Here is a 56,986-nt window from a genome sequence, read left to right on the forward strand (position 1 = left end):
GCTGTTCACGCCGGCCGGCGGCGGCGTGATGCCGCGCTGGCTGGGCGAATCGAACCGCCAGGGTGTGCCGGCGCACGCGCTGTGGCTGACCAACGGCATGGTGCAGCTGTTCCTGCTGCTGACGCTGTGGTCCAAGGCGTCGTACCTCGCGCTGATTTCGCTCTCGACCGCAATGATCCTGATCCCTTACCTGTTCAGCGCGGTCTACGGGCTCAAGCTGGCCTGGCAGGGCGACGGCGCCACCTTGCCCGAGGTTGCAGCCCACCACCCGCAGCGCGACATCCCCATCGCCGCGCTGGCCGCTGTCTACGGCGTCTGGCTGCTTTACGCGGCGGGCCTGAAGTACCTGCTGCTGAGCGCCCTGCTCTATGCCCCCGGCGCCGCCATCTACCTGCTGGCCAAGCGCCAGCGTGGTGAACGCGCCTTCACCGGGCGCGAACAGCTGATCCTGGCCGGCCTGTTGCTGCTGGCTGCCGTCTCGGCCTGGCTGCTGTGGGCCGGCCGCCTCAGCCTCTGATCCGCCCACCCAAACCCCCACCGAGGCCCCCATGAAACCAGCCCTGCATTCCGAAGTCGGCCGCCTGCGCCAGGTGATCGTGTGCCGCCCGGGTCTGGCGCAGCGGCGACTGACGCCGGCCAACTGCCGAGAGCTGCTGTTCGACGACGTGATGTGGGTCTCGCAGGCCGGCAACGACCACGACGCCTTCACCGCGGCGATGAAGGAGCGCGAGATCCAGGTGCTGGAGATGCACGACCTGCTGGCCGACACGGTGGCCATGCCCGCCGCCTGCCAGTGGCTGCTGGACCGCAAGCTCGGCCCCAACCTCATTGACGCGGAAACCGCCGCGACGGTGCGGCCCTGGCTCGAAGCCCTGACGCCCGGCAAGCTGGCCGAGCACCTGATCGGCGGCGTGGCGCGCGCCGAGCTGCCCTTCGATCTGGAGGGCCTGCTGGGCCGCGTGTCGAGCCCGGCCGAATGGGTGCTGCCGCCGCTGCCCAACACGCTGTTCCCCCGCGACAACAGCTGCTGGATCGGCGACGGCGTGGTGCTCAGCCCGATGTACTGGCCCGCGCGCCGGCAGGAGACGCTGCTGATGACCGCCATCTACCGCTTCCACCCGCTGTTCGCCCTCGACGGCACCCTGCCCAGGGTCTGGTGGGGCGACCCGGACCAGGACCACGGACTGGCCACGCTGGAGGGCGGCGACGTGATGCCGCTGGGCCAGGGCGTGGTGCTGGTGGGCATGGGCGAACGCAGCTCGCCGCAGGGCGTGGCGCAACTGGCGCGGGCGCTCTTTGCCAGCGGTGGTGCCCGCCATGTGCTGGCGGCACAGATCCCGAAGTCGCGCGGAGCCATGCACCTGGACACCATCTTCAGCTTCTGCGACCGCGACCTAGCGACCATCTTTCCCGAGATGGTCGACGCGCTGCGGGTGCACAGCCTGCGACCCGGAAAGCGCGAGGGCCAGCTGGACGTGCGCACCGAGACCCGGCCCTTCGCCGAGGTGGTCGCGCAGGCCATGAACCTGCCGAAGATCCGCACCGTGGCCACCGGCGGCGACGCCTGGGAGGCGGAGCGCGAGCAGTGGGACGACGGCAACAACCTGCTGTGCGTCGCTCCCGGCGTGGTGATGGCCTACGACCGCAACGTCTACACCAACACCCTGCTGCGCAAGGCCGGTGTCGAGGTCATCACCATGCCCAGCAGCGAACTCGGCCGCGGCCGCGGCGGCAGCCACTGCATGACCTGCCCGGTCACCCGGGACCCGTTGTGACGCACGCCGGGGGCGGCCCGCACCGCATCCAGTGGACGCTGGCCGGCGTGCTGCTGCTGGTGCTCGCGCTCTGGCTGGCCACGGCGCCATTCGCCGGCCTCGCGCCGACCGTGTTCGCGCTGCGCGCACCTTCCCTGCAGGGCACCGGCACGCTGGCGATCGGCGTGATGAGCGTGGCGATGGTGCTGGCGACCCGGCCGGTGTTCTTCGAGCCCTGGCTCGGCGGCCTGGACCGGATGTACCGGCTGCACAAGTGGTTGGGCATCTCGGCATTGGTGTTTTCCATCGCCCACTGGCTGTGGGTCGAGGCGCCGAAATGGATGACCGAGCTGGGCTGGCTGGTGCGCCCGGCGCGGGCCGCCCGCGTGCCATCGACCGAACCGGAACCGGCGCTGCAGGCGCTGCTGCACGGGCTGCGCGACCCGGCCGAAGGGTTGGGCGAGTGGGCCTTCTACGCGCTGGTGCTGCTCATCGTGCTGGCGCTCTGGAAGCGTTTCCCTTACCGGCGCTTCTTCCAGACGCACCGGCTGCTGCCGCTGGTCTACCTGGTGCTGGTGTTCCACGCCGTGGTGCTCACCAGCGACGGCAGCTGGGCACAACCGGTCGGCATCGCGATGGGCTTGCTGATGGCGGCCGGCAGCGTCGCGGCGCTGGTGGTGCTGTTCGGCGGCGTGGGCCGAAGCCGCCAGGCGATCGCCGTGATCGACGCCATCGGCCTGCCGGCGGGCGCGGGCGTGCTCGAAGTGGTGGTGCATCTCAAGAGCCGCTGGGCGGGCCACGACGCCGGCCAGTTCGCCTTCGTGCGCTTTGACGCCAGCGAAGGCGCACACCCCTTCACCATCATCTCGCCCTGGACCGGCGACGGTCGCCTGGTGTTCCTGATCAAGGGGCTGGGCGACTACACGCGTCAGCTGCCGACCCTGCTGCGCACCGGCGACCTGCTGCGGGTGGAAGGGCCTTACGGCCGGTTCAACTTCGCCAGCGACAAGCCCCGGCAGATCTGGGTGGGCGGCGGCATCGGCATCGCGCCCTTCATCGCCCGCCTGCAGGAACTGGCCCTGCGGCCCGACGGCAAGACCATCGACCTGTTCTACACCACGACCGAGCCGCGCAACGGCACGGTGGCGCGCCTCACCGCCGCCGCGCAGGCGGCGGGCGCCAAGCTGCATGTGCTGGTGGAAACGGTCGAGGGCCGGCTCGACGCCGATCGCCTGTGCGCCACCGTGCCCGAGTGGCACAGCGCCGACGTCTGGTTCTGCGGCCCGGCCGGCTTCGGCAAGGCGCTGCGCCACGACCTGCTGGCCAAGGGACTGGCCGGTCGCGACTTCCACCAGGAACTCTTCGAGCTGCGCTGAACACGCGCCCGCACCGCACCCACCCGAGACCCTCCATGAGCTACAACCTCCACAACCGCAGCCTGCTGGACCTGATCGACTTCGCGCCGCGCGACATCCGCTACCTGATCGATCTCGCGGCCGAACTCAAGCGCGCCAAGGCCGCCGGCAACGAGCACCAGCGCCTGAAGGGCAAGAACATCGCGCTGATCTTCGAGAAGGCCTCGACGCGCACGCGTTGCGCCTTCGAGGTCGCGGTGCACGACCAGGGCGGTCATGTGACCTACCTCGACTCCGCCGGCTCGCAGCTGGGCCACAAGGAGTCGCTCAAGGACACGGCGCGCGTGCTCGGACGCATGTTCGATGGCATCGAATACCGTGGCTTTCACCAGACCGTGGTGCAGGACATCGCCCGCTTCTCGCACGTGCCGGTGTGGAACGGCCTGACCGACGAGGCGCACCCGACCCAGGTGCTGGCGGACCTGCTGACGATGGAGGAATTCGGCGAGCGGCCGCTGCACGAACTGAGCTTCTGCTACCTGGGCGACGCGCGCTTCAACATGGGCTGCTCGCTGCTGGTGGGCGGCACGCAGATGGGCATGGACGTGCGCATCTGCTCGCCCGCCGAGCTGGCTCCACCGGCCGAACTGGTGACCTGGATGCGCGAGCTGGCGAAGACCACCGGCGCCCGCATCACGCTGGAGACCGATTCGCTCAAGGCGGTCGCAGGCGCCGACTTTCTCTACACCGATGTGTGGGTGTCGATGGGCGAAGGCGACGCGGTCTGGAAGGAGCGCATCGCGCAACTGATGCCCTACCAGGTGAACCACGCGCTGATGCAGGCGACCGGCAAGCCACGCACGCGCTTCATGCATTGCCTGCCGGCGTTCCACAACCTGGACACCGAGGTCGGCCGCGAGGTGCACGAGAAGTACGGCCTGACCGAGATCGAGGTCACCGACGAGGTGTTCGAATCCGACGCCTCGGTGGTCTTCACCCAGGCCGAGAACCGGCTGCACACCATCAAGGCGGTGCTGGTCGCCACCCTGTCGTGAGGCCGGCATCATGAAGCTCGTCGTGGCGCTCGGTGGCAATGCGTTGCTGCGGCGCTCGCAGCTGCCCAGCGCGGGCAACCAGCTCGCCAACGTGCGCATCGCGGCGGATCAGCTGGCGCGCGTGGCCGCCGCGCACGACATGGTGCTGACCCACGGCAACGGTCCGCAGGTCGGCCTGCTGGCGCTGCAATCGGCGGCCTACACCGCCGTCGACAGTTACCCGCTGGACGTGCTGGACGCCGAGTCGGAGGGCATGCTGGGCTACCTGCTGGAACAGGAACTGGCCAACCGGCTGCCGGCCTCGCGCGCGGTGGCCTCGCTGCTGACCCGGGTCGAGGTCGACCCCGACGATCCCGCTTTCCGCACCCCGACCAAGCCCATCGGCCCGGTCTACACCCGGCGGCAGGCCGACGACGTGCAGGCCAGCCGCCAATGGACCATGGTGGCCGAAGGCAGCGGCTGGCGCCGGGTGGTCGCGTCGCCCAAGCCGCTGCGGGTGCCAGGCCTGGACGCGATCCGCTGGCTGCTGGAGCACGGCGCGCTTGTGATCGCGGCCGGGGGCGGTGGCATACCGGTGGTGCGCCGGACCGACGGCAGCGGCCTGCAGGGCGCGGAGGCCGTGATCGACAAGGACCTGTGCAGCGCCCTCATCGCCACCGAGCTGCGGGCCGACGTGCTGGTGATTGCCACCGACGTGGACGCGGTGTACCTCGACTGGGGGCTGCCGACGCAGCGCGCGTTGCGGCACGCGACGCCCGAGGCGCTGGAGATGCACCGCTTCGCCGCCGGGTCCATGCTGCCCAAGGTGCAGGCCGCCTGCGGCTTCGTGCGCGCCACCGGGCACCGGGCAGCGATCGGCGCGCTGGAAGACATCGAAGCCCTGCTGGCCGGCACCGCTGGCACGCAGATCACGAGGTCTCTGCCCTGATGTGGGGCAGACCACAGACAAGCCGCAACGCCCGCAGGACCATGCCCCCGATGACACCCAACCCTTGGCACCGAGTGGTCCGCGCAGGCACGGCACCGGCCACATTGCTGCTGTTGACCTTTTTTCTTGGCACGCTCCCCATGAACAGCCACGCGATCGAAGAGCCCGACTACCGCGTCGAGCGCCAGCTCCCCGACCTCGAGGTGCGCGAGTACGGCGCCTACACGGTGGCCGAGGTGGTGGTGCCCGGCCCGGCGAACGACGCTGGCCAGCAGGCGTTCCCGATCCTGGCGGGCTACATCTTCGGCAAGAACAGGGGCGACCGGAAGCTGCCGATGACGGCACCGGTGACGCTGGAGGCGGCGGCGGTGACGCTCGAGATGGCGGCACCGGTGACCCGCAGCGCCACCGACGGCGGCTACCTCGTGCGCTTCGTGCTGCCCAAGGGTGTGACCGCGGCCACGGCGCCCGAACCCCTGGACACCCGCGTGCGCCTGCGCGACGTGCCGCCCACCAGGGTGGGCGTGATCCGCTACTCGGGCTTCTGGTCAGTCTCGAACGATTCGGAGCATCTGGCACGGCTGCAGCAGGCGCTGCGCGCGGCCGACCTGGGATGGAGCGGCGAGCCGGTGTACTCGCGCTACAACGCGCCGTTCACGCCCTGGTTCCTGCGGCGCAACGAGATCTGGCTTTACCTGGCCCCGACCCCGCCTCCTTTCGCGAAGCAGCCATGAACAAGCCCCTGAGCATCAGCTTTCTCCCGCCCCCCACCCCAGGGGCGAACCGGACAGGCCCGGTGGGCCGGACCGAACGCCACCGCAGCGACCGCATCGGCTGGCTGCGGGCGGCGGTGCTCGGTGCCAACGATGGCATCGTCTCGACCGCCAGTCTGGTGCTGGGAGTGGCGGCGGCGGGCGCCGATCACCGGACCATCCTGCTGACCGGCGTGTCGGGCCTGATCGCGGGCGCCATGTCGATGGCGGCGGGTGAGTTCGTCTCGGTGCACTCGCAGGCGGACACGGAAGCCGCAGACCTGGCGCGGGAGCGCATCGAACTGAAGCAGGACCCGGCGGGCGAGCAGCGCGAGCTGGCGGCCATCTATGTCGCCCGCGGACTGGAGAGCGGGCTGGCCGACCAGGTGGCGGCGCAGCTGATGGCCCGCGACGCGCTGGGCGCGCATGCGCGCGACGAGCTCGGCATGTCGGACACCACAGCAGCGAACCCGCTGCAGGCAGCGGTCGCCTCGGCCGCCAGCTTCGCGATCGGGGCCGCGCTGCCGATCGTGGTGGTGCTGATGGCACCACACGCACAGCTGTTCCTCTGGACTTCCCTGTCGTCGCTGGTGTTTCTGGCGGGTCTGGGCGCGCTGTCGGCCGGACTGGGCGGCGCGCGTCTCTGGACCGGGATCTGGCGCGTCACGCTCTGGGGCGCGGTCGCGATGGCCGTGACCGCGGGAGCCGGTGCGCTGTTCGGGGTGGTGCAGGGATAGGCACTGGTGCTCACCGCGCCGGGGTCATCCGCGCGCAGAACGCCGCCACCGCCAGGGCCAGTTGCCGCGCTGCCGTCTGCGCGGCCTGCGCCCCCGACACGGGATCGTCCCCGGCCGCGTCGACGCCCGTCTCGAACTCCCGCCACGCCAGGACCTCGCGCGTCGCGCTGTCCAGCAGCACGGCGCGCAGGCCCAGGCGCACCTGGCTGGGCTTCCGGGTGAAGTCCTGCTGCAGCTGCAGCGACGACGTCTCCAGCCGCCAAGTCCCCACCGCCGCCGACGGCGCCAGCAGTACGGCAGCAAACGCGCCGCTGTCCTGCAGTGCGCGCACCAGCAGCGGGGCCAGCATGCGCGCCGGCGGCTCCACCCATTCGTGGAATCCGAAGGCCTCCAGTTCCGGCGGACGCCGTACGAACACCATGCGCCGGCTGTCGTGGCCCGGCGCGGCGCGCGGCAGGTCCACGGTCAGTGTGGGCGCACCAGCAGGCGGAGTTGGCGCGGCGGTCTCAGGCATCGCGCTGTCCAGCGTGAAACGGGCGGGCGGCTGCGCGGCCTTTGGCAGCAGGGTGCCGGTGCAGCCCGGCAGCAGCGGCACACCCGCCGCGAGCAGCCAGGCCAGGGCGGCGCGGCGGCGCACCGCATCGGTGTCGGATGCGGACAGGACAGATGTCGAGAGCAGGTTCATGGTGTGGTTTCTCCGGGACCCGCTTGCGGCGGCGGTTGGCCCACCAGCAGGCTGCTGGGGCTGGCAGTGGTCTGCTCGCTGAGCTGGCGCAGCGATGCCGAGAGCTGGTTGAGCTCGGCCATCAGCCGCGCCAGCTCGGGCAGGGTTTCGCTGCCCAGCTGCTGCACGCTGCGCGTGGCCGCGTCGGCGGTGTCGCCGGCGCGGGCGCTGGCAGACCGGGCCACGTCGGCCATGCGCTCGACGGCCTGGGCGCTGGTCGCGATGCGGTCCAGCGTCGGGCCGAACTGCTCACCCGCGCGGGCAGTGAGCCGGGCGGCTCGCGCGGCATCGGTCAGTCCGGCCTGGATCACCGCCTGCTGCGCGGCCAGGGTGTGGGCCAGCGCCGCGACGTCGGCCAGCGCCGATTTCAGCGCTGCGCGGTTGTCGGCGTCGAACAACGCGTTCAGGTTGTCGGAGACACGGTCGAGGTTGGTCAGCACCGAGGTCAGCACATTCTCCAGCCGTGCGCTCAGCGAGGGCTTGAAGGGAATCTGTGGCACCGCGCCGTCGGCACCCGCCAGCAATGGCGGCGACGCCAGGCTGCCGCCACTGATCTCGACGAACGCGATGCCGGTAAGGCCCTGCGTCTTGAGCACGGCCACACTGTCCCGCTTGATCGGTGTGCCCTGCGCGACCAGGAAATGCAGCCGCACCTGCAGCGGGTTCTGCGGATCGATCTCGATGCGGTGCACCTTGCCCACGTCCACCCCGAGGTACTTCACCGGCGCGTCGACGCTCAGCCCCGCCACCGACTCCTGGATCACGGCCTGGTAGGCCACCATGGTCTGGTGTCCGCCCAGCCCGGCCGCCAGCCACAGCACCCCCGCGACCAGCAGGGCGCCGAGCGCCAGCACGAAGGCGCCGACCACCGCGACGTTGGCCTGGTCGTTCATGGCCGGTGGGTGAAGTAGGCGGCCACGACGGGCTGCGGATCGCGCGAAAGCGCGTCCATCGAGTCCAGCGCCAGCACATGGCCGTCGCCCAGCACGGCCACGCGGTCGCACACCGTCCACATCAGGTCGAGGTCGTGCGTGACGATCACGATGGTGGGGCCGAACAGGGTGTGCGTGCGCAGGATCAGTTCGTTGACGCCCGCGGCGTTGGCCGGATCCAGGCCCGAGGTCGGCTCGTCGAGAAAGAGCAGCTCCGGGTCGAGCGCGATGGCACGCGCCAGTGCCGCCCGCTTGAGCATGCCGCCGCTGAGCTCGCTGGGCATCTTCAAGCCAGTCTCTTCGGGCAGGCCGGTCAGCCCCAGCTTCCATTCGGCGATGCGGTCGATCAGCGCACTGTCGAGCGCGCTGTGTTCGCGCAGCGGCAGGCCCACGTTCTGGCGCACGGTGAGCGCACCGAACAGGCCGCCGCGCTGGAACATCACACCCCAGCGCCGCCGCAGGGCCAGCGCCTGCGCAGCGTCCAGCCCCGCGAGGTCGTCGCCGAACACCTGCACCGTGCCCGAGGTCGGACGCTGCAGGCCGATCATCTCGCGCAGCAGCACCGACTTGCCCGAGCCGCTGCCACCGGCCAGGCCCAGGATCTCGCCGCGCTGCACGGCAAGGTTCAGGCCTTCGTGCACCGTGTGGCTGCCAAAGCGCGTGGCGATCTGGCGCATCTCGATCACCGGGGCCTGTGTCGCCATCTCAGAGCCCCAGCATGTTGAAGGCGACCGAGAACAGGGCGTCGGCCACGATGACGATGAAGATCGACTGCACCACGGCGAGCGTGGTCTGCCGGCCCACGCTGTCGGCGCTGCCCCGCGTGCGCAGGCCCTGGAAGCAGCCGACGGCGGCGATGATGACCGCGAACACCAGCGACTTGCCAACGCCGATCAGCAGCGCCGAGCCCTCCATCACGCGGCCGAAACGGTCGATGAATTCGGCGAAGCCGATGTCCAGCCGAGAGCGCGCCATCACCATGCCGCCGAACACGCCGGTGATGTCGGCGAACACCGTCAGCAGTGGCAGCACGACCGCCAGCGCCAGGATCTTGGGCAGCACCAGGCGCTGCAGCGGGTCGATGCCGATGGTGCGCAGCGCGTCGATTTCTTCGGAGACGACCATGGTGCCGATCTGCGCGGCGTAGGCCGAGCCGGAGCGACCGGCGATGATGATCGCGCCGATCAGGGGCGCGAACTCGCGCAGCATGGCGTAACCCACCAGCTCGACCACGAAGACGTTGGCGCCGTAGTGGCGCAGCTGATCGGCGCCCTGGTAGGCCACCACCACGCCGAGAAGGAACGAGGTCAGGCCGATGATGGGCAGCGCGTCGACGCCGCCGATCTGGATCTCGTGCCAGATCGCGCGCGGCCGCCACAGGCTCCGGTGGCGCAGCAGGCCGAACGCGGCCATGGCGGTCTCGCCGACGAAGGCCAGGAAGGCCTGCGTCTGCTGTGCCGCGGCCAGCGCCGCCTCGCCGGTGCGCTGCAGCAGGTTGCGATGCGGGGCGGGCGATACCTCCTCGTCGGCACCGGCGCGCACCTCGTTCATCAGGGCTTCGGCGTGCGCCGGCCAGGCCCGCAGCGCGGGCGCGATGCCGCCCGGCGGCAGCTGGCCCTGCAGCCACCACGCGCCGGCCGAATCGATGTCCTGCAGCGCCGATCCGTCCAGCGTGACCGGCGCCGGCGCGTCTGCCGGTTGCCCCCCGGATTGAAGCAGCGGTCCCAGATCGGGCAAGGTCCAGCGGCCGCGCAGGGCCCACACGCCGTCCGGCCCGCGCGCGAGCGCTGCCTCGGAGGAATCGAGCGGGATGGAGGGGTCCGGAAGCGCAGACATGGCACCGAGGCTGCGCGCACGGCACGGGGTGGTCTGTGCGCCAGCGAACACTTCGCCGGCCCTGCCTGTGTGCGGTGGCAGACCGACGCCGCCCACGCGCGGCATCCCAATGCAGGGGTCATGCCCTCTCGCATGATGAGCAAGTCGTCGGACCTGCTCCACGCGATCGATTCCAACGACAGGAAATCCCATGAACCACACTTCCACCAAAGGCCTGCTGCTGGCACTGGCCGTGGCCTGCACCGCAGGCACGGCGCTGGCGCAGACCACCGCTGCAGCCCCGGCCGCGGCCGCACCGATGACCCGCGAACAGGTCCGCATGGACACCGCGGAATTCCTCAAGACCCACCGCTGGATCGATGCCACCGACACCTGGGTGCTGAAGTCGGGCTACGAACCGCCGACCGGCGTGCTCTCGCGCGCCACGGTCAAGGCACAGCGCGATGAGTTCCTGCGCAACAACCGCTGGGACGACCGCAACTCTGTCTGGTCGCCGCGCAAGCCGGTTCCGCCGACCCTCAGCGGCCTGACGCGCGCGCAGGTGCGCGCCGACACCGCGGCGTTCACCAAGACGCACCATTGGGACGAGGAAAAGAGCGAATGGCTGACGAACCCGCCGGTGAAGATGAAGTAACACCGGCAAACGGCAAAAAGGCCGCTGCAGCGCCTGGCGTTGCAGCGGCCTTCTGACGTCCTGTGGCGCTCAGTAGCTCAGCGTCATCTGGTCCACCACATTGCGCACGCCGGGGGTGCGCCAGGCCGAGTTGGTGGCGTCCTCGCGCTCGGTCCAGTTGTGCACCGTGCCCGACAGCGTCACATCCTGCCCTTCGACCGTGACCGAGATCCTGCTGCCTTCGGCCACTGCGGTGCGCCACAGCGCGGCCTCGATGTCGGCCTGGATCGCGGAGGCCGATAGGGCGGGCTGGAGGTGGATCTGGTTGCGCACACCGCGCACACCCCACATGTGGCGCACGCAGTCTGCGGCGGCGAGCTTCTGGTACTGCCAGTCGACATTGCCCGAGAGCGTGACCCAGCCGTCCTCGACCATCACCTGCACCGCCTTGTCGGGCAGCGCGGACGTCCACGCCAGCACGCTCTGGACCGAGCCGGCGATGTCGGCGTCGGTGCGCTGGTTCGGACCCGACAGCTTGACCGTCAGATCGACGGCCAGGGCCTGCACGCCCGGGACGCGCTGCGCCGCGCGTTCGGCGTTCCATTTCTCCGCATAGGAGTCGACCTCGCCGGCCAGGGTCACGACCCCGTCCTTGACTTCGACACCGACGTGGGCGGCGTGCACCGCCGGTTCCCAGAGAAGTTCGGCGTTGACGTCCTGCTGCAATTGCTGATCTGTTTTCATGATGGGTATTCCAAAGGTGTAAGGGGGTTGCGGGGACAGACGGGGTTGAAGTCAGAGGACAAGGTTCATGCGATCGACCACCTTGTGGACGCCGGCACTGCCCCACGCGGAACGCGTCGCCAGCTCGCGCTCGGACCAGCTGTGCACCGGGCCGGTGAGGGTCACGTCACCGCCCTGCACGTCCACGGCGATGTTCATCCCGTCGGTGGTGGCGCGGCGGCGCAGGGCGACCTCGATGTCCGACTTGATCGCGCTGGCCGACACGGTGGGCTGGATGGCGATCTGGTTGCTCACGCCGGTGACACCCGGCAGGCTGTGCACGGCGTCGGCAGCACTCTGGCGCTGGTATTGCCAGGGCAGCACCCCGGAGAGCGTGATCCAGCCGTTCTCGACCAGCACCTTCACGGCGCCCGGGGGCAGCAGGCTGTTCCAGTTCAGGATGTGCTGCGCCGACTGGGCGATGTCGGCGTCGGTGCGATGGCCGAGCGCGGAGAGCTTGACCTTCATCTCGACGGCCAGCGCACGAACGCCCTGCACGCGTTGCGCGGCGCGCTCGGCGTTCCATTTCTCGTAGTAGCTGCTGACCTCACCGGACAGCGTCACCACGCCGTCGGCGACCTCGACGCCGATCTGCGCCGCGTGCACCGAGGGCTCCCACTGGAGTTCGGCGGTCACGTCCTGTTTGAGTTGCGAGTCTGATTTCATGGTCCTGGATCCGATGGGTGAAGGAGCGCGAAGATTGCGCGGTGCGGCGGGGGTGGTCTGTGCGACAGCCAACGCACGCCGGCGCACTTGGTGCGCTACCGCACAGCGCCGTTGAAACGGTCTGCCTACGCTGGTGGCTCCCGCTCCCGGCCACTGGCCTCCCCTCTCCAAAGCGAACCCCATGACCAACGCCGCACCGCCATCCTGGTGGCGCGCGCACCGCTGGCAGATGCTGCTGGCGCTGTGCCTGCTGACCGCGGCCGCCGTGCTGGCGACGCGCTGGTGGCGCGGCACGCCCGTCGCAACGGAGGCCGTGCTGCGGCGCGACTTCGTGCAGACCGTGGTCGCCAGCGGCCACGTCGAAGCGCCGCACCGGATCTCTGTGGGTGTGCAGGTCACCGGCACGGTGCTGCGCATTCCCGTCGCCGAGGGCCAGCTGGTGCAGGCCGGCGCGGTGCTGCTGGAACTCGACGCCGCCGAGCTCCGGGCCACGGGTCTGCAGGCCGGGCTGGCGGTCGTGCAGGCCCAAGCCAGGCTGCGCCAGCTGGAGGAAGTACAAGGCCCGGTCGCGGTGCAGACACTGCGGCAGGCTCTGGCCCAGCGCGACAACGTGCGCGCCACGCTGGTCCGCAACGAGCGCCTGCTGGCGCAAGGCTTCATCGGCCAGGCGGCGCTGGACGACACGCGCAAGGCGGTGGCGCTGGCCGAGGCCCAGGTGCAGGCGGCGAGCGCGCAGCTGGTCACCACGCAGGGCCGCGGCAGCGACCGGGCGCTGGCGCAGGCCACGGTGGCAGGCGCACGCGCCGGTGCCCAGGCGGCGCGCGCCCGCGTGGGCTACGCCACCGTGACCGCACCGGCCGCCGGCACGCTGATCGCGCGCAGCGTCGAGGTCGGCGACGTGGTGCAACCGGGCAAGGTGCTGATGACGCTCTCACCCGCAGGCAGCACCCAGCTGGTGGTGGCGATCGACGAGAAGAACCTGGCGCTGCTGGCGCTGGGCCAGCCGGCGCTGGCCTCGGCCGACGCCTACCCGGCGCAGCGCTTCGGGGCCACGCTGGCCTTCGTCAATCCCGGCGTGAACGCGGGAACCGGCGCGGTCGAGGTCAAGCTCGATGTCGCGCAGCCGCCGGCCGTGCTGACGCAGGACATGACGGTGTCGGTGGACATCGAGGTCGCCCGCCGCGCCCAGGCGCTGGTGGTCCCGCTGTCCGCCGTGCACGATGCGGACGGCGCGCCCTGGGTCCTGCGTCTCGAAGGCCGGCACGCGGTGCGCCGGCCGGTGCAGCTGGGCCTGCGCGGTGGCGGCCTGGCCGAGGTGACCGGCGGGCTGGCCGAAGGCGAGGTGGTGCTGAGCGGCAGCGCAACGGTCGTGTCCGGCGCACGGGTGCGGCCCGCACCCGCGGCGGCCACGCCACCTTGAGACCGCTGGGACCCACGATGTTCAAGACCTGGTGGCCCTTTGAATGGATCGTTGCCCTGCGCTTTCTGCGCGAGGGCCGGTTGCAGACCATGTTCATCGTGGCGGGCGTGGCGCTGGGGGTGGGTGTGATCGTGTTCATGTCGGCGCTGATGACCGGCCTGCAGATGAACTTCATCGCCCGCGTGCTGTCAGCGCAGGGGCACATCCAGCTGCTGCCGCCCAGGGAGCTCGCCCGTCCGCTGCGCGGCGGTACCGACGCGCCCGCGGGATCGCTCGAAGGCGCCATCGTGCAGGCGCCGCTGCAGCGCCTCAAATCGATCGACCAGTGGCAGGCGGTCGCCGCGCAGATCCGCCGCATGCCCGAGGTCCTGATGGTGTCGCCGCTGGCCGGCGGTTCGGCGCTGGTGGTGCGCGGCAGCGCCAGCCGCGCTGTCACGGTCTCGGGCATCGACCCGGCGCTGTACTACCCGGTCGTGGACCTGCCGGGAAAGATCGCACGCGGCACGTCCGCGCTCGGCGGCAGCGACATCCTGATCGGCACCGAGCTGGCGACCGACCTGGGCGTGAACGTGGGTGACAAGCTGCGCCTGAGCACCGTCGCCGCCGGCACCGGTGACGCCGACAGCACGCTCACGGTCGCCGGGATCTTCGACCTGGGCAACAAGGGTGCCAACGCGCGCAGCACCTTCGTCGCGCTGCGCACGGCCCAGAGCCTGCTGGCACTGCCCGGCGGCGTGACCAGCCTGGACGTGACGGTGCGCGATGTCTACGCGGCCGAGGTGGTGGCACAGCGCATCACCGCAGCCACCGGGGTGCAGGCCGACAGCTGGATCAAGAACAACGCCGAACTGTTCACCGCCATTGCAGCCCAGAGCACCTCGAACAACGCGATTCGCTTCTTCGTCGGCCTGTCGGTGGCGTTCGGCATCGCCAGCGTGCTGGCCGTGGTGGTGGTGCAGAAGTCGCGCGAGATCGGCATCCTGCGCGCGATGGGCATCTCGCAGGGCCAGGTCATGCGCGTGTTCCTGCTGCAGGGCGGGCTGCTCGCACTGGCCGGATCGATGGCCGGCAGCGCGCTCGGCGCGGGCGTGCTGACCCTGTGGCAGCGCTCGGCTCACACCGCCGACGGCACGCCGCTGTTCGCGCTGGTGCTGGCACCCTCGCTGTTCGCCGAGGCGCTGGCGCTGGCGACGGTCACCGGGCTGCTGGCCGCGCTGGCGCCGGCGCGGCGCGCGGCCCGTCTCGATCCGGTGGTGGCGATCCGTGGCTGATGCCGTCGCCGTGCCGGTCGTCGTGCAGTTGCAGGGCGTGCACAAGGCCTACAACGTCGGCACCGACATCGAGACCGAGGTGCTGCACGGCATCGACCTGACGGTGCACCGTGGCGAGTTCTGCGCCGTGGTCGGTCCCTCGGGCTCGGGCAAGAGCACGCTGCTGAACATCATCGGGCTGCTGGACCGGCCGACCTCGGGCACGGTCGAGGTCAGCGGCGAGCAGACCACCGGCCTGGGCGACCGCGCGCTGACCCGGCTGCGCGGGCACAACATCGGCTTCGTCTTCCAGTCCCACCACCTCATCACCGCCTTCACCGCGCTGGAGAACGTGATGATGCCGATGCTCGGGGCCGAAGGGTTTCCCAGCGCCGCGATGCGCACCCGGGCCGAGTCGCTGATCGACAGCGTCGGTCTCACCACCTGGAAGGACCGCAACGCCGGCCGTCTCAGCGGCGGCCAGCAGCAGCGGGTCGCGATCGCGCGGGCGCTGGCAATGGGCCCTGCCCTGCTGCTGGCCGACGAGCCCACCGGCAACCTCGACACCCAGAGCGCCGACGAGGTGTTCGCGCTGCTGCGGCGCTTCAACACCGAGCACGGCACCACCGTGCTCTTCGTGACCCACAACGTGGCGATGTCCGAGCGCTGCGACCGGACCATCGAAGTGGTCGACGGCCGGTTGACGGCCTGAAGCCGCCGAAGGACGATCAGCCATGCACCACCCGCTCACCCAGGGCTTCAGCCGTTTCCTGCACCGCCGCCGCGCGAAGCGCCACTTCGAGCGCCGGCCGCTGCTGAACAACCTGGTCGACGCGCACGCGGCCACAGCCCGGGCCGGCGGAGCCCCTGCGCCCGCGCTCGGCCAGGCCCTGCTCGCGGCCGCGCACGATGAGCCCGCCGCGGCGCTGGCGCGACTGCGGTCGCAGGCCGACGGGCTGGAGGCCGACGAAGCAGCGCGCCGCCTGGCGCAGGACGGCCCCAACGAGATCCAGCACGAGGCCCCGCTGCCGGGCTGGCTGCGGCTGTGGCGCTGCTACCTGAACCCGTTCAACCTGCTGCTGACGGCGCTGGCACTGCTGTCGTTCTTCAGCGGCGATGCCAAGGCCACGGTGGTGATCGCCACCATGGTGGCGCTGAGCACCGGCATCCGCTTCGTGCAGGAAGGCCGCTCGCACCGGGCCGCCGAGGGTCTGCGCGCCCTGGTCAGCAACACGGCCAGCGTGCTGCGGCGCGCCAGCGGCAGTGGTCCGGCCGCGCCGCAGGAAATCGCGGTCCGCGAACTGGTCGCGGGCGATGTGGTCGCGCTCTCGGCCGGCGACATGATCCCGGCAGACTGCCGGCTGCTCACGGCGCGCGACCTGTTCGTGGCTCAGGCGGCGATGACGGGCGAATCGCTGCCGGTCGAGAAGTTCGTGCCGGCGGTCACCGGCAGCAGCGCACTCGAATTGCCCAACCTGCTGTTCATGGGCACCAACGTGGTGTCTGGCACGGCCACGGCGCTGGTGGTGTCCACCGGTGCACGCAGCTACTTCGGTACGCTGGCGGCGCACGCGACTGCGACCGAGACCGCACCCAATGCCTTCCAGGCCGGCGTCAACAGCGTGAGCTGGCTGCTGATCCGCTTCGCCGCGGTGATGGTGCCGATCGTGTTCCTGGTCAACGGCCTCACCAAGGGCGACTGGCTCGAAGCCTTCCTGTTCGCGCTGTCGGTTGCGGTCGGCCTCACGCCCGAGATGCTGCCGATGATCGTGACCAGCACGCTGGCCAAGGGCGCGGTGCTGCTCTCGCGCAAGAAGGTGGTGGTCAAGCGGCTGGACGCGATCCAGAACTTCGGCGCCATGGACATCCTGTGCACCGACAAGACCGGCACGCTCACGCAGGATCGGATCGCCCTGGCCCGCCACGCCGATGCCTGGGGCGCGGACACGGACGAGGTGCTGAACTTCGCCTACCTCAACAGCCACTACCAGACCGGCCTGAAGAACCTGCTGGACCACGCTGTGCTCGATCACGTCGAGCTGGCCGCGGAGCTCAAGCTCAAGGACGCCTACCGCAAGGTCGACGAGATCCCGTTCGACTTCGAGCGGCGCCGCATGTCGGTGGTGGTCGCGGTGCTGGAAAACGGGCAGGACCGGCACCACGAGCTGATCTGCAAGGGCGCGGTCGAAGAAGTGCTGGCGGCATGCACGGCGGTGCGCACCCAGGAACCCGTCGACGCCAGCCTCGACGGCGCACGCGCCATGCCCACGCAGCCGCTGGACGCTGCCCTGCGCGCGCAGACGCAGGCGGTCACCGCCGCACTCAATGCGGAGGGTCTGCGCGTGGTGGCGGTGGCGGTGAAGACCCTGCCGCCGGACCAGACCACCTATTCGGTGGCCGACGAGGCCGGCCTCACGCTGATCGGCTACATCGGCTTTCTCGATCCGCCCAAGGAGTCGGCCGCGCCGGCGCTGCGGCAGCTGGCCGCGCACGGCATCCGCATGAAGGTGCTGACCGGCGACAACCCCGCCGTGACCCTGCACGTGTGCCGGCAGGTGGGTCTGCCGGCCGATCAGGTGCTGCTGGGCAGCGAGGTCGAGGCAATGGACGACGCCGCGCTGCAGGCCGCCGCCGAATCGCACACCCTGTTCGCCAAGCTCGCACCGCTGCACAAGGAGCGCATCGTGCGCGCGCTGCGCGCCGGCGGTCACGTGGTCGGCTACATGGGCGACGGCATCAACGACGCGCCCGCCCTGCGCGCGGCCGACATCGGCATCTCGGTGGACAGCGCGGTCGACATCGCCAAGGAAGCGGCCGACATCATCCTGCTGGAAAAGAGCCTGCTGGTGCTGGACGATGGCGTGGTCGAAGGCCGCACCACCTTCTGCAACATGCTCAAGTACATCCGCATGACAGCCAGCAGCAACTTCGGCAACGTGCTGAGCGTGCTGGTGGCCAGCGCCTTCCTGCCGTTCCTGCCCATGCTGCCCCTGCAGCTGCTGGTGCAGAACCTGCTCTACGACGTGGCCCAGACCGGCATTCCCTTCGACCACGTCGACGCCGAACTGGTGGCCCGGCCGCTGCAGTGGCACCCGTCGGACATCGGCCGCTTCATGCTGTTCTTCGGGCCGATCAGCTCGCTGTTCGACATCGCGACGTTCGCCACCATGTGGTGGGTGTTCGACGCCAGCAGCATGGCGCGCCAGGGCCTGTTCCAGTCGGGCTGGTTCGTGGTCGGTCTGCTGACGCAGACGCTGGTGGTGCACATGCTGCGCACGCCGAAGCTGCCTTTTGTGCAGAGCCGCGCGGCGATGCCGCTGACGGTGATGACGCTGGCGATCGTGGCGCTGGGGATATGGCTTCCGATGGGACCGCTGGCGGACTACTTCCGGCTGCAGGCGCTGCCGCCGGCCTACTTCGGCTGGCTGCTGGCGATCCTGCTGGGCTATGCGGCGCTGACCACGGTGATGAAGCGGGTCTACATCCGCCGGTACGGTTGGCAGTGACGACGCGCGGCCAGGATCACCACTCGGCGAAGCTGCCGTCGGCGTGGCGCCAGACCGGGTTGCGCCAGCGGTGGCCTTCGGCCGCGCGCTCGCGCACATAGGCCTCGTTGACCTCGATGCCCAGACCGGGACCGGTCGGAATCTTCACCATGCCGTCTTCGTAGGCGAACACCCCGGGGTTGCTCACGTAGTCCAGCAGGTCGTTGGCCGCGTTGTAGTGGATGCCCAGGCTCTGCTCCTGGATGAAGGCGTTGTAGCAACCGGCGTCGATCTGCAGGTTGGCCGCCAGAGCAATGGGACCCAGCGGGCAGTGCAGTGCCAGCGCCACGTCGTAGGCCTCGGCCATCGCCGCGATCTTGCGCGTTTCGGTGATGCCGCCGGCGTGCGAAGGGTCGGGCTGGATGATGTCCACATAGCCCTCGGACAGGATGCGCTTGAAGTCCCAGCGCGAGTACAGCCGTTCGCCGAGCGCGATCGGCATGGTCGCCACGTGGGCCAGTTCCTTCAGCGCCTCGTGGTGTTCGCTGAGCACCGGCTCCTCGACGAACATCAGCTTGTAGGGCTCCAGTTCGCGCAGCAGCACCTTGGCCATGGGTTTGTGCACCCGGCCATGGAAGTCGACGCCGATGCCGACGTTGGGCCCGACCGCCTCGCGCACCGCCGCCACGTTGGCCAGGCAGCGCTCGACCTTGTCGTGGCTGTCGATGAACTGCAGCTCTTCGGTCCCGTTCATCTTGACCGCGGTGAAGCCACGCGCCACCGCCGCCTGCGCGGCGGCCGCCGTGTCGGCCGGCCGGTCGCCACCGATCCAGCTGTAGACGCGGATGCAGTCGCGCACCTGTCCGCCCAGCAGTTCGGACACCGGCACACCCAGCGCCTTGCCCTTGATGTCCCACAGCGCCTGGTCGATGCCGGCAATGGCGCTCATGTGGATGCCGCCGCCCCGGTAGAAGCCGCCGCGGTACATCACCGTCCAGTGGTCCTCGATCTGGCGCGGGTCCTTGCCGACGAGGTAGTCCGACAGTTCCTCCACCATGGCCGCCACCGTGTGGGCGCGGCCTTCGAGCACCGGCTCACCCCAGCCGCAGATGCCCTCATCGGTCTCGATCTTGAGGAAGCACCAGCGGGGCGGAACGATGAAGGTGGAGAGGCGTGTGATCTTCATGGGGAGCAATGCGGTGGGCGATGGTTCAGTGGTCGCTGCGCGAGGCCTGCCAGGCCAGGACAAACGCGGCGGCGCGGCGGGACACCACGTCGGCGCTGTCGCCCGCGCGGTACAGCGCGGAGCCCAGCCCGAAGCCCGAGGCGCCGGCCGCGAGGTAGGAAGCCAGACTGTCGGGTGTGATGCCGCCGACCGGCACGATGGCCACCGGCGGCGTCAGCACCGCGCGCCAGGCCTTCAGCCCCATCGGGCCCAGCGTCTCGGCAGGGAACATCTTGAGCACATCGGCGCCCGCCGCCAGCGCCGCGAAGGCTTCGGTCGGCGTGGCCACGCCGGGCGCGCAGGCCAGGCCGGTCGCCTTGGCGGCGCCGATGACCTCCGGGTCGCCATGCGGCATCACGACCAGCTGGCCGCCGGCGCGGGCGATCTCGACGCAGGACTCGGGCCGCAGCACGGTGCCGGCACCGACCAGCGTGTCGTCCGGCAGGGCATCGCGCAACGCGCGGATGCTGCGCAGCGGGTCGGGCGAATTCAGCGGTACCTCGATCAGGCGGATGCCGGCCGCGTGCAGCGCGAGGCCGATCCCGGCCGCTTCTTCGGGACGAACCCCGCGCAGGATGGCGATCAGCCCGCGCTCGGACAGGGTCTGGCGAAACAGGTGGGGAAGGTTCATCGGCGGAGGGGTTCGTTCGGGATGTTCGTTGAGAGGGTCGGTCAGTGGGTCCGGACCAGGCCAGCCGCCTGCCCGATGCGCCAGAGGCCCAGCGGGGTGACGCCGGCGCGGATGTCCGGCGGCGGCAGGCCCCGGGCTTCCAGCGCCGTCGCATAACGCAGGCACAGCACCGCCTCGCCACACAACACCACTGGCAGCCCGGCACCGACTACCGGTGCCAGCGCCGCCACTTCGTGACCGATCAGCAGGCCCGAGAGGTAGTCGGGCTGAGCCTCGCCGGCCAGCTGCCGGGTGAGGCCCAGGGTGCGCACGCTGAAGACCGTCGACAGCACGCCCATCGCCCCCAGCTCGGATTGCGCCACCCGCAGGCCACGCCCGAACGCGGATTCGTCGTGCGGCGAACCGAGCACCATGGTGCGGCCCAGGATGGTGTGCTGCGACAGCGCGGCATAGACCTCGCCGGTCATGAAGGTCTCGAAGCGCACGACGGCGCCGTCCTCCACCCAGGCCCACTTGGTGTGCGTGCCCGGCAGCCCGACCAGCAGCCGCTCCGGCAACCGGCCTTCGTCGGCCAGGCTCTGCAGCACGCCGGCGATCTGGGTCTCTTCGCCGCGCATCACATTGGGCAGTTCGCCGGCCTGCAGCAGACCCGGCACCACGTGCAGCGGCTGGCCGCCCGGGCGCTCGATCACGGTCAGCGCCGTGGCCAGTTCACTGGCGCGGGCCGGCAACGGCTGGTAACGCGCCTCGCGCCAGCCCTGCGCGCTGCCGACCATGCCGCAAGCGATCATCGGCGTGTGCGGATGGGCCGCCAGCCAGTCACCACACAGCCCTTGCAGCACGGCCTCGAAAGCCGCCGACGGTGTGTCGATACCGGGGCCCGTGGGCAGATTCATCACGCCGTGCTCGCTGCGCCGCGTGTCCAGCACCACGCCGCCCTCGCCCAGGGCGTAGGCGCGCAACGAGCTGGTGCCCCAGTCCAACGCCAGCAGCGCAGGGTCTTCGCGCATTCAGGTTCTCCAGCGCAAGACCAGAGGGTCCAGGCGGCGCGCGATATCGATCAGGCCGCGCCGCAATTCGGGGTGCATGGGCGGGAACGGGTGGCGCCCGGCCTCGCAGGCGATCACTCCGCCTTCCTTCATCAGCGCCTTGGCGGTCAGGATGCCGCCCTGGCGGTTCTCGTGGTTGATGAGTGGCAGCCAGCGCTGGTAGAGCTCGAAGGCGCGGTTGACGTGGCCGCTGCGGTGCGCTTCAAGGATGGGGCGGATGCCGTCGGGGAAGCCGCCGCCGGTCATCGCGCCGGTCGCGCCCGCATCGAGATCGGCCAGCAGGGTGATCGCCTCTTCGCCGTCCCACGGCCCCTCGATCGCATCGCCGCCCAGCCGGATCAGCTCGCGCAGTTTGGACGCCGCGCCCGGCACCTCGATCTTGAAATACGCGAGGTGTTCGATTTCCTGCGCCATGCGGGCCAGGAAGGGTGCGGACAGCACCGTGCCGCTCGCTGGCGCGTCCTGCACCATGATCGGAATGCCGATGGCGTCGGACAAGCGCGCGTAGAACTCGAAGATCTGCGCCTCGGGCACGCGGAAGGTGGCGCCGTGGTAGGGCGGCATCACCATCACCATCGCGGCGCCCATGTCCTGCGCGCGGCGGCTGCGTTCGGCGCAGACGCGGGTGCCGTAGTGCGTGGTGGTCACGATCACGGGCACGCGGCCGGCCACGTGTTCAAGGCAGGTGCGGGTGAGGATTTCGCGCTCGTCGTCCGACAGCGAGAACTGCTCGGAGAAGTTGGCCAGGATGCACAGGCCGTCGACGCCGGCGTCGATCATGAAATCGAGGCAGCGCTTCTGGCTTTCCAGGTCGAGCTCGCCGGATTCGGTGAAGGTGGTGGGCACCACCGGGAAGATGCCGCGGTAACGCGGCGGACGTGCGGAAGCGGTCATGGTGATCTCAATGCGAATGGCGGGGCACGGCCGAGCCGCGGCAGCCGACGAGGAATTCGAAGTCGCAGCCCTGGTCGGCCTGCAGCACGTGGTTGACGTACAGGTGCTGGTAGCCGCCGCGCATCGCGTGCGCGGGCGGCTTCACGACGGCCAGGCGCGCGGCCAGCTCCTCGTCGCTGATGTCCAGGTGCAGGCGGCCGGTCGTGCAGTCGAGTTCGATGAAGTCACCGTCGCGCACGGCGGCCAGCGGGCCACCGGCCGCCGCCTCGGGCGCCACGTGCAGCACCACGGTGCCGTAGGCGGTGCCGCTCATGCGCGCGTCGGAGATGCGCACCATGTCCTTGATGCCCTTGCGCAGCAGCTTGGGCGGCAGGCCCATGTTGCCGACCTCGGCCATCCCGGGATAGCCCATGGGGCCGCAGTTCTTGAGCACCATCACGCAGGTCTCGTCGATGTCCAGGTCTTCGTCGACGATGCGCTCCTTGTAATGCTCCAGGGTCTCGAACACCACGGCGCGGCCGCGGTGCTTGAGCAGGTGGGGCGACGCGGCCGAGGGCTTGAGCACGGCGCCGCGCGGCGCCAGGTTGCCGCGCAGCACGCAGATGCCACCGTCGGGCACCAGCGGGTTGTCGAGCGGGCGGATCACTTCGTCGTTGTACTGCGGCGCCTCGCGCACGTTGTCCCACAGGCTCTTGCCGTTGACGGTGAGCGCACCGGGATGCGGCAGCAGGTTCGCTTCACCCAGACGGCGCAGCACGGCCGGAAGGCCACCGGCGTAATAGAACTCCTCCATCAGGAAGCGGCCCGAGGGCTGCAGGTCGACCACGGTCGGCGTGCCCTTGCCGATGCGCGTCCAGTCGTCCAGCTCCAGGTTCACGCCCACGCGCCCGGCGATGGCCTTGAGGTGGATCACCGCGTTGGTCGAGCCGCCGATGGCGGCGTTGGTGCGGATCGCGTTTTCAAACGCCTCGCGCGTGAGGATCTTGGACAGCCGCAGGTCTTCGTGCGCCATCTGCACGATGCGCTGGCCCGACATATGGGCCAGCACATAGCGGCGCGCGTCGACCGCCGGGATCGCGGCGTTGTGCGGCAGCGAGGTGCCCAGCGCTTCGGCCATGCAGGCCATGGTCGAGGCCGTGCCCATGGTGTTGCAGGTGCCGGCCGAGCGCGACATGCCGCCCTCGGCCGCCAGGAACTGGTGCATGTTGATCTCGCCGGCCTTCAGCGATTCGTGCAGCTGCCACACCGCCGTTCCCGAGCCGATGTTCTTGCCTTCGAGCTTGCCGTTGAGCATGGGCCCACCGGTGACCACGATCGCCGGCACGTCACAGCTGGCCGCACCCATCAGCAGCGCAGGCGTGGTCTTGTCGCAGCCCACCAGCAGCACCACCGCGTCGATGGGGTTGCCGCGGATCGCTTCCTCGACGTCCATCGACGCCAGGTTGCGCGTGAGCATCGCGGTCGGCCGCAGGTTGGACTCGCCGTTGGAGAACACCGGGAACTCGACCGGGTAGCCACCCGCTTCGAGCACGCCCTTCTTGACGTGTTCGGCCAGCTTGCGAAAGTGCGCGTTGCACGGCGTCAGCTCGGACCAGGTGTTGCAGATGCCGATGATCGGGCGGCCGTCGAACGCGTGGTCCGGGATGCCCTGGTTCTTCATCCAGCTGCGGTACATGAAGCCGTTCTTGTCGGCGCTGCCGAACCACTGGGTGGAGCGCAGCTTGCGGGGGGTGTCGGACATGGTGGGTGTGGCGGTGTGGGTTGGCGGTGTCGGGAAGGTCAGGCGCCCGGGCGGCGGACCATGAGCCGCTGCAACAGGCAGAACAGGAACAGCAGCAGACCGACGACGATGCGCGTCCACCAGGAGCTGAGCGTGCCGTCGAAGGTGATCAGGGTCTGGATCAGGCCCAGGGTGAGCACGCCGAACAGCGTGCCGAAGACATAGCCCACGCCGCCGGTCAGCAGCGTGCCGCCGATGACCACGGCGGCGATGGCGTCGAGCTCCATGCCGACGGCGTGCAGGCCGTAGCCCGAGAGCATGTAGAAGGTGAAGACCACGCCGCCCAGGGCTGCGCACAGGCCGGAGATGGCGTAGACGCCCACCACCGTGCGGCGCACCGGCAGGCCCATCAGGACGGCCGAGTGTTCGCTGCCGCCGATGGCATAGACCGTGCGGCCGAAAGCGGTGCCGTGTGCCACGAACAGGGCCACCAGCAGGCAGGCCAGCGCGATCATCGCGCCCAGGCTGAGCGTGACGCCGTCGGCCAGCTCCAGCCGGCGGTAGGCCAGCTCGGAATAGGCCTCGTTGCCGATGCTGATCGAGTCGATGCTGATGAGGTAGCACAGGCCGCGCGCCAGGAACATGCCGGCCAGCGTGACGATGAAGGGCTGCAGCCGGAAGCGCTCGATCAGGAAGCCCATGAAGGCACCGAAACCCATGCCCATGACCAGCACCAGGCCGATCGCGGGCAGTGGCGACCAGCCGTGGTGCTCCACCAGCGAGGCCAGCACCATGGTCGAGAGCGCCACCACCGATCCCACCGACAGGTCGATGCCGCCGCTGAGGATCACGAAGCTCATGCCGATCGCGACGATCAGCAGGAAGGCGTTGTCGATCAGCAGGTTGAGGAACACCTGGGGCGAGAAGAACCCGGTGTAGCGCCAGGCACCGGCCAGCACCATCAGCAGGAACAGCGCGATGGTGGCCACCAGCGGCAGGAAGCGCAGGTCCAGCCGCGACAGGGTTGTTGGCTTGTGCGTCATGCGCCGGCCCCCCGCACGGGCGGGCGCTGGGCCAGCGCCCAGAGCTGGGCGCGGAACTCCGGCGACTGCAGCAGCATCACCACGAACACCACCGCGGCCTTGACCACCAGGTTGATCTCGGGCGGCACCCCCAGCGAATAGATCGCATAGGTGAGCGTCTGGATGATGAGCGCGCCGATCAGGGTCCCGGCCAGGCTGAAGCGGCCACCGGCCAGCGACGTGCCGCCCAGCGTGACCGCCAGGATGGCGTCCAGCTCCATCAGCTGGCCGGCGTTGTTGCCGTCGGCGCTCTTGACGTTGGAGCTGATCAGCAGACCCGCCACTCCGGCGCAGAAGCCGCAGAACACGTAAGCGGCGGCGGTGAGCAGGCGCGAGCGGATGCCGGCCACCCGCGCGGCCGAGGGGTTGACGCCCACCGCCTGCACGAACAGGCCCAGCGGCGTGCGGTAGAGCAGCAGCGCCAGCAGGGCCATCACCCCGACCCAGACGAACAGCGAGAACGGCAGGCCCAGCAGGTGTCCGCCACCGATGAAGAAATACGGCTGGTAGTAGACCGTGATGATCTGGCCGTCGGTGATGAGCTGGGCCACACCGCGCCCCGCCACCATCAGGATCAGGGTCGCAATGATCGGCTGCATGCCGATGCCCGCCACCAGCAGACCGTTCCACACGCCGCACAGCGTGGCCACGGCCAGTGCGCCGGCCACGGCCACGCCCATCGGCAGCCGCGTGGTGGCGCCATCGACCGAGCCGCCGATCATCCAGGCGGCGACCGCCGCCGAGATGGCGACCACGGCACCGACGGAAATGTCGATGCCGCGCATCGCGATCACCAGCGTCATGCCCAGCGACACCAGGATCAGCGGTGCCGCGCGGTTGAGGATGTCGATCAGGCTGCCGTAAAGATGGCCGTCGCGCCACTCGATGTGCAGGAAGCGCTCGTTGGCGACCACGTTGACCAGCAGCAGCAGGACCAGCGTGACCAGCGGCCAGGTGAGGCGATGGCCCAGCCAAACCTGCAGTCGGGAGGGAGTGTCAGGCATGCTCGTTCGCAATCATTTCGTACACGGCGTCTTCGCTGCTGCCGGCGGGCAGCTCGCCGATCGGTCGCCGGTCTCGCAGCACCAGGATGCGGTGCGACACCCGGACCACCTCGCTCATTTCGGACGAGATGAAGACCACCGCCATGCCCTGTGCCGCCAGGCGCAGGATCTGGTCCATGATTTCCTGCTTGGCCGCCACGTCGATGCCGCGCGTGGGCTCGTCCAGGATCAGCAGGCGCGGCGCGGTCGCCAGCCAGCGGGCGATGATGACCTTCTGCTGGTTGCCGCCGGAGAGCAGGCCCACCGGTGTCTCGGGGCCCGGCGTGCGGATGCCCAGCAGCGCGATGTAGCGCTCGGCCATCTCGCGCTGCTCGGCCAGCGACAGGGGCTGGCCCATGCCGCGCATGGCCTGCAGCGCAATGGCAATGTTTTCGCGCACCGAGAGGTCGGCAAAGATGCCTTCGGTCTTGCGCTCTTCGGGGCACATCGCCAGGCCGTGGGCGATGGCGTCGACCGGGTTGGAAAATCGCATGACCTCGCCCTGCACCCGCAGCACGCCGGCGTCGGGCCGGTCCAGGCCGAACAGCAGCCGCGCCAGCTCGGTGCGCCCCGCGCCCAGCAGGCCGGCGATGCCCAGCACCTCGCCCGGGCGGATCGCCAGGTCGGTCGGCTGGATGCTGCCCGTGCGGCCCAGGCCTTCGGCCTGCAGCAGCGCAGGCGCCTGTTCGCCGCCGGCAGCCCCGGCGGTCGGGCCGGCCGATGCGGGCCCCAGCTCGCGGCCCACCATCGCTTCGATCAGCGCCTGTGCCGGCAGCTCCGGCGTCGGCCATTCCCCGATCCAGCGGCCGTTGCGCAGCACCGTGATGCGGTCGGCCAGCGCGTAGACCTGGTCCAGGAAGTGGGTGACAAACAGGATCGCCAGGCCTTCGTCGCGCAGCCGGCGCAGCACCTCGAACAGGCCCTGCACTTCGTCGTCGTCGAGGCTGGAGGTCGGCTCGTCAAGGATCAGCACGCGCGCATCGATGCCCAGTGCGCGCGCGATCGCCACCAGCTGCTGGATCGCCACCGGGTACTCCGACAGCCGCCGCGTCACGTCGATGTCCAGGCCCACACGGGCCAGCAGGCGCTGCGCCTGTTCGCGGGTCGCGGCCCAGTCGATGCGGCCGCCTTGCCACCAGCCGTGGCGCGGATAGCGCCCCGCAAAGATGTTCTCGGCCACCGTGAGGTTGGGGCAGAGGTTGACCTCCTGGTACACGGTGCTGATGCCCTGCTGCTGGGACTGCAGCGGCGAACCGGGCCAGCCCGATCGGTCGCCCAGCCGCATCTCGCCCGCGGTGGGTGCCACCACGCCGGTGAGCACCTTGATCAGGGTGGACTTGCCCGCCCCGTTCTGCCCCATCAGCGCATGCACCTCGCCGGAAAACAGGCGCAGTCCGACGTCCTGCAGCACGGTGGAACGGCCAAAGCGCATGCCCACGCCCGACAGCTCCAGCAGCGGTGACGACGATGGCGCGGTCATGCCTTGTTCTTGTTGTAGACGTCGACGAACACGGCGGCCAGCAGCACCAGGCCCTTGATGACCTGCTGGTAGTCGATGCCGACCCCCATGATCGACATGCCGTTGTTCATCACGCCCATGATGAAGGCGCCGATCACCGAGCCCATCACCTTGCCCACGCCACCGGAGGCCGAGGCACCGCCGATGAAGCAGGCCGCGATCACATCCAGCTCGAAGCCCAGGCCGGCCTTGGGCGTGGCGGTGTTCAGTCGCGCCGCGAAGATCAGACCCGCCAGTGCGGCCAGCACGCCCATGTTCACGAAGGTGTAGAAGCTCAGCCGCTCGGTCTTGATGCCCGAGAGCTTGGCGGCCTTCTCGTTGCCGCCCAGCGCATAGATGCGCCGGCCCAGCACGGTGCGCGCGGTGACGAAATCGAAGGCCACGATCAGCAGCGCCATCACGATCAGCACATTGGGCAGGCCCTTGTACGAGGCCATCATGTAGCTGAAGAAGACCAGCAGGCCGGCGAACACGGCCAGCTTGATCGCGAACAGCGCCAGCGGTTCGGTGTCGATGCCGTGCCGCAGCTGGTTGCGGCGCGCGCGCAGCGTGGACAGGGCCAGCAGCACCGCCGCCACCACGCCGATCAGGAGCGAGGTCAGGCGCAGGCCCTCTTCGCTGAACAGGTCGGGAATGAAGCCTGAGCTCAGCTTCTGGAACGACTCGGGGAAGGGGCCGACCGACTGTCCCTGCAGCAGCGCCAGCGCCAGGCCCTTGAACACCAGCATGCCCGCCAGCGTGACGATGAACGAGGGGATGCGGAAGAAAGCGACGAACCAGCCCTGCGCGGCGCCAATCACCGCGCCTGTGACCAGGCACACCAGCGTGGCCGGCACGAAGTGCCATTCGTAGTTGACCATCAGCACCGCCGCCAGCGCGCCGATGAAACCGCACACGGAGCCGACCGAGAGGTCGATGTGACCGGCCACGATGACCAGCAGCATGCCCAGCGCCATGATGATGATGTAGCTGTTCTGCAGCACCAGGTTGGTCAGGTTCAGCGGCTGCATCAGCGTGCCGTCGGTCATGACCTGGAAGAAGGCCATGATCGCGACCAGCGAGATCAGCATCCCGTATTCGCGGAAGTTGTGCTTGAGGAAATCCAGGGCCGGGCGGCCGGGGGCCGAAGCGGCGGTGGTGGGGGCGGTGGTGGGCTGGTCCATGGGGTCAGTGACTGGTGACGATCGCGCGCATGATCTTTTCCTGCGAGGCCTCGGCGACCGGCATCTCGGCGACGAAGCGGCCTTCGTTCATGACGTAGATGCGGTCGGACAGGCCCAGCAGTTCGGGCATTTCGGAAGAGATCACGATCACGCATTTCCCTTCGGCGGCGAGCTGGGCGATCAGGGTGTAGATCTCGTACTTGGCGCCCACGTCGATGCCGCGCGTGGGCTCGTCGAGGATGAGCACCTCGGGGTTGGTGAACAGCCACTTGCTGAGCACCACCTTCTGCTGGTTGCCGCCCGAGAGGTTGACGGTCTTCTGGTTCACGCCGGCGCTGCGGATGCGCAGCTTCTCGCGGTAGCCCTGTGCCACGCCGTACTCGCGACCGTCGTCGATCACGCCGGCGCGCGAGACGGCGCCCAGGTTGGCCAGCGAGGTGTTGAACTGGATGTCTTCGGCCAGCACCAGGCCGTTGCCCTTGCGGTCTTCGGTGACGTAGGCCAGGCCGTGGGCCACCGCCTTGCCGACCGTGCCGACGTCGATGGGTTTTCCGTGCAACCGGACCTCGCCGCTGATGCGCTGGCCCCAGGCGCGACCAAAGACGCTCATCGCGAACTCGGTGCGGCCCGCGCCCATCAGGCCGGCGATGCCGACGATCTCGCCGCGCCGCACGTGCAGGTCCACGCCCTTGATCACCTCGCGGTCGGCGTGCTGCGGGTGGTGCACGCGCCAGTTCGTCACTTCGAACACGGTCCCGCCGATGTCGGGCGTGCGCGGCGGGTAGCGGTCGGCCATCTCGCGCCCGACCATGGCGCGGATCACGCGGTCCTCGCTGACCGTCTCGTCGCGGCACTCGATGGTCTCGACGGTGGATCCGTCGCGCAGGATGGTCACGGCGTCGGCCACGCGCGCGATCTCGTTGAGCTTGTGCGAGATCAGGATGCAGGTGATGCCCTGCCCCTTGAGTTCGAGCAGCAGGTCCAGCAGGGCCTGGCTGTCGTTTTCGTTCAGGCTGGCGGTGGGTTCGTCCAGGATCAGCAGCCTGACCTGCTTGGACAGCGCCTTGGCGATTTCCACCAGCTGCTGCTTGCCGACGCCCATGTTGGTGATCAGCGTCGAGGGTGATTCCCTGAGACCGACCTTGCGCAGCAATTCCTGCGTCTGGCGGTGGGCCGCCATCCAGTCGATCACGCCGCGGTTCGCGACCTCGTTGCCCAGGAACACGTTTTCGGTGATCGACAGCAGCGGCACCAGCGCCAGCTCCTGGTGGATGATGATGATGCCCAGCTGCTCGCTGTCGTGGATGCCCTTGAACTGGCGCTCCTGGCCGTCGAACAGGATTTCGCCGGTGTAGCTGCCGGCGGGATACACGCCAGAGAGCACCTTCATCAGCGTGGACTTGCCGGCGCCGTTTTCGCCCACGAGCGCGTGGATCTCGCCGGCGCGCACGCGCAGGTTCACCTGGTCGAGGGCGACGACGCCAGGAAAGGTCTTGCGGATGGACCGCATCTCCAGAAGGGTTTGCAAAGCGGAATCCTCGGTGCACAGCGCGCCGGAGCCATCGGACGATGACCCCGGCGGGAACGGCTTACTTGACCTGCGATTCCTTGTAGTAGCCGCTGTCGACCAGCACCTTCTTCCAGTTGTTCGCGTCGACCGGCACCGGCTTGAGCAGGTAGCTGGGCACCACCTTCACGCCGTTGTTGTAGGTCTTGGTGTCGTTGATCTCGGGCTGCTTGCCCGAGAGCATCGCGTCGACCATGTTGGCCGTGACCTTGGCCAGCTCACGCGTGTCCTTGAAGATGGTCGAGTACTGCTCGCCCTTGAGGATGGACTTGACCGACGGCACCTCGGCATCCTGACCCGAGACCACCGGGCAGGGTTGCTGCGCGGTGCAGTAGCCAACGCCCTTGAGCGAGGACAGGATGCCGATCGACAGGCCGTCGTACGGGCTCAGCACCGCGTGCACCTTGTCCTTGCCGTAGAAGGCCGACAGCAGGTTGTCCATGCGGGCCTGCGCCACGGCGCCGTCCCAGCGCAGCGTGCCAACCTTGTCCATGCCCATCTGCTTGCTGCGCACCACCAGCTTGCCGCTGTCGATGTAGGGCTTGAGCACGCTCATGGCGCCGTCGTAGAAGAAGAAGGCGTTGTTGTCGTCGGGCGAGCCGCCGAACAGTTCGATGTTGAACGGGCCCTTGCCGGCCTTCAGGCCCAGCTTGTCGACGATCGAGGTAGCCTGCTGCACACCAACCTGGAAGTTGTCGAAGGTGGCGTAGTAGTCGACGTTCTTGCTGCCCTTGATCAGGCGGTCGTAGGCGATGACCTTGACACCCTTGTCGGCCGCATTCTGCAGCGCCTTGGACAGCGTGGTGCCGTCGATCGAGGCGATCACCAGCACCTTCACGCCCTTGGTGATCATGTTCTCGACCTGCGCCAGCTGGTTCGGAATGTCGTCGTCGGCGTACTGCAGGTCGGTCTTGTAGCCGCGGTCCTTCAGGACCTTGACCATGTTGTCGCCGTCGGCGATCCAGCGGGCGGACGATTTGGTCGGCATCGAGATGCCGATGGTGCCCTTGTCCTGCGCCTGGGCGCCGGTGGCGAAGGTGAAGAAGGTCAGCGCCAGGGCGCCCAGCAGGTGGCGGCGGTTCGGTGTGTTCAAGTGTGTCTCCGGTGGATGGTCGCCGCGCGCTCCTGCGCGCGGCTGCCTGTTGTTGTTGGGAATCGTTGGTGGGTCGGTGGCTCAGTACTTGCGCTTGGGGAACTCCTGTGCGGCGGTTTCCATCGGGAAGATGCCTTCCTGGGTCACGATGCGCTTGGGCACCGGCTTGCCGGCCTTGACGTCCTTGACGATCTGCATGAGCTGCGGACCCAGCAGCGGGCTGCACTCGACGCTGACGTTCATCTTGCCGGCGATCATGGCTTCGAAGGCGCCCTTGACCGCGTCCACCGAAATGATGGTGATGTCCTTGGCGGGCTTGAGACCGGCCTCCTCGATGGCCTGGATGGCGCCGATGGCCATGTCGTCGTTGTGCGCGTACAGCACGTTGATGTTCTTGCCCTCGGCCTTCAGGAAGGCTTCCATGACTTCCTTGCCCTTGGCGCGGGTGAAGTCACCGGTCTGCGAGCGCACGATCTTGAACTTCGGGTCGGCTTTGATGATTTCCTCGAAGCCCTTCTTGCGATCGATGGCGGGCGCGGAGCCCACGGTGCCCTGCAGCTCGACGATGTTGACGGTGCCGCTCTGGCCCTTCGTCTTCTCGACCAGCCAGCGCCCGGCCTTGCGGCCTTCTTCCACGAAGTCGGAGCCCAGGAAGGACACGTACAGCGAGTCGTCCTTGACGTTGACCGAGCGGTCGGTGAGCACCACCGGAATCTTGGCGGCCTTGGCCTCGCGCAGCACCATTTCCCAGCCAGACTCCACCACCGGCGAGAAGGCGATCACGTCGACCTTCTGCGCGATGAAGCTGCGGATGGCCTTGATCTGGTTCTCCTGCTTCTGCTGGGCGTCGGAGAACTTCAGGTCGATGCCGGCATCCTTGGCCGAGGCCTTGACCGACTCGGTGTTGGCGGTGCGCCATTCGCTCTCGGCGCCGACCTGGCTGAACCCCAGCACGATGGGTTTCTGGGCGAACGAAGTGGCCGGCAGCAAAACGGCCAGGGAAGCGGTCGCCAGGGTGGCGACCAGGGTGCGGCGCTGAATGCGTTTCATGGTGTCTGTCTCCTGTTTGTGGTGATGAAATCGAAAAGGGTCAGGCCAGCATGTAGCCGGTCTTGACGGTGGTGTAGAACTCCGCCGCATAGCGGCCTTGTTCGCGGGATCCGTGGCTGGAGTCTTTGCGCCCGCCGAACGGAACATGGAAATCCACGCCGGCGGTCGGCAGGTTCACCATGGTCATGCCCACCTGCGCGTGGCGACGGAAATGCATCGCGTACTTCAGCGAGGTGGTGCAGATGCCGGCGCACAACCCGAAGGGCGTGTCGTTGGCCAGAGACAGTGCGTGCTCGTAGCCGTCGGCCCGCAGCACGCAGGCGATGGGGCCGAAGATCTCTTCGCGGGCAATGCGGTGATGGGGTTCGGCCAGCCACAGCGCGGGGTTCATGTAGTGCCCCGGCGTCTCGCGCTCCACCAGCTCGCCGCCCCAGACGTGCTGCGCCCCTTCGTGGGCCGCGATCGCCATGTAGGACTGGTTCTGCTCCAGTTGCGCGCCGTCGACCACCGGACCCATCTCGGTGCCGCGCGTCATCGCATGGCCTACCTTGAGCGACTCCAGGCGACGCGTCAGGCGCGCCACGAATTCGTCGTGCACCGGCGCGTCCACGATCAGCCGGCTGGAAGCGGTGCACCGCTGGCCGGTCGAGAAGTACGAGCCCTGCAGCGCGCAGTCGACGGCCTGGTCCAGATCGGCGTCGGCCAGCACGACCAGCGGATTCTTGCCACCCATCTCCAGCTGCACCTTGGCCTGGCGCGCGGCGGTGGCCGTGAGGATGCGGCGGCCGGTGGGCACCGAGCCGGTGAAGCTGATCGCGTTCACTCGCGGGTGCTCGACCAGGGTCTGGCCGACCTCGCGGCCGCTGCCCATGATGAGGTTGAAGGTGCCGGCGGGCAGACCACAGCGGCTGAGAATCTCGGCCAGCGCCCAACCGCAGGCCGGCACCAGCTCGGCCGGCTTGAACACCACCGTGTTGCCGTAAGCCAGGGCCGGCGCGATCTTCCACGCCGGGATCGCGAACGGGAAGTTCCACGGCGCGATGATCGCCACCACGCCCACCGGCTCGCGGGTGATGTCGACCTGCACGCCCGGCCGCACCGAGGCCATCGTCTCGCCCGGGATGCGCAGGGCCTCGCCGGCGAAGAACTTGAAGATGTTGCCGGCCCGCGCGACCTCGGCAATGGCTTCGGGCAGGGTCTTGCCCTCTTCCCGTGCCAGCAATGCGCCCAGCTCTTCCTTTCGCGCCAGCAGTTCGCTGCCCACCTGGTCCAGTGCGTCGGCCCGGCGCTGCGGGGTGCTCAGGCTCCATTGCGGCAGCGCATCGGCGGCGGCGGCGATCGCCTGTTCGGTCTGGTTGCGGTCGGCGCGGGCGAACTCGGCCACCACTTCCCGCGTGTCCGAGGGGTTGGTGCTGACGCCGGTGGTGGCGCCAATGACCCAGCGCCCATTGATGAGGTGCCGTGGCTGGTGCCGGATTTCGCCCTGTTTCATGACTGCGGTGCCTTGTGTGTGTGTTCCGCAGGCAGTCTATGGAGATTTTTGATATCAATCTAATGATTTTTAGCGGAAAATTGATATCACTCTTGGCATTCTGGAAAACCCCCGATGAGCAACTACAACCACTGGTTCATCCGCGCCCGCCTCAAGACGCGCCAGCTGCTGCTGCTGGTGGCGCTGGCGGAAGAAGGCAACATCCACCGAGCGGCCCAGGTGCTCAGCATGACCCAGCCGGCGGCGTCCAAGCTGCTCAAGGACCTGGAAGACGTGCTGGGCGTGCCGCTGTTCGACCGGCTGCCCCGCGGCATGAGCCCGACCTGGTACGGCGAGACCATGATCCGCCACGCGCGCATGGCGCTGGCCAGCCTGAACCAGGCGCACGACGAACTGATGGCGCTCAAGTCGGGGCACTTCGGGCAGGTCGGCGTCGGCGCCATCACCTCGCCGGGGCTGAGCCTGCTGCCGTCGGCGGTGGCGCTGGTCAAGCAGGAGCACCCCAACCTGCGGATCTCGCTGGAGATCGAGACCAGTCCGGTGCTGCTCGACCGGCTGGAGCAGGGAAAGATCGACATCGTGATCGGCCGCCTGTTTGCGGAGCACGACAAGAGCAGCCTGCGCTACGAACCATTGACCGGGGAGATGGTGTCGGCGGTGACCCGCCCCGGCCACCCGCTGATCGGGGTGAGCAACCTGAGCCTGCGCGACCTGCACGGTGCGGGCTGGATCGTGCCGCCGGACGGCAGCGTGCTGCGCCACCGCTTCGACCTGATGTTCCAGCAGGAGGGCCTGAGCCCGCCGATCAACACCATCGAGACTTCGGCGCTGCTGTTCATGACGCGCATGCTGCAGCAGAGCGACATGGTCGGCGTGCTGGCGACAGAAGTGGCGAACTACTACGCCGCACACGGCCTGATGGCCAAGCTGCCGATCGAGCTGCCCTGCCAGATGGACGCCTTCGGCCTCATCACCCGCACCGACCGCCTGCTCTCGCCCGGCGCCAAGGTGCTGATGAAAGCACTCAAACAGACCTGCCTGACGCAGTACGGCATCAAGCTGGACCAGGACTGATCGGCTTCAAGTCCAGCCGCCATCGACCACGAACTCCTGCGCAGTGCACATCACCGCGTCGTCCGAAGCGAGGAACAGCACCATGTTCGCCACGTGCTGCGGCAGCAGCTTGTCGGGCATGCACTGGTTGCGCGCGATCTCGCGTTCGCCCTCGGCGTCCAGCCACAGCCGCATCTGCCGCTCGGTCATCACCCAGCCGGGCGTGACCGTGTTGACGCGGATGCGGTCCTTGCCGAGTGAGGCAGCCAGCCCGCGCGTGAGGCCATTGACCGCCGACTTGGCGATGGCGTAGCAGGGGTAGTCCGGGTTCTTGGTCTGCCAGCCGACCGAGCCGAAGTTGATCACCGAGCCGCCACCGAGCCGCCGCATCCCGGGCGCGACCGCCTGCACCGCGAACAGCGCAGGGCGCTGGTTCACGGCCATGCGCTCGTCGTAATACTCTGCTGTAACCGACTCCAGGGTGTGGCGGTCGTCGCTGGCGACGTTGTTGACCAGCACGCCGAAGTCGCCCATGGCGGTGGCCGCGTCGGCGATGGCACCCTGCAGGGCGGCGAGGTCTTTCACATCGACAGCGCGCCACCACGGCCGGGGGCAGCCTTCGTCGGCCAGTTGCTGCGACAGCGTTTCGGCGGCCTGCGCGGCCACGTCGACAAACGCCACCTGGGCGCCCTGGCGGGCGAACGCCGCGACGATGGCCGCGCCGATGCCGGTGGCACCGCCGGTGACGAAGACCTTACGGCCCGACAGGCCGGCGTAGCGGGACGCCCGGGCCGCGTCGGCGGCAGCCGGAACGTCCGGATTCGGAGAAAAGGTTGTCATTGCAATACTGATATCAATAGATAAACAAATCAAATCAAATACATATCAATCTGATCGCATAATGCCGCGAACGTCAAGCCCCGGGGTCCTTCCGCGGGTCACTGACCGCCATCCTGGAGACGACATGCCACCCCAAGCGCACCACCCTTCCGACTTCACGCCCTCGGGCGATGTCCGTTGCATCTGGCCGGCGTCGGCGGTTCTGGGCGAAGGCGGTCTCTGGTCCGTGCGGCAGCAGCGATTCTTCTGGGTCGACATCCTGTCCCGGCGCATCCACCGGCTCGACCCCGCCACCGGCGCGCAGGACAGCTGGACCTTCGACGAGGAAGTCTCGGCCCTGGCCGAGCGCCGCGACGGCGCGGGCCTGGCGATCGCCCTGCGGCGCGGTCCGGCGCTGTGGGACCCCGACCACCCGGACGAGGCGCCACGCTACCTCTGCCGGCCGGAACCGGAGCGCACCGGCAACCGCTTCAACGACGCCAAGTGCGATGCCGTCGGCCGCTGGTGGATGGGCAGCATGGACTTCGACTGCAGAGCGCCGACCGGCGCGCTGTACCGGGTCGCGCCCGATGGCAGCTGGACCCGCGTGGACGAAGGCTTCGCGGTCACCAACGGCCCCACCTGGCTTCGCGATGGCCTGACCATGCTGTTCAACGACACCGTGCGCGGCCAGGTGCTGGCCTACGACAGCGACCCGGCGACGGGAGAGATCGGCAACCGGCGCCTGTGGCTGCAGCTCGGCGCCGACGACGGCGTGCCTGACGGCATGACCACGGACGCCCAGGGCCGCGTGTGGATCTGCCACTGGGGCGGCGGCTGCGTGTCCTGCCACGACCCCGACACCGCGCAGGAGCTGGGCCGCGTGGGGTTGCCGGTGAGCCAGGTGACGTCGTGCACCTTCGGCGGCCCGGACCTGTCCAAGCTCTACATCACCTCGGCCCGGTTCAGCCTGGATGAAGCGGCACTGGCGAAGGAGCCGCTGGCGGGCGGGCTGTTTGCGGTGGACATGGACTGCCAGGGCCGCGCCGCCGCGCCGTTTGGCGGTTGAACACAGGGACATGACGATGAACCCGGCTTTGAACTTCGACGGTGCGCACTGGGTCGACGGCCACTCACAGCGACTGTGCCTGCTGCCTTCGGCGGGTGGTGGCGTGGCGGCCTGGCAATGGCTGCGCGGCGGCGAACCCGTGGACCTCTGGCGGCCCTGGGATGGAAAGACCACCCGCATGCAGGCGCTGGCCAGCTACCCGCTGCTGCCCTGGTCCAACCGCATCAGCGACGGCGGCTTCGAGCACGCGGGCCGCTTCCACCTGCTGCAGCCCAACACGCCGGACGACCCGTACCCGATCCACGGCGACGGCTGGCAGCAGCCCTGGACCCTGGTCGACCCGGGTCCCGACGGCGCGGCCATGGTCCTGCGCAGCGAAAGCTTCGGCGGCAGCCCCTATGTGTACGAGGCGCGGCAGGGCTTCACGCTGTCCGACGGCGGCCTGCTGCAGACCCTCACGGTCACCAACCGCGGTCCCGAGGCGCTGCCCTTCGGGCTGGGCCAGCATCCCTGGTTCACGCGCACACCGGGCTGCCGGCTGACCACCGGCGTGGCGGGCGTCTGGAAGTCCCGCCCCGACCGGATTCCCACCAGCTACTCCACCGAGTTCCCCGAGGGCTGGGACCTCAACGCGGGCGCGATGGTCGACCGCCTCGTGATCGACAACGGCTTTGGCGGCTGGAGCGGCGAGGCGCTGATCGAATGGCCCGAGCGCAACTTGGCACTGCGCATGCAAGGGACCCTCACGCTGCCGGACGGCTCACCCGGTCGACCGGACTGTCTGCTGTACGCGCCGGCGGCGCCGCCGGTGTTCTGTTTCGAACCCATCAGCCACCCGATCAATGCCGCGCATTGGCCGGGTCGTCCGGGCTGGGTGGCGCTGGCGCCGGGGCAGTCGATGTCGCTGGAAGTGCAGTGGCGCTTTGACCGCATCCAGCCAAGCTGAAGCCACCGGTCAGAGCGCTCTGCGCTCCAGTTGGCCCGGCCGCAGCGCGAACCGCGTCCGCGCATCCAGCACCTCCACCTCGGCCTGCGCACGCCGGGTGCCGTAAACCTCGGCCTTGAGCCAGACCAGCTCGGCGTCCAGCAAGGTTTCGCCGCCCAGACGGCAAGACCACACCTTGGCATCGCCGTCCCAGCGGTAGCCGCGGGCCTTGAGCTTGTCCTTGCTGTCGAACGGCGCGCCGGTCGCCGACAGCCTGTAGCTCAACCGATCCGCTGCAGCCATCAGGCGCTGCAGGCCGGTTGGGGCACCCTCGGCCCCGGGGCTGGCGAGCACCTGCAGCAGCGCATGGCAGTCCACCAGCGCACGGTGCGCGTCGTAGAACCAGCCGCGGTCCTGCGCCAGCGCGCTGAGCTTGGCCGATTCCGCGCCCTGCGCCTTCCAGTCGATGTCGGCGAACGAGCAGGCCCAGGGCTTGGCGGCAAAACCCGGAAATCGCGCCTCCACGAAAGGCCGGTCGAAACCGGCGTTGTGGGCCACCACCAGGTCGGCGCCGGCCAGCAGAGCCTCGACCTGCGCATCGTCCAGACGCTGGCCGCGGACCATTTCGTCGGTGATGCCGGTGATCTGCCGCGCGATCTCGGGAATCGGCATGCCCGGGTCTTCGAAACCCTCGAAGGTTTCGACCGGGCCAAACGGACGTCCGGTGGCGACATCGACCGACACCCGCAGCATCGCCAGCTCAATGATGCGGTCGCTGGCGTGGGACAGGCCGGTGGTTTCGGTGTCGAGGATCAGGACACGGCAGGCAGACTGCAGCGCGTCGGGCGCAGGACCGTAGTCCGGCAAAGGCACCAGCCGCCGCAGCACGAGGAAGTCGGGGTGGGCATCCAGCTGCTGCGCCATCTCCTCGGGCGTCAGGGCCCGAACGTCGACAGGTGCATTGCCCTGGGGCACGCGCTCCCGCGGGGCGTCGAATTCGAAACTGAGTTGGCCCAAGGGGGAGGAAGAAAAGGGGTGGCGGGGCTGATGGGAGTCGCACCCACGAGAACGGTCGTCGATTCTAGTGGGGCAGCCGCTGGAGCCGCCAGCGCGGCAGCCGACGTCAGAACGCTTCTTTTTCGGCTTCGAGGTACCACGAAGCACACACCACTGAAGATCTTCCTGGCCCACGCGTCGTCAGCCCGTGCGTGCAAGGGCGACGACAACAGAGGACGCCAATCAGGACAGCGTGTCCGCCCAGATATTGCGTGCCCATGCGTGGGCGTACCGGCCCTCCAGTTCGTTGGCAGCGGCAGAAACGCCGCCGGAGCCCGGGACCGTCAGCATGGTCTTCTTCTCCGGGTCGTAGCGGTGCACGCTGGAGACGTGAACCACGTCGTCGGTGCTGACGAAGCTGTAGCAGGTGTTGTTGTAGATCGGCAGCTGGTTGACCGGTTGGTCGGTCAGCAAAGCGACGATGGCAGCCGCACAGGTTTTTCCATGCTGGTTCGCCATGTGGCCAGATTTGGGCATTGCCGGTGCAATCTGAATGGCGTCACCGATGACATGCACCTTCGGAATCGCCTTGGACTCGAAGGTCAGGAAGTCGACGTCACACCAACGCTGGTTGGAGGTCGCCATGCCCGCATTGACGGCCAGTTCCCCGGCCCTCATTGGCGGCAGCACGTTCAGCACACTGGCCTTGACGTCGTCGTTGAATTCGAACTTGAGCGTCCTGTTGGCCGCATCCACATCGCTCAGGGCATGCTTGTTTCGGTATTCCACGATGCCGGCGTACCGGTCGGCCCAGGCCCTTTTGAACAGCGGCCCCTTGGAGGTCACATCCTCGTTGGCATCCAGAATCAGCACCTTGCTCCTGGGCTTGGTCTTGCTGAAGTATTCGGCCACCTGGCATGCCCGCTCATAGGGGCCGGGCGGGCAGCGGTAGGGAGCCAGAGGGATGCTCAATGCGTAGACACCTCCGTCGGGCATGGCTTCGAGCTGCTTGCGCAGTGCGACAGTTTGCTCGCCCGCCTTCCAGGCATGCAGGACGGACTCCTTGGCCCCGGCCTTCGCCATCCCGGGCAAGGCATCCCACATGAAGTCAATCCCTGGCGACACCACCAGGCGGTCGTACGGCAGAACCGCACCGCCAGCGAGCCGGACCGATTGGCGCTCCGCATCAATGGCGATCACCCGGTCGCGCACCATCTCGACACCATGCACGGCGCCGAGCTTGTCGTAGGACGACGTGATGTCGGCCAGCGACTTGCTGCCCCCAACCACCAGGTTCGACAACGGGCACGAAACGAACGACGGGTTGGGCTCCACCAGCGTCACCCGGATCTTGCCGTCCGACCACATCCGCAGGTATTTGGCGGTGGTCGCACCACCGTAACCACCCCCCACCACCACCACATGCGCGCGATGGCCGGTGGACATGCCCGCGCAACCGGACAGCAGCCCCACGGCACCGAGGCTGGAACCAGCCTGCAAGAGCTGACGACGTCGAATCATGGCGCTTCCATTCGCATTCATTTCTTGATCGATGCAAAGTAGCCAGCGATCGCGTTCAACTGCTCATCGGAATAGCCCTTGGAGAGCTGATGCATGATCGTCGCCGGCCTGTGGCCGCTCTTGAAGTCCATCAGCTTCTTGACCAGATCGTCCTTGCTCACGCCTGCCAGGGACGCGTTGCCTGCCTGCGCATGACCATTGGTTCCATGGCAATTCGCACACGCCGCCGCCCAACTTCGAACCTGCAGCGAATCGACGGACTGGGCCAAGGCGGTTCCCGACATCAATGTGCTCAGCACACCGATCAGTGCCATTTTTCGGTTCATGGGCGCTCCTGTTTGCGCGTTGATGATGGTGATGTTTCGGTCAGGGGCCAGATGGTCGCGCAACGTGAGTCATCGGGAATCCAGCGCCACGGAGGGGATCGCACCCACTCCCCTTGGCTTCGGAGGCCGCAAAACCGTCTGCCATGTCGGATGGTTTGAGGCTCCGCCTTTCGGCGTCGATGGTTGTCTTGACGAGAGAACATGACAGCACTCAATGCAGGAATCAGGACTCCTGTGCGCACAACCACGTGAAACGATGTCTAGTCTAAGCGGCGCAAGTCAGATCACTGCAAACCGACTCTCTAGGGACTGCCCGACGGTGGAGAGCCAACGAGGTCACCCAATGGGATGTTCAGCGGAGCGACACCCACGTTGTGTGCCCAGAACACGTTCTCCTGAACCAACGTCACCTGCACGACGGCCGCGCTGGAAGGGCGCTGTGAAATGTTGATCGACGTGACCGCAGATTCACCGGGTGCAATCGCCCTGGAGAGATTCTTTCGAACGTTGGCCCAGGCGCTCAGAGGCAGCCCCTCCGTATCGAGATAGCGCCACGACAAACGCAGTTGCCTTCCCCCCTCCTCGTTGGCCGACAACGTGCGCACACCACCGTTGTGCACGCGAACTCGGACCAGCTCGGCAGTCGGCGTGATCTTCATCCCTTCGAAGCTGTAGGACACCTTGCGAATCTCTTCCGGTGAGTAGACCTTCGACGCCAGCGGAAACTTTGGCAACGTTTCAAACCAGCTGGGGTCGCATCCCTCCAACCCGACCGGGACGACGCGGGAAGCGATCGCTCGATACCGCTGAGCGTCTTTCTCCTGGTGAACGAAGCGCAGATACGCTGCAACGCGCGTCGGAAGTTCAGCACAGTCGCTTCCGAATGTCGGGTGCGGTCCGTCCGGAAACACGCCGGAATACCCGTTGAGGGTCGGAGCGCCCTTGACCAGCGCCGCCCACATTGCGTCGATCTCCGTCAGAGGACTGGGCTCGCTGCTTTGCGCAAAGAACAGAACGGCGTTGTCTGGAAGCCCGTTGGGGACCTGCTGCAACTTGTTGACCAAGCGCTCGCGCCAAACCGCCCGCTGGTCCACCTGCATGCGCACGGCGGCAGCCTCGGTCAGAAAGAAAGCCGCCAGCAACATCACGACCAGCGTCTCCCGTCGAGGAAACCGTTCGGTCAGCTTGTCCGTGAACAGCATGGCGCCGAATGCGAGAGGAAAGAGAAATACCTGGTCCAGGCGGGTCAGCACACGAATGGCAGAGGCCAACGGAAGCCCGTAAACCAGTTGCCACAGACTCGCTCCGCCAACATTGAGGGTCAATATCGCTGGTATCAGCAACGCCCCGGCCATCAGCACCCGCTCCTGTCGCAGCAGATGGCTGCCCCACATCAGGCCACCGAAGCCCAACAACAGCGGGACAGCACCCACAAACATCTGGTGCTCGTTCGACATGGGCACGGCGGGTAGCCAGTTCCCCAATCCGCCCCAGATCAGCGACCCACTGGCCATCAGGTAGCTTTGAGGGCGGGGCAGCCCGTTGGCCAGCTCGTCCCAAGATCGCTTGGCGCCGTACAGATCGCTGACCTTCAGGTACGGATAGAACAACAGCCCCATGGACGCCAGGAGCAGTCCTGCACAAGCCACGCAGCCCATTTGCTGGCTCCGCCCGAGTGCTCTCCAGATCGACAGGAACGCGGGCAGTGGTCGATGCAGCGCCCATCGCGAAGGCAACAAAGCCAAGGCCACCCGACCGGTCAGCAGACTCACGAGCATCAACAGCACGAAGAAGCCCATGTAGATCCCGGCATAGAACTGCCAGGCCAGCCAGAACCCCGCCCACAGCAGCGAACGCACGGCCCCTTTGCCCAGGAACTCGATGAAAAACACCATCGACAAAGCCACGCCGAATCGGTAGTGGAGCTGAGAGTGGTTGCTGTGCGCAGAAGTAGGCAATGCGAACGCAAAGATCAGGGCCCCAACGGCAGCGGCAGAACGGCTTCCCCCCAGCCGCCGCAGTGCCCACCAGGCGGCAAGGAAGTTGGTCAGGTAGCCCACGTAGAACCAGCACTGGAAGGCCACATCCGCTTTGCCGACCAATGCGCGAGCGACCAGGTAAACCGGCGCAGAGCCGAACAGGTTGTCGGAGAACCCCATCACGAACGGAAACGGGTAAAAGAACGGCGTATTCCAGAGCGATTCAGCCCGCCCGATCAGGAACTGGTAGATGTGCTCCAGAAAGTAGTTGTTCAGCCGGGAATCGCCGATATCACCGGGCATCATCTGAAGCCCCTGTAGCTGAAACACCGGGACCATCAGCACGGCGACCACAAAGAGCAGCAACGAAGAATGGACGCCCACTCTTCCACCAACAACAGTCATCCAGAACCTATTCGCAACAATAGAAATACTTCACAAGGCTGCCTGCACGCCGCTCAAGCAAGTGGCAATGGGCGGCTCCCGAGAGCACGCCGCACTGGAGAGTTTCTTCTCATCCATGAAACCGAGCGGTTCAGCGGGCCTTCAACGCCCAGCCCCCAGGAGCAACACGATGAACACCGGGCTGGCCAGCGTCAACACCAGCCCGCTCAACAGGGCCAGCGGCACGAACCCGGTTCCGCACTGTGCGCGGATCAATGGCAGCGTCGCATCCAGAGCCGTCGCGCCACAGAGGCCGATCGACTGGCGGCTGAACCGGGCGCCGAACAGATAGAGCGCCGTGATGGCCATCAGTTCGCGGAGCATGTCGGTCACCATGGTGATGGCGCCGTACTCATCGCCCAATGCGTTGCCCACCAGAACGCTGGAGAGCGTGACCCAACCAAACCCGCTCGCAATCGCCAGCGCCACGCGTGCGGACTCCCCGGTCCACCAGGCGGCGCCCAGGCCGCCCAGCGCTGATCCGCCCATCACCAGCAGCGGCACCGCCCATGCCGACGGGTCTCTCCATGTCCGGGCCAATGGAACCTCGACCAGCTCCACCCCGATCAGCAACACCATCACATGGATCAGATGATGGGTGCCGATGAGTCCGACCAGAGGCAAGTCGTGCTGCCCCGCCACCACACCGGCAGTGACCGTGCCCAGGGCAACCAGACAGTCGGCGCCGGCCCGCCGCCAACTCTGCAGCGCGAGTGCTTGGCCCGGCGACACCGCCAATGCGCCCTGTTGTTTCAGGAACATGATCATCAGCCCCCAGGATCCGGCTGTAGTCAGGAGGGCAAAGATCGCCGAGGTCGAGACGATCCTGCCGAGCGTCGGCCCGACCTGCAGAATGGCGCTGAACTCCCGGCCGCAATAGAACAACAGCAGGAAGATCAACACCTTCAATGCGTGACCTGTCTTGCGGGCAAGCTGTGGAGCGATGCGGCCAATGCCGATGCCGAGCAACAGGGCCAGGCCGATGGGCCAGAGAGATTGAAAGATGAACAGCATGAAAGACCCGGGGCGGAAGCTGTGAGCGCAAGCGTGCTGGGCTACACCGTCAAAGCAGTATCCCGTCGCGCCGGATCGCGGGGAATGAAGCGGAATTGATTTGTGAATTCCCCAGGCTGGAATGCCGGGGTCAGTTTGGGAACTGTTCTATGCAAAACCGATTGGAGATGCTGCGAATCTTCTGCGCGGCGGCTGAGTCCAAGAACTTCAAGGAAGCCGCCCAACAGCTGGGCATCCCTCCGCAAAGCGTCACGCGGGCGATTCAGGAGCTCGAGTCCCAGGTGGGCGAGGTGCTGTTTCATCGCAGCACCCGGCAGTGCCAGATCACGCGCGAAGGCGAGCGCTGGGCCGAACTGGCAAGGCGCGGGGTCGACGGGGTCGACGCCTTGTTCGCCGCGCCTGTTTTGCGTACGTCCGACAAGGTCGAAGGGGTGGTGCGGCTGACCGCTCCGCAGCCCATCGGCCAGATGGCGCTGATCGGCAGCCTGGCACGGTTGCAGGCGGTCCACCCCGGCCTGCAGTTCGAAGTGCACCTGGAAGACGAAGAGACAGATGTCGTCGACGAACGGATCGACATCGGCATCCGGCACGGCCTCATCCGGGACAGCCGTTTCGTGGCACGGCAGGTGGCCGAGGTCCCCTTCTTCATCGTGGCAGCCCCGGCCCTGCTGGACCGCATCGGCCTGCCTCGAACCTTGGCAGATCTACAGCTTGGCCCGGTGATCGGCACGCTTGACCGCCGCACCGGCAAGCCCTGGCCGTGGTTCCTGCGGCAGTTGCCGCAATGGGTGCCCCGTCAACTGGCATTCACCAGCAACAGCACTCAGGCCGAATGCACGGCCGCCCTGGCAGGGCTGGGATTGGCGCAGCTGCCCGGATTCGTGGCTGCCCCCCACCTGCAGCAGGGCACGTTGGTGGAAGTGCTGCCAGAGCTCGCCCCAACGCCCTGGGCCATCAGCGTCTACCGGCCGCAGCGCAGTCCGGTATCGGCGCGCGTGAGAGCGGTGTATGACGCGCTGGTCAAAGACTTCTCGGACCCGCAGCTGTTTCCTGTGGGCCAAGGTGCCGGAGCGTCTGTTTGATGGAGAAGAGGTCCTGGGGCCCCGCCGGATACCGGAGGGCATGACCTCTTGGCACCGTGGGCGATGGGGAACCCACGTGGGCCATTGATCTTGGTGCGGCTGGCGGGGATCGAACCCACGACCCTTGGCTTCGGAGGCCAATACTCTATCCACTGAGCTACAGCCGCACATGCTCGGAAAGCCCGCCATTGTCTCACAGGCGCTGCGCCACCTCCCTCGCCGCCCGGAGCCTCCGACCAGTCGCCAGCGCGCGACCAATGCGCCGTGAGCGCTATGGTTTTTTGTACCTTTATTACAGTGCAATCCTTTGCACTATTGAGGTTTTCCCGGATGCACCAGGATGTTGCATTTAAGCGGTTACGTACTGGTTACGGCGTATATCTTCAGGGTTTCCACTGACCGCAATCGTTTGCATTGATGGTCGAATTCCCGGGCTTTCCCAACCGTTTGTTACCGCTTTCGATGAAACATCGGTACAGGAAAGAGTGGTTCACAACATTCACACTCCGGAGAATCCTCATGCAACACAGCTTCAAGATCGCGGCCGCCGCCGCCCTCTGCGCCACCACTTTTGCCGCCCACGCCGAACTGTCGATGGACGCCAACCTGGAACTGGACACCACCTACCAGAGCAAGGTCAGCAAGCCCGCCACCAACGCCCGCGACAGCGACCTGAACATGGGCGGCCGCGTGGAATTCAACGTCGGCGCCAAGGCCACCAACGGTGATTCGTTCGTTCAGGCCCGCGGCACGCTGCTGGTCAAGAAGGACGGCGACACCGCTGTGGACGACATGTGGGTCCAGTTCGGCAACGCCGGCATGGACGTCAAGATGGGCCGCTTCGAAGCGATGGACCTGTTCCCGGTGGGCAAGGACACCTATGTGGAGAACAGCGGCTACGGCGGCTACCACGCCAATGCCCTGCGCGGCCGTTTCGGCAAGGACACCGTGCACATCGCCCCCGGCTTCAACGCCGGTCCGGCCCGCATCGAAGTGGGCTTCGTTTACAGCAAGGAAAAGGGTGAAGTTCGCGGCCTGCGTCCTGCGGTCAGCTTCGGCTCCGGCCCCGTCACCGTGCGCGTGGGTGCCGAGTCGGTCAAGAAGGTCGGCGGCACCACCGGCAGCACCAACGGCTTCGGCGCTTCGCTGGGCTACGCCCTCAGCTCCAACAGCAGCCTGAACCTGAACTTCGCCAAGATGGAAGACGACAAATCCATCGGCGTCAACGCCACCATTGGCGACGCTGGTGTCGGCCTGATTCTGGACAAGGGCGCCAACGGCGCCAAGAACACCTCGTTCTACGCCGCCTATTCGCTGCCGTTGTTCGGCGTGAAGGGTGCAACGATCACGCCCGCCATCAGCTTCGCCAAGGGCGGCACGGGCAGCAAGAACCAGACTGGCGCCCGCGTGCGCATCAACTACGCGTTTTGATCGGGGGTTCCCGATCTTTCCGGGGTGTGTGAACCTGCAAGGGTGAACGCGCCCATTTTCCTCTCGGCAATCAGAGTTGGCCCGGGCGTCGCAAGGCTCCCGGGTCTTTTTTCGCCGGCCGCTATCGTTATAGAGTGAAATAATCGGCCGATGCCCCGCACGCCGAACGCCCCCATCCCGACCGCTCCTGCACCTGCCGCTCCCGCTCCCGAAAAGGGCCGCAAGCGCATGCAGATGGCCGACATCGCGCGGCTGGCCGGCGTCTCTGCCTCGACCGTTTCGCGCGCCCTCAGCGGCAGCCCGCTGATCCCCGAGGCCACGCGCAACCGCATCACCGAGCTGGCCAACTCGCTGGGCTACCGGGTCAACGTCGGCGCCGCCAACCTGCGCAAGCGCGGCGTGCAGACCATCGGCGTGGTGATTCTGGGCGACAGCATGCAGATGATCTCGGACCCGTTCCTGCTGAGCATCCTGGGTTCGGTGGCCGACACGCTGGACGAACGCGGCATGAGCCTGCTGCTGACGCGGCTGAAGGACAACCGCAAGCACGTGCTGTCGGACCTGATCGAAAGTGGCCAGGTGGGCGGCCTGATCGTGATCGGCCAGCTGACGCTGCACGACTACCTCAACGAACTCACCCGCAACGGCTTCCCGATGGTGGTCTGGGGTGCCAACCTGCCCGATGCGCTGTACCCGGTGGTCGGTGGCGACAACGCCATGGGCGGCTATCTCGCCACCCGCCACCTGATCGACCACGGCTGCCGGCGCATCGCCTTTTTCGGCGACATCTCGCACCCCGAGGCAGGACTGCGCTACCAGGGCTACGCGCGGGCCCTGCAGGAAGCCGGCATCGAACAGGACCCGCGCCTGCTGCAGTCGTTCCTGTTCGGGGACTCGCGCATCCGCGAAGTGATCGACGGCTGGCTCGACCAGAACCTGGCCTTCGACGCGATCTTCGCCTCCAGCGACGTCACCGCCATTTCGCTGATGGGCTCGCTCAACGAGCGGGGGCTCTCCATTCCCTCGCAGGTGCGGCTGGTGGGCTACGACGACATCGCCCTGTCCGAACATGTGCACCCGACGCTGACCACCATCCGCCAGCCGACTGGCGAAGCCGGGCGGGCGCTGGTGGACCTGCTGTTCGAGGCGCTGGCCGGGCAGCCGCGCCGGGCCATCGTCCTGCCCGCGGAACTGATCCGGCGCGAAAGCAGCGTCTAAAGGGAATCGCGCCCCCACGCTCTGCCGCTGCGCACCTGTTTTCGTAACCATCTTGTTCCTGCGATATAGGGCAAACCCCATCATGCAATCGATTGCATCGGTGCTGTAATTTTGTGACGGTCAGGTGTACTGACCGGTTCCGGCCAGCCACCGTCCGGCGGCCGACACGAAAGGTTTTTCCCATGGCGCAGTCCGGTTTGCGTTTGCGTGACATCAAGAAGAGCTACGGCCGCGTGGACGTGATCCACGGCGTCGACCTGGACATCGAACCGGGCGAGTTCGCGGTCTTTGTCGGCCCGTCGGGCTGCGGCAAGACCACGCTGCTGCGCATGATCGCGGGCCTGGAAGACATCAGCAGCGGCACGCTGGAGATCGCCGAGCAGGTCGTCAATGACCTGCCGCCGAGCGAGCGCGGCGTGGCGATGGTGTTCCAGAGTTACGCGCTCTACCCGCACAAGACGGTCTACGACAACATGGCCTTCGGCCTGAAGATCGCCAAGGTGCCCAAGGACGAGATCCAGCGCCGCGTGAACGAGGCCGCCGCCATCCTGCAGCTGGGCGACTACCTGCAGCGCCTGCCCAAGGCCCTGTCGGGTGGCCAGCGCCAGCGCGTGGCGATCGGCCGCGCCATCGTGCGCAACCCCAAGGTGTTCCTGTTCGACGAACCGCTGTCCAACCTGGACGCCGCGCTGCGCACCAAGATGCGCGTGGAGCTGGCCACGCTGCACCGCCGCCTGGGCGCAACCATGATCTACGTGACCCACGACCAGGTCGAGGCCATGACACTGGCCGACAAGATCGTGGTGCTCAACAAGGGCCGCATCGAACAGGTCGGCGCCCCGCTGGAGCTCTACCACCGCCCGGCCACACGCTTCGTCGCCGGCTTCATCGGCTCGCCCCAGATGAACTTCATCGAAGGCGCCCATGCGCAGGCGCAGGGTGCGCACTGCGTGGGCGTGCGCCCCGAACACCTGCGGCTGGAAGCCGGTGGCCCCATCGAGGGCACGCTGCGCCACGCCGAACTGCTGGGCAACGAAACCTTCGCCTACATCGACGCCGGCGCGCTGGGCGAGCTGACCGCCCGCGTCGACGGTTCGCTGGACGTCCAGCCGGGCCAGTCGCTGCGCCTGGGTTACCGGCCGGAACACCTGTACCGCTTTGACGCCGCCGGTCAGCGGATCTGACCACCCCTTTTTTCACCCGCTTTGCGGATGGGCCGCGAAGCACCACCGAGGAGACAAGCACGATGTTCAAGACCACCACGATCGCCGGCGCCGCCGCACTGGCGCTGGGCACGCTGGGCGCCACCGCCCACGCCGCCGACTACAAGGGCCCCGACCTCAAGGGCGAGACCGTCACCATCACATGCCCCTGGACCGGTGCGGAAGAAGGCTTCTTCAAGAAGGTCATCGCCAACTTCGAGAAGGCCACCGGCGCAACCGTGAAGCACTCCTGCTCGCAGAGCTCCGAGCAGCAGATCGTGATCGACATCAAGGCCGGCTCGCCGTCCAACATCTCGGTGTTCCCGCAACCGGGTCTGGCCGCCAACATGGCCGCCATCGGCGGGCTGGTGCCGCTGGGCGACAAGTCGCGCGACTGGGTCAAGTCCAACTTTGCCGCGGGCAGCTCGTGGGCCGACCTGGGCACCTACAAGGGCAAGGACGGCAAGAGCAACTTCTACGGCCTGTTCTACAACGTCAACGTCAAGAGCCTGGTCTGGTTCATCCCCGAGAACTTCAAGGAAAAGGGCTACAAAGTGCCCAAGACCATGGAAGAGCTGCAGGACCTGACCAAGAAGATCGCCGCCGACGGTGGCAAGCCCTGGTGCATCGGCCTGGGCTCGGACGCCGCCACCGGCTGGCCCGCGACCGACTGGGTCGAAGACATGATGCTGCGCACACAGAGCCCGCAGGTCTACGACGACTGGACCAGCAACAAGATGAAGTTCAACGACAAGCGCGTCGTCGAAGCCATCGACGCCTACGGCTGGTTTGCCCGCAACGATGCCTATGTGGACGGTGGCGCCAAGGCCGTGGCCACGGTGAGCTTCAAGGACAGCCCCAAGGGTCTGTTCGGTTCGCCGCCCAAGTGCTACATGCACCGCCAGGCTTCGTTCATCCCGGCCTTCTTCCCCGAAGGCAAGGCCGATGACGCCGACTTCTTCTACTTCCCGTCCTACAAGGCCAAGAACCTGGGCAACCCGGTGCTGGGCGGCGGCACGATCATGACGATCACCAAGGACAGCAAGGGCGCGCGCGCCTTCATGGAATACCTGCAGCACCCGCAGGCCCATGAGATCTGGATGGCCGAAGGCGGCTTCCTGACGCCGCACAAGGGCGTGGACCTGGCCAAGTACAAGACCAAGGGCCAGCGCAAGCAGGGCGAGATCCTGCTGGGTGCGACCACCTTCCGCTTCGACGGTTCCGACCTGATGCCCGGCGCCGTCGGTGCCGGCAGCTTCTGGAAGGGCATGGTCGACTACTCGGGCGGCAAGTCTGCCCAGGCCGTCGCCGACGACATCCAGAAGTCCTGGGAAGCCTTGAAGTAAGCCCCCCGAGCAGCAGACACCGGACGGACCACCATGACCGATTCAATCTTCCAGACCCTTCTGGCCGTGGTGGTCAGTGTCGGTGTCTGCCTGCTGTACTTCGCGGGCAGCAACTGGCTGCTCGACAACATCCTGGCGCGCCCCTCGATGCCGCGCCTCAAACGCGAGGCCCTGCGCGAGGGCGTGCGCCCCTGGCTGTTCATTGCGCCGGCCCTGCTGCTGCTCGGCGTCTACCTCGTCTACCCCTTCTTCGAGACCTTCCGGCTGAGCTTCATGGACGCCACCGGCGAGAGCTTCGTCGGCCTGTCGAACTACGCGTGGGTCTTCACCGACGAGAACTTCTTCATCACCATCCGCAACAACTTCCTGTGGTTGCTGGTGGTGCCGGCCGCGTCCACCGCGCTGGGCCTGGTGGTCGCCGTGCTGGCCGACCGCGTCTGGTGGGGCAACGCCGCCAAGACCATGGTGTTCATGCCGATGGCGATCAGCTTCGTCGGCGCCAGCGTGATCTGGAAATTCGTCTACGACTTCCGCGGCCCGGACAACGAACAGATCGGCATCCTGAATGCCATCGTCAAGGGACTGGGCATGGAGCCGCAGGCCTGGGTCACGGTGCCGTTCTGGAACAACTTTTTCCTCATGGCGATCCTGATCTGGATCCAGACCGGCTTTGCCATGGTGATCCTCTCGGCCGCGCTGCGCGGCGTGCCCAACGACACCATCGAGGCCGCGCGCATCGACGGCGCCACCGAACTGCAGATCTTCTTCGAGATCATGATCCCGCAGGTGATGTCCACCATCCTGGTGGTCTGGACCACCATCACCATCACCGTGCTCAAGGTGTTCGACATCGTGATGGCCATGACGGGCGGCCAGTGGGACACCTCGGTGCTGGCCAACCTGATGTACGACTGGATGTTCCGCGGCGGAGGCGACTACGGCCGCAGCTCCACCCTGGCCATGGTGCTGATGCTGGCCGTGATCCCGGTGATGGCCTTCAACATCCGCCGCTTCCGCGCCGAGGAGGCCCAGCGATGAAACTCAAGATTTCCCCCACCTCGCTGGCCGCGCACGCGCTGCTGCTGGCCATCGTGCTGGCCTGGGTGCTGCCCACCTTCGGCCTGCTGGTCTCCAGCTTCCGCGATCGCGAACAGATCGTGGGCAGCGGCTGGTGGACCGCGCTGTCGACGCAGACCCGCCCCGACATGCGCCGCACCGCCGGTGCGCAAAGCGCCGTGCAGCAGGGCGACCAGTTCGTCATCGCCGGGCGCCTGTTCCCCGAGGGCAACGCCACGCGGCTGCAACGCTTCTCCCTGAAGTCGTCGACCCCGGGCGAACACCCGGTCGGCAGCTCCATCGAGCTGGGTGACGCGCAGGTGTTCGACGAAGAGGACGGCAAGCCCGACGGCACGCTCACGGTGGCCGCCGACGGCCAGTACCGCCTGGCCCTCAACCAGGCCTACGAAAGCGACCGCGGCGTGCGCATCTTCTACGTGGCCGAGACCCCGCCGAGCTTCACCGCCAGCAACTACCAGAAGGTGGTGGACTCCGAGGGTGTGGGCAACGCCTTCCTCAACACCTTCAAGGTCACGATTCCCGCCACCTTCATCCCGATCCTGATTGCGGCGTTTGCGGCCTACGCCTTCAGCTGGATGGAGTTCCCAGGCAGGCGCTGGCTGTTCGTGGTGGTGGTGGGCCTGCTGGTGGTGCCGCTGCAGATGTCGCTGATCCCGCTGCTGCGCATGTACAACGATGTGGGCGAGCTGCTGGGCATGCCGTCCAAGTCCTTCCTCGGGGTCTGGCTCGCCCACTCGGCCTTCGGCCTGCCGCTGGCGATCTACCTGCTGCGCAACTACATCGCCTCGCTGCCGCGCGACATCATTGAGAGCGCCCGCATGGACGGCGCGACCCACTTCCAGATCTTCACCACCATCGTGCTGCCGCTGTCGGTGCCTGCACTGGCGAGCTTCGCCATCTTCCAGTTCCTCTGGGTCTGGAACGACTTCCTGGTCGCCCTGGTGTTCCTGGGCAAGTCGCCCGACCAGGTGGTGCTGACCATCAAGCTCAACGACCTGCTGGGATCGCGCGGCGAGAGCTGGGAAATCCTGACCGCCAGCGCCTTTGTCTCGATCGCGGTGCCCGTGGCGGTGTTCTTCTCGCTGCAGCGTTTCTTCGTGCGCGGGCTGCTCTCGGGCTCCGTCAAGTAACCCCATGACCGAATTCCCTCACTTTCCCCCTTCGTTCGAATGGGGCTGCGCCACCGCGGCCTTCCAGATCGAAGGCGGTGCCACCGAAGGCGGCAAGCTGTCCAGCATCTGGGACGACTTCTGCGCCCAGCCCGGCCGCATCAAGGACGGCAGCGACGGCCTGATCGCCTGCGACCACTTCCACCGCTTCCACGAGGACGTGGCGCTGATGGCCGACCTGGGTTTTCGGCATTACCGCTTCTCCATCGCCTGGACGCGGGTTGTCGACGAACAGGGTCGCGCCAACCAGGCCGGGCTGGACTTCTACCGCCGCCTTCTGACCGCCCTGCATGAGCGCGGGATCACGCCCAACGCCACGCTGTTCCACTGGGACCTGCCGTCGCACCTTCAGGGTGGCTGGCTGCACCGGGACACCGCCCACCGTTTCGCCGACTACGCGCTGGTCGTGGCGCGCGAACTCGGCGACCTGCTGCCCCGCGTGGCCACGCTCAACGAACCCTGGTGCAGCGCCTTCCTGGGCCACGACATCGGCGTGTTCGCACCCGGCGTGCAGGACCGCCCCTCGTCGCTGCTGGCCGCGCACCACCTGATGCTGGCGCACGGCCTGGGCCTCCAGGCCTGGCGCAGCGTGCGCCGCGACACCCAGCTGGGCATCGTGCTCAATCCGGAGCTGTGCGACGCCGCCAGCGACGCGCAGCAAGATGTGGCCGCCGCGCGCATGGCCGAACTCGAACGCAACGACGTCTTCCTCAACCCGCTCTTCAACCGCGAGTGGCCCGCCGAGATACTGCAGCAGATCGGCCCGCTGGCCGAGCAGCGCCGTCCCGGCGACATCGCCATTTGCGCCCAGCCGTTGGACTTCATCGGCCTGAACTACTACACCCGCTCCATCGCGCAGGCCCCGGTCAGTGCCGAGGAGCAGCGGCGCGGCTACCGCTTCGTGCCGCCCGACCCTCAGCGACCGGACCTCACCGACATCGGCTGGGAGATCTACCCGCAAGGTCTGGACCGTGTGACGCGCAACTTGCTGGCGAAATGGCCGCTGCCGCCGATCTGGATCACCGAAAACGGCGCTGCCGACAACACGCCCGTCACCGACGGCACCTGCGACGACCAGATGCGCCTGGGCTACCTGCAATCGCACCTTGCCCAGCTGGCACAGATGGTGGCCGGCGGCATCGACATCCGCGGCTACTACGTCTGGAGCCTGCTCGACAATTTCGAATGGGCGCAGGGCTACACCCAGCGCTTCGGCGTCGTCCACGTCGACTACGCCACCCAGCAACGCACCCCCAAGTCCAGCGCGCGCTGGCTCCAGCAACTGATGTCTTCCCCGCAAGCATGAGCAACAAGGCCCCCAACAACGGCTGGTGGCGCGGCGGCGTGATCTACCAGATCTACCCGCGCAGCTTCCAGGACTCCAACGGCGACGGCATCGGCGACCTGCCGGGCATCACGCAGCGCCTGGACCACATCGCGGCGCTGGGCGCCGACGGGATCTGGATCTCGCCCTTCTTCAAGAGCCCGATGAAGGACTTCGGCTACGACGTCAGCGACTACTGCGACGTCGACCCGATGTTCGGCACGCTGGACGACTTCCGCGCGCTCGTCGCCCGCGCCCACGCGCTCGGCCTGAAGGTCATGATCGACCAGGTGCTCTCGCACACCAGCGACCAGCACCCCTGGTTCGTCGAAAGCCGCAGCAGCCTGAACAACCCCAAGGCCGACTGGTACGTCTGGGCCGACGCCAAGGACGATGGCAACCCGCCCAACAACTGGCTCTCCATCTTCGGCGGCAGCGCCTGGCAGTGGGACACGCGCCGCTGCCAGTACTTCCTGCACAACTTCCTCACCAGCCAGCCCGACCTGAACTTCCACAACCCCCAGGTGCAGGACGCGTTGCTGGCGACGGTGAAGTTCTGGCTCGACCTGGGCGTGGACGGCTACCGGCTGGACACGGTCAACTTCTTCTTCCACGACGCGCAGCTGCGCGACAACCCGGGCCGCGGCGCGCCCGACCGCAACAACCCCGACCCGGCGGTCAACCCGTTCAACCCCTACGGCTGGCAGCGCCACGTCTACGACAAGAGCCGGCCGGAGAACCTGCCCTTCCTGCAACGCCTGCGCGCCCTGCTCGACCAGTACCCCGACACCACCATGGTCGGCGAGATCGGCGACGACGACGGGCTGGCGCGGGTCGCCGAATACACCGCGGGCGGCGACAAGCTGCACATGGCCTACTGCTTCGACCTGCTGGGCGAGGCGCACGACGCGCCCTTCCTGCACGGTTTCCTGCAGCGCTTCAGCGACATCGTCGGCGACGGCTGGCCCTGCTGGGCGCTGTCCAATCACGACGTGGTGCGCTCGGCCACGCGCTGGGGAGGAACGAGCCCCGACCCGCGCCTGCTGCGCCTGGCCGCCGCCTTCCAGGCCAGCCTGCGCGGCACGGTCTGCCTCTACCAGGGCGAAGAGCTGGGCCTGCCCGAGGCCGAACTGCGCTTCGAAGACCTGCAGGACCCGTACGGCATCACCATGTGGCCTGAGTTCAAGGGCCGCGACGGCTGCCGCACACCCATGCCGTGGTTTGCGAACGCGCCGCAGGCCGGCTTCACGGCAGGCGACCAGCCGTGGCTGCCGGTGGCCGAGCCGCACCGCGCGCTGGCCGTGGACCGCCAGGCTGGCAAGCCGGACTCGATGCTGGCGTTCTTCACCCGCCTGCTGCACTGGCGCCGAGAACAGATCGCCCTGCGCGACGGCCGCCTGACGCTGCTGCCCGCCGACCCGCAGGTACTCGCCTTCACGCGCGAGCACGACCAGCAACACCTGCTGTGCATCTTCAACTTCAGCGACCGCCCGGCGCAGCTGGCCCTCCCCGGGGCCTGGCAGGCCGCCAGCGTGCTCGCCGGCAGCGGCCTGGAAGGCGCCCGGATCGACGGCGAGACCTTGCACTGCGACCCCTACGGAGGGCTGTTCCTGCAACGGCCCTGAGCGGCCGACGAGCGGACGCCCCTCCAAGTTGCGCGACACTGGCGCCTGTGGCCGGTTGATCCCGGCCCCCGTCACCGCATTGCACCCAGGAGCCGCCATGACCATCCTCATCCAAGCCACCACCCCGTTCGCCGGCCAGCTGCCGGGCACCTCCGGCCTGCGCAAGAAGGTCACGGTGTTCCAGCAGCCGCACTACCTGGAGAACTTCGTCCAGGCGCTGTTCGACGTGCTGCACGGCGATGCGCCGGCCGCGGGCCAGACCCTGGTGCTCGGCGGCGACGGACGCTTCCACAACCGTGCGGCGGTGCAGACCATCCTGAAGATGGCGGCAGCGCGCGGCTACGGCCAGGTGCTGGTCGGCCAGGGCGGCATCCTGTCCACGCCGGCCACCAGCGCGGTGATCCGCCGCCGTGGCGCCAGCGGCGGCATCATCCTCTCGGCCAGCCACAACCCCGGCGGCCCCGACGGCGACTTCGGCATCAAGTACAACGCCACCAACGGCGGTCCGGCGCCCGAGAAGCTGACCCAGGCGATCTACGAGCGCACGCAGGTGCTCACCCGCTACCGCCTCAGCGACGCGCCCGACATCCCGCTCGACACTCTGGGCACGCACTGCATGGAAGGCATGGCCATCGAGGTGATCGACCCGGTGGCCGACTACGCCGCGGTGCAGCGCGAACTGTTCGACTTCGGCGCCATCCGCCGCCTTTTCGCCAGCGGCTTCCGGCTGCGCTACGACGCCATGTGGGCGGTCGGCGGGCCGTACGCGAAATCCATCATCGAAGGCGAGCTGGGCGCGCCGGCCGGCACCGTGGTCAACGCCGAGCCGAAGGAAGACTTCGGCGGCCTGCACCCCGACCCGAATCCGGCCTACGCCGACGACCTGATCGCCCACCTGATGGGGCCCGACGCTCCCGACATGGGGGCCGCGTCGGACGGCGACGCCGACCGCAACATGATCCTGGGCCGGCACTTCATCGTCTCGCCGTCGGACAGCCTCGCGGTGCTGGCCGCGCACGCGACCCAGGTGCCCGGTTACGCCAAAGGCCTGGCCGGTGTGGCGCGCTCCATGCCCACCTCCACCGCCGTCGACCGCGTGGCCAAGGCGCTGGGCATCGCCTGCTACGAAACGCCCACCGGCTGGAAGTTCTTCGGCAACCTGCTGGACGCCGGCAAGATCACGCTCTGCGGCGAAGAAAGCTACGGCACCGGCTCGAACCACGTGCGCGAGAAGGACGGCCTGTGGGCCGTGCTGTTCTGGCTCAACCTCGTCGCCGTGACCGGCCAAACGGTCGAGCAGTTGGTGCGCGGCATTTGGCAGGCACACGGCCGCTGCGTCTACTCGCGCCACGACTACGACGGCATCGCCACCGACAAGGCCAGCACACTGATGGCCGAGTTGCGCGCACAGCTGCCCACTCTGGGTGGACAAACCATCGAAGGCCAGACCATTGCCTGGGCCGATGACTTTTCGTACACCGACCCGGTCGACGGTTCGGTGAGCCAGAAGCAGGGCGTGCGCGTGGTGCTCGAAGACTCCTCGCGCGT

General features: G+C 67.9%; 50 protein-coding genes and 1 tRNA gene (2 of these 51 only partly in view). 25 read left to right on the forward strand and 26 right to left on the reverse strand.

What is annotated here, in order from left to right:
• The 7 genes from arcD to ACLIJ1_RS14880 all read left to right on the forward strand — a co-directional run.
• Positions 1–517, forward strand: the final stretch of a protein-coding gene (gene arcD, locus ACLIJ1_RS14850; protein ID WP_411366309.1) for an arginine-ornithine antiporter. Its footprint begins 950 nt before the window's first position; the window shows 517 of its 1,467 coding nt (coding positions 951–1,467); its start codon lies off the left edge, out of view; its stop codon occupies positions 515–517.
• A gap of 31 nt (positions 518–548) precedes the next feature.
• Entirely contained in the window at positions 549–1,775 is a 1,227-nt protein-coding gene (locus tag ACLIJ1_RS14855) for an arginine deiminase (protein ID WP_411366310.1), read from the forward strand.
• A complete protein-coding gene (locus ACLIJ1_RS14860) occupies positions 1,772–3,130 on the forward strand; it encodes a ferric reductase-like transmembrane domain-containing protein (RefSeq protein ID WP_411366311.1) in 1,359 nt (452 codons plus the stop codon). Before ACLIJ1_RS14855 ends, ACLIJ1_RS14860 begins: the two co-directional genes overlap by 4 nt.
• Positions 3,131–3,165: 35 nt before the next feature.
• Positions 3,166–4,164, forward strand: a complete 999-nt coding sequence (gene argF, locus ACLIJ1_RS14865; protein WP_411366312.1) for an ornithine carbamoyltransferase — start codon at positions 3,166–3,168, stop codon at positions 4,162–4,164.
• A 10-nt stretch (positions 4,165–4,174) separates the two neighbouring features.
• Positions 4,175–5,092: a carbamate kinase gene (gene arcC / locus ACLIJ1_RS14870; protein ID WP_411366313.1), complete on the forward strand. Its 918-nt coding sequence runs from the start codon at positions 4,175–4,177 to the stop codon at positions 5,090–5,092.
• Positions 5,093–5,232: 140 nt separating this feature from the next.
• Positions 5,233–5,826, forward strand: coding sequence for an SOUL family heme-binding protein (locus ACLIJ1_RS14875; protein WP_411366314.1), 594 nt, complete (start codon positions 5,233–5,235; stop codon positions 5,824–5,826).
• Entirely contained in the window at positions 5,823–6,581 is a 759-nt protein-coding gene (locus tag ACLIJ1_RS14880; RefSeq protein ID WP_411366315.1) for a VIT family protein, read from the forward strand. Before ACLIJ1_RS14875 ends, ACLIJ1_RS14880 begins: the two co-directional genes overlap by 4 nt.
• 10 nt (positions 6,582–6,591) lie before the next feature.
• Here ACLIJ1_RS14880 and ACLIJ1_RS14885 read toward each other — a convergent pair whose 3' ends face one another.
• Genes ACLIJ1_RS14885 through ACLIJ1_RS14900 form a run of 4 tightly spaced genes read right to left on the reverse strand, consistent with a single transcriptional unit; the run spans position 6,592 to position 10,073 of the window.
• Positions 6,592–7,266 carry an ABC-type transport auxiliary lipoprotein family protein gene (locus ACLIJ1_RS14885; protein WP_411366316.1) on the reverse strand — a complete coding sequence of 225 codons (675 nt, stop codon included), beginning with the start codon at positions 7,264–7,266 and terminating at the stop codon, positions 6,592–6,594.
• A complete protein-coding gene (locus tag ACLIJ1_RS14890) occupies positions 7,263–8,198 on the reverse strand; it encodes an MlaD family protein (protein ID WP_411366317.1) in 936 nt (311 codons plus the stop codon). The genes ACLIJ1_RS14885 and ACLIJ1_RS14890 overlap by 4 nt, the downstream gene beginning before the upstream one ends.
• Positions 8,195–8,941 (reverse strand): ABC transporter ATP-binding protein, encoded by a 747-nt coding sequence (locus ACLIJ1_RS14895; protein WP_411366318.1) that lies wholly within the window; start codon positions 8,939–8,941, stop codon positions 8,195–8,197. Before ACLIJ1_RS14895 ends, ACLIJ1_RS14890 begins: the two co-directional genes overlap by 4 nt.
• Position 8,942: 1 nt before the next feature.
• Positions 8,943–10,073: an MlaE family lipid ABC transporter permease subunit gene (locus ACLIJ1_RS14900; protein ID WP_411366319.1), complete on the reverse strand. Its 1,131-nt coding sequence runs from the start codon at positions 10,071–10,073 to the stop codon at positions 8,943–8,945.
• 190 nt (positions 10,074–10,263) lie between these two features.
• On the opposite strand from ACLIJ1_RS14900, the gene ACLIJ1_RS14905 reads away from it, so the two are divergent.
• Positions 10,264–10,707, forward strand: a complete 444-nt coding sequence (locus ACLIJ1_RS14905; RefSeq protein WP_411366320.1) for a hypothetical protein — start codon at positions 10,264–10,266, stop codon at positions 10,705–10,707.
• Positions 10,708–10,776: 69 nt separating this feature from the next.
• Here the strand turns inward: ACLIJ1_RS14905 and ACLIJ1_RS14910 are convergent, their stop codons facing one another.
• Together ACLIJ1_RS14910 and ACLIJ1_RS14915 are read right to left on the reverse strand one after the other, a co-directional pair.
• Positions 10,777–11,430, reverse strand: coding sequence for a BON domain-containing protein (locus ACLIJ1_RS14910; RefSeq protein WP_411366321.1), 654 nt, complete (start codon positions 11,428–11,430; stop codon positions 10,777–10,779).
• A 51-nt stretch (positions 11,431–11,481) separates the two neighbouring features.
• Entirely contained in the window at positions 11,482–12,135 is a 654-nt protein-coding gene (locus ACLIJ1_RS14915; protein ID WP_411366322.1) for a BON domain-containing protein, read from the reverse strand.
• A 181-nt stretch (positions 12,136–12,316) separates the two neighbouring features.
• On the opposite strand from ACLIJ1_RS14915, the gene ACLIJ1_RS14920 reads away from it, so the two are divergent.
• From ACLIJ1_RS14920 to mgtA, 4 genes are read left to right on the forward strand one after another with little or no spacing between them, the layout of a single operon-like run.
• Complete coding sequence (locus ACLIJ1_RS14920) at positions 12,317–13,555, forward strand: efflux RND transporter periplasmic adaptor subunit (protein ID WP_411366323.1); 1,239 nt, start codon at positions 12,317–12,319, stop codon at positions 13,553–13,555.
• Positions 13,556–13,572: 17 nt separating this feature from the next.
• Positions 13,573–14,826: an ABC transporter permease gene (locus ACLIJ1_RS14925; RefSeq protein ID WP_411366324.1), complete on the forward strand. Its 1,254-nt coding sequence runs from the start codon at positions 13,573–13,575 to the stop codon at positions 14,824–14,826.
• The gene (locus ACLIJ1_RS14930; protein WP_411366325.1) at positions 14,819–15,517 is read left to right on the forward strand and encodes an ABC transporter ATP-binding protein; all 699 of its coding nucleotides are present in this window, start codon (positions 14,819–14,821) and stop codon (positions 15,515–15,517) included. Before ACLIJ1_RS14925 ends, ACLIJ1_RS14930 begins: the two co-directional genes overlap by 8 nt.
• 22 nt (positions 15,518–15,539) lie before the next feature.
• A complete protein-coding gene (gene mgtA / locus ACLIJ1_RS14935) occupies positions 15,540–18,311 on the forward strand; it encodes a magnesium-translocating P-type ATPase (protein ID WP_411366326.1) in 2,772 nt (923 codons plus the stop codon).
• Positions 18,312–18,327: 16 nt separating this feature from the next.
• On the opposite strand, the gene dgoD is transcribed toward mgtA, so the two are convergent.
• From dgoD to ACLIJ1_RS15000, 13 genes are all read right to left on the reverse strand, one after another.
• Positions 18,328–19,476, reverse strand: a complete 1,149-nt coding sequence (gene dgoD, locus ACLIJ1_RS14940) for a galactonate dehydratase (RefSeq protein ID WP_411366327.1) — start codon at positions 19,474–19,476, stop codon at positions 18,328–18,330.
• 25 nt (positions 19,477–19,501) lie between these two features.
• Positions 19,502–20,146, reverse strand: coding sequence for a 2-dehydro-3-deoxy-6-phosphogalactonate aldolase (locus ACLIJ1_RS14945; RefSeq protein WP_411366328.1), 645 nt, complete (start codon positions 20,144–20,146; stop codon positions 19,502–19,504).
• 41 nt (positions 20,147–20,187) lie between these two features.
• Positions 20,188–21,156 (reverse strand): 2-dehydro-3-deoxygalactonokinase, encoded by a 969-nt coding sequence (locus ACLIJ1_RS14950; protein ID WP_411366329.1) that lies wholly within the window; start codon positions 21,154–21,156, stop codon positions 20,188–20,190.
• Positions 21,157–22,089 (reverse strand): dihydrodipicolinate synthase family protein, encoded by a 933-nt coding sequence (locus tag ACLIJ1_RS14955; protein WP_411366330.1) that lies wholly within the window; start codon positions 22,087–22,089, stop codon positions 21,157–21,159.
• A 7-nt stretch (positions 22,090–22,096) separates the two neighbouring features.
• On the reverse strand, positions 22,097–23,830 hold the full coding sequence (locus ACLIJ1_RS14960) for an IlvD/Edd family dehydratase (RefSeq protein ID WP_411366331.1): 1,734 nt from the start codon (positions 23,828–23,830) through the stop codon (positions 22,097–22,099).
• 38 nt (positions 23,831–23,868) lie between these two features.
• Complete coding sequence (yjfF, locus tag ACLIJ1_RS14965) at positions 23,869–24,852, reverse strand: galactofuranose ABC transporter, permease protein YjfF (RefSeq protein ID WP_411366332.1); 984 nt, start codon at positions 24,850–24,852, stop codon at positions 23,869–23,871.
• Positions 24,849–25,895 (reverse strand): ABC transporter permease, encoded by a 1,047-nt coding sequence (locus ACLIJ1_RS14970; protein ID WP_411366333.1) that lies wholly within the window; start codon positions 25,893–25,895, stop codon positions 24,849–24,851. The genes yjfF and ACLIJ1_RS14970 overlap by 4 nt, the downstream gene beginning before the upstream one ends.
• Entirely contained in the window at positions 25,888–27,414 is a 1,527-nt protein-coding gene (locus tag ACLIJ1_RS14975) for a sugar ABC transporter ATP-binding protein (protein ID WP_411366334.1), read from the reverse strand. Before ACLIJ1_RS14975 ends, ACLIJ1_RS14970 begins: the two co-directional genes overlap by 8 nt.
• Positions 27,411–28,616, reverse strand: a complete 1,206-nt coding sequence (mmsB, locus tag ACLIJ1_RS14980) for a multiple monosaccharide ABC transporter permease (RefSeq protein ID WP_411366335.1) — start codon at positions 28,614–28,616, stop codon at positions 27,411–27,413. The genes ACLIJ1_RS14975 and mmsB overlap by 4 nt, the downstream gene beginning before the upstream one ends.
• Positions 28,617–28,620: 4 nt before the next feature.
• Complete coding sequence (gene mmsA, locus ACLIJ1_RS14985; protein ID WP_411366406.1) at positions 28,621–30,126, reverse strand: multiple monosaccharide ABC transporter ATP-binding protein; 1,506 nt, start codon at positions 30,124–30,126, stop codon at positions 28,621–28,623.
• A 79-nt stretch (positions 30,127–30,205) separates the two neighbouring features.
• Positions 30,206–31,252, reverse strand: coding sequence for a multiple monosaccharide ABC transporter substrate-binding protein (gene chvE / locus ACLIJ1_RS14990; protein WP_411366407.1), 1,047 nt, complete (start codon positions 31,250–31,252; stop codon positions 30,206–30,208).
• 105 nt (positions 31,253–31,357) lie between these two features.
• Positions 31,358–32,326 (reverse strand): ABC transporter substrate-binding protein, encoded by a 969-nt coding sequence (locus tag ACLIJ1_RS14995; RefSeq protein ID WP_411366336.1) that lies wholly within the window; start codon positions 32,324–32,326, stop codon positions 31,358–31,360.
• A gap of 40 nt (positions 32,327–32,366) precedes the next feature.
• Positions 32,367–33,818, reverse strand: a complete 1,452-nt coding sequence (locus ACLIJ1_RS15000) for an aldehyde dehydrogenase family protein (RefSeq protein ID WP_411366337.1) — start codon at positions 33,816–33,818, stop codon at positions 32,367–32,369.
• Between the two features lie 114 nt (positions 33,819–33,932).
• Here ACLIJ1_RS15000 and ACLIJ1_RS15005 point away from each other — a divergent pair, with 114 nt between their 5' ends.
• The gene (locus ACLIJ1_RS15005) at positions 33,933–34,892 is read left to right on the forward strand and encodes a LysR substrate-binding domain-containing protein (RefSeq protein ID WP_411366338.1); all 960 of its coding nucleotides are present in this window, start codon (positions 33,933–33,935) and stop codon (positions 34,890–34,892) included.
• A 6-nt stretch (positions 34,893–34,898) separates the two neighbouring features.
• On the opposite strand, the gene ACLIJ1_RS15010 is transcribed toward ACLIJ1_RS15005, so the two are convergent.
• Complete coding sequence (locus tag ACLIJ1_RS15010) at positions 34,899–35,711, reverse strand: SDR family NAD(P)-dependent oxidoreductase (protein ID WP_411366339.1); 813 nt, start codon at positions 35,709–35,711, stop codon at positions 34,899–34,901.
• Positions 35,712–35,835: 124 nt separating this feature from the next.
• On the opposite strand from ACLIJ1_RS15010, the gene ACLIJ1_RS15015 reads away from it, so the two are divergent.
• Together ACLIJ1_RS15015 and ACLIJ1_RS15020 are read left to right on the forward strand one after the other, a co-directional pair.
• Positions 35,836–36,759 carry an SMP-30/gluconolactonase/LRE family protein gene (locus ACLIJ1_RS15015; protein ID WP_411366340.1) on the forward strand — a complete coding sequence of 308 codons (924 nt, stop codon included), beginning with the start codon at positions 35,836–35,838 and terminating at the stop codon, positions 36,757–36,759.
• Positions 36,760–36,769: 10 nt separating this feature from the next.
• A complete protein-coding gene (locus ACLIJ1_RS15020) occupies positions 36,770–37,705 on the forward strand; it encodes an aldose 1-epimerase (protein WP_411366341.1) in 936 nt (311 codons plus the stop codon).
• A 9-nt stretch (positions 37,706–37,714) separates the two neighbouring features.
• On the opposite strand, the gene ACLIJ1_RS15025 is transcribed toward ACLIJ1_RS15020, so the two are convergent.
• The 5 genes from ACLIJ1_RS15025 to ACLIJ1_RS15045 all read right to left on the reverse strand — a co-directional run bounded on the left by ACLIJ1_RS15025 (position 37,715) and on the right by ACLIJ1_RS15045 (position 43,964).
• Positions 37,715–38,701, reverse strand: a complete 987-nt coding sequence (locus ACLIJ1_RS15025; protein WP_411366342.1) for a 3'-5' exonuclease — start codon at positions 38,699–38,701, stop codon at positions 37,715–37,717.
• A gap of 222 nt (positions 38,702–38,923) precedes the next feature.
• Complete coding sequence (locus ACLIJ1_RS15030; protein WP_411366408.1) at positions 38,924–40,198, reverse strand: FCSD flavin-binding domain-containing protein; 1,275 nt, start codon at positions 40,196–40,198, stop codon at positions 38,924–38,926.
• 20 nt (positions 40,199–40,218) lie between these two features.
• Positions 40,219–40,527 carry a c-type cytochrome gene (locus tag ACLIJ1_RS15035; RefSeq protein ID WP_411366343.1) on the reverse strand — a complete coding sequence of 103 codons (309 nt, stop codon included), beginning with the start codon at positions 40,525–40,527 and terminating at the stop codon, positions 40,219–40,221.
• A gap of 302 nt (positions 40,528–40,829) precedes the next feature.
• Positions 40,830–42,911: a hypothetical protein gene (locus ACLIJ1_RS15040; protein ID WP_411366344.1), complete on the reverse strand. Its 2,082-nt coding sequence runs from the start codon at positions 42,909–42,911 to the stop codon at positions 40,830–40,832.
• 141 nt (positions 42,912–43,052) lie between these two features.
• Positions 43,053–43,964, reverse strand: a complete 912-nt coding sequence (locus ACLIJ1_RS15045; RefSeq protein ID WP_411366345.1) for a lysine exporter LysO family protein — start codon at positions 43,962–43,964, stop codon at positions 43,053–43,055.
• 167 nt (positions 43,965–44,131) lie between these two features.
• Here ACLIJ1_RS15045 and ACLIJ1_RS15050 point away from each other — a divergent pair, with 167 nt between their 5' ends.
• A complete protein-coding gene (locus ACLIJ1_RS15050) occupies positions 44,132–45,046 on the forward strand; it encodes a LysR family transcriptional regulator (RefSeq protein WP_411366346.1) in 915 nt (304 codons plus the stop codon).
• Between the two features lie 91 nt (positions 45,047–45,137).
• Here ACLIJ1_RS15050 and ACLIJ1_RS15055 read toward each other — a convergent pair.
• Positions 45,138–45,213: transfer RNA gene (locus ACLIJ1_RS15055), tRNA-Arg, on the reverse strand.
• 352 nt (positions 45,214–45,565) lie between these two features.
• Between ACLIJ1_RS15055 and ACLIJ1_RS15060 the strand changes: the two genes are divergently transcribed.
• From ACLIJ1_RS15060 to ACLIJ1_RS15100, 9 genes are all read left to right on the forward strand, one after another.
• Positions 45,566–46,477, forward strand: a complete 912-nt coding sequence (locus ACLIJ1_RS15060; protein WP_411366347.1) for a carbohydrate porin — start codon at positions 45,566–45,568, stop codon at positions 46,475–46,477.
• A gap of 150 nt (positions 46,478–46,627) precedes the next feature.
• Entirely contained in the window at positions 46,628–47,695 is a 1,068-nt protein-coding gene (locus tag ACLIJ1_RS15065; protein ID WP_411366348.1) for a LacI family DNA-binding transcriptional regulator, read from the forward strand.
• Between the two features lie 182 nt (positions 47,696–47,877).
• Entirely contained in the window at positions 47,878–48,879 is a 1,002-nt protein-coding gene (locus tag ACLIJ1_RS15070; RefSeq protein ID WP_411366349.1) for an ABC transporter ATP-binding protein, read from the forward strand.
• A 62-nt stretch (positions 48,880–48,941) separates the two neighbouring features.
• Entirely contained in the window at positions 48,942–50,243 is a 1,302-nt protein-coding gene (locus ACLIJ1_RS15075; protein ID WP_411366350.1) for an ABC transporter substrate-binding protein, read from the forward strand.
• A gap of 33 nt (positions 50,244–50,276) precedes the next feature.
• Positions 50,277–51,281 (forward strand): carbohydrate ABC transporter permease, encoded by a 1,005-nt coding sequence (locus tag ACLIJ1_RS15080; RefSeq protein WP_411366351.1) that lies wholly within the window; start codon positions 50,277–50,279, stop codon positions 51,279–51,281.
• Positions 51,278–52,450 (forward strand): carbohydrate ABC transporter permease, encoded by a 1,173-nt coding sequence (locus ACLIJ1_RS15085; protein ID WP_411366352.1) that lies wholly within the window; start codon positions 51,278–51,280, stop codon positions 52,448–52,450. Before ACLIJ1_RS15080 ends, ACLIJ1_RS15085 begins: the two co-directional genes overlap by 4 nt.
• A 4-nt stretch (positions 52,451–52,454) precedes the next feature.
• Complete coding sequence (locus tag ACLIJ1_RS15090; protein ID WP_411366353.1) at positions 52,455–53,795, forward strand: GH1 family beta-glucosidase; 1,341 nt, start codon at positions 52,455–52,457, stop codon at positions 53,793–53,795.
• Entirely contained in the window at positions 53,792–55,438 is a 1,647-nt protein-coding gene (locus ACLIJ1_RS15095) for an alpha-glucosidase family protein (protein WP_411366354.1), read from the forward strand. Before ACLIJ1_RS15090 ends, ACLIJ1_RS15095 begins: the two co-directional genes overlap by 4 nt.
• 97 nt (positions 55,439–55,535) lie before the next feature.
• Positions 55,536–56,986, forward strand: the 5' portion of a protein-coding gene (locus tag ACLIJ1_RS15100; protein ID WP_411366355.1) for an alpha-D-glucose phosphate-specific phosphoglucomutase. The gene runs 190 nt beyond the window's last position; 1,451 of the gene's 1,641 nt are visible here — the first part of the coding sequence; its start codon is at positions 55,536–55,538; its stop codon lies off the right edge, out of view.

It is taken from the genome of Hydrogenophaga sp. RWCD_12, assembly GCF_046604225.1.
Classification (GTDB): domain Bacteria; phylum Pseudomonadota; class Gammaproteobacteria; order Burkholderiales; family Burkholderiaceae_C; genus Hydrogenophaga.

Coding starts and splice junctions, on each gene's coding strand:
- ACLIJ1_RS15005 (WP_411366338.1), top strand. CDS start 33,933: ATGAGCAACTACAACCACTGGTTCATCCGCGCCCGCCTCAAGACGCGC.
- ACLIJ1_RS15045 (WP_411366345.1), bottom strand. CDS start 43,964: ATGCTGTTCATCTTTCAATCTCTCTGGCCCATCGGCCTGGCCCTGTTG.
- ACLIJ1_RS14855 (WP_411366310.1), top strand. CDS start 549: ATGAAACCAGCCCTGCATTCCGAAGTCGGCCGCCTGCGCCAGGTGATC.
- ACLIJ1_RS15090 (WP_411366353.1), top strand. CDS start 52,455: ATGACCGAATTCCCTCACTTTCCCCCTTCGTTCGAATGGGGCTGCGCC.
- ACLIJ1_RS14960 (WP_411366331.1), bottom strand. CDS start 23,830: ATGTCCGACACCCCCCGCAAGCTGCGCTCCACCCAGTGGTTCGGCAGC.
- ACLIJ1_RS14970 (WP_411366333.1), bottom strand. CDS start 25,895: ATGCCTGACACTCCCTCCCGACTGCAGGTTTGGCTGGGCCATCGCCTC.
- ACLIJ1_RS14900 (WP_411366319.1), bottom strand. CDS start 10,073: ATGTCTGCGCTTCCGGACCCCTCCATCCCGCTCGATTCCTCCGAGGCA.
- ACLIJ1_RS14975 (WP_411366334.1), bottom strand. CDS start 27,414: ATGACCGCGCCATCGTCGTCACCGCTGCTGGAGCTGTCGGGCGTGGGC.
- ACLIJ1_RS15010 (WP_411366339.1), bottom strand. CDS start 35,711: ATGACAACCTTTTCTCCGAATCCGGACGTTCCGGCTGCCGCCGACGCG.
- ACLIJ1_RS15085 (WP_411366352.1), top strand. CDS start 51,278: ATGAAACTCAAGATTTCCCCCACCTCGCTGGCCGCGCACGCGCTGCTG.
- argF (WP_411366312.1), top strand. CDS start 3,166: ATGAGCTACAACCTCCACAACCGCAGCCTGCTGGACCTGATCGACTTC.
- ACLIJ1_RS14915 (WP_411366322.1), bottom strand. CDS start 12,135: ATGAAATCAGACTCGCAACTCAAACAGGACGTGACCGCCGAACTCCAG.
- ACLIJ1_RS15020 (WP_411366341.1), top strand. CDS start 36,770: ATGACGATGAACCCGGCTTTGAACTTCGACGGTGCGCACTGGGTCGAC.
- ACLIJ1_RS15015 (WP_411366340.1), top strand. CDS start 35,836: ATGCCACCCCAAGCGCACCACCCTTCCGACTTCACGCCCTCGGGCGAT.
- ACLIJ1_RS14920 (WP_411366323.1), top strand. CDS start 12,317: ATGACCAACGCCGCACCGCCATCCTGGTGGCGCGCGCACCGCTGGCAG.
- ACLIJ1_RS15095 (WP_411366354.1), top strand. CDS start 53,792: ATGAGCAACAAGGCCCCCAACAACGGCTGGTGGCGCGGCGGCGTGATC.
- ACLIJ1_RS14995 (WP_411366336.1), bottom strand. CDS start 32,326: ATGAAACGCATTCAGCGCCGCACCCTGGTCGCCACCCTGGCGACCGCT.
- ACLIJ1_RS15065 (WP_411366348.1), top strand. CDS start 46,628: ATGCCCCGCACGCCGAACGCCCCCATCCCGACCGCTCCTGCACCTGCC.
- ACLIJ1_RS15050 (WP_411366346.1), top strand. CDS start 44,132: ATGCTGCGAATCTTCTGCGCGGCGGCTGAGTCCAAGAACTTCAAGGAA.
- ACLIJ1_RS14950 (WP_411366329.1), bottom strand. CDS start 21,156: ATGCGCGAAGACCCTGCGCTGCTGGCGTTGGACTGGGGCACCAGCTCG.
- ACLIJ1_RS14955 (WP_411366330.1), bottom strand. CDS start 22,089: ATGACCGCTTCCGCACGTCCGCCGCGTTACCGCGGCATCTTCCCGGTG.
- ACLIJ1_RS14945 (WP_411366328.1), bottom strand. CDS start 20,146: ATGAACCTTCCCCACCTGTTTCGCCAGACCCTGTCCGAGCGCGGGCTG.
- dgoD (WP_411366327.1), bottom strand. CDS start 19,476: ATGAAGATCACACGCCTCTCCACCTTCATCGTTCCGCCCCGCTGGTGC.
- mgtA (WP_411366326.1), top strand. CDS start 15,540: ATGCACCACCCGCTCACCCAGGGCTTCAGCCGTTTCCTGCACCGCCGC.
- ACLIJ1_RS15060 (WP_411366347.1), top strand. CDS start 45,566: ATGCAACACAGCTTCAAGATCGCGGCCGCCGCCGCCCTCTGCGCCACC.
- arcC (WP_411366313.1), top strand. CDS start 4,175: ATGAAGCTCGTCGTGGCGCTCGGTGGCAATGCGTTGCTGCGGCGCTCG.
- ACLIJ1_RS15080 (WP_411366351.1), top strand. CDS start 50,277: ATGACCGATTCAATCTTCCAGACCCTTCTGGCCGTGGTGGTCAGTGTC.
- ACLIJ1_RS15070 (WP_411366349.1), top strand. CDS start 47,878: ATGGCGCAGTCCGGTTTGCGTTTGCGTGACATCAAGAAGAGCTACGGC.
- yjfF (WP_411366332.1), bottom strand. CDS start 24,852: ATGACGCACAAGCCAACAACCCTGTCGCGGCTGGACCTGCGCTTCCTG.
- ACLIJ1_RS15040 (WP_411366344.1), bottom strand. CDS start 42,911: ATGACTGTTGTTGGTGGAAGAGTGGGCGTCCATTCTTCGTTGCTGCTC.
- ACLIJ1_RS14880 (WP_411366315.1), top strand. CDS start 5,823: ATGAACAAGCCCCTGAGCATCAGCTTTCTCCCGCCCCCCACCCCAGGG.
- ACLIJ1_RS14875 (WP_411366314.1), top strand. CDS start 5,233: ATGAACAGCCACGCGATCGAAGAGCCCGACTACCGCGTCGAGCGCCAG.
- mmsB (WP_411366335.1), bottom strand. CDS start 28,616: ATGGACCAGCCCACCACCGCCCCCACCACCGCCGCTTCGGCCCCCGGC.
- ACLIJ1_RS14895 (WP_411366318.1), bottom strand. CDS start 8,941: ATGGCGACACAGGCCCCGGTGATCGAGATGCGCCAGATCGCCACGCGC.
- ACLIJ1_RS14890 (WP_411366317.1), bottom strand. CDS start 8,198: ATGAACGACCAGGCCAACGTCGCGGTGGTCGGCGCCTTCGTGCTGGCG.
- mmsA (WP_411366406.1), bottom strand. CDS start 30,126: ATGCGGTCCATCCGCAAGACCTTTCCTGGCGTCGTCGCCCTCGACCAG.
- ACLIJ1_RS14910 (WP_411366321.1), bottom strand. CDS start 11,430: ATGAAAACAGATCAGCAATTGCAGCAGGACGTCAACGCCGAACTTCTC.
- ACLIJ1_RS14885 (WP_411366316.1), bottom strand. CDS start 7,266: ATGAACCTGCTCTCGACATCTGTCCTGTCCGCATCCGACACCGATGCG.
- ACLIJ1_RS15000 (WP_411366337.1), bottom strand. CDS start 33,818: ATGAAACAGGGCGAAATCCGGCACCAGCCACGGCACCTCATCAATGGG.
- ACLIJ1_RS15035 (WP_411366343.1), bottom strand. CDS start 40,527: ATGAACCGAAAAATGGCACTGATCGGTGTGCTGAGCACATTGATGTCG.
- ACLIJ1_RS14905 (WP_411366320.1), top strand. CDS start 10,264: ATGAACCACACTTCCACCAAAGGCCTGCTGCTGGCACTGGCCGTGGCC.
- ACLIJ1_RS15075 (WP_411366350.1), top strand. CDS start 48,942: ATGTTCAAGACCACCACGATCGCCGGCGCCGCCGCACTGGCGCTGGGC.
- ACLIJ1_RS14925 (WP_411366324.1), top strand. CDS start 13,573: ATGTTCAAGACCTGGTGGCCCTTTGAATGGATCGTTGCCCTGCGCTTT.